This window comes from Microbacterium sp. (genome assembly GCF_047607465.1).
Taxonomy (GTDB): domain Bacteria; phylum Actinomycetota; class Actinomycetes; order Actinomycetales; family Microbacteriaceae; genus Microbacterium.
The window spans coordinates 1-53838 of the sequence record NZ_JASGCY010000056.1 but is presented as its reverse complement, the minus strand read 5'-3'; the positions used below and the strand labels follow the sequence as shown (position 1 = coordinate 53838).

Below are 53838 nucleotides of genomic sequence, written 5' to 3'. Positions count from 1 at the left end.
TCGACGATGGTTACCTTGTATCTCTCCTAATCCACACAAGCGGGGCGGGCCCACCCCCCCCCCGATTCTGATGTTCAGTGTCGCGCTGAGATCACTCAGCAGCGGCGACGATGTTGACGACCTTGCGGCCGCCCTTCGCGCCGAACTCGACCGCACCGGCGGCCAGAGCGAACAGCGTGTCGTCGCCGCCACGGCCGACGTTCACGCCGGGGTGGAAGTGCGTGCCGCGCTGGCGGACGATGATCTCGCCGGCGAGGACCTGCTGGCCGCCGAAGCGCTTGACGCCGAGTCGCTGTGCGTTGGAGTCACGACCGTTGCGGGTCGAGCTCGCGCCCTTTTTGTGTGCCATGTCTGGTCTCCTCGGGTCTTACTTGATGCCGGTGATCTTGACGCGCGTGAGCTCCTGACGGTGGCCCTGACGCTTCTTGTAGCCGGTCTTGTTCTTGTACTTCTGGATGACGATCTTCGGGCCGCGGAGGTTTCCGAGCACCTCAGCCGTGACCTTGACCTTCGCGAGCTTGTCGGCGTCGGTGGTCACCGTAGCGCCGTCGACGAGCAGCACGGCGGCCAGCTCGATCTTCTCGCCCTGGGCAGCCTGAACACGGTCGAGCTGAACGATCGTGCCGACCTCGACCTTCTCCTGCCGGCCACCGGCGCGCACTACTGCGTAAACCACTTCATACCTGTTTCGTTGGGGAGCACGAGGCTCCGAGAATCTCACGGGAAGACTGTTGCTTGCGTGCACCGCGGGGCGGTGGATGCGAATGCAAGGCTCTCCGCACCGTCCGTCAGGGACGACGCGGCTCACGCACCAAGGGACAACTTTACCGGATGCCGGGGCATCTCGCAAAACGTCCGCAGGAGTATTCCCCGTCATAGGCTGACACGGTGACCGTATTCGTCGACGCTCCGATGTGGCCCGCCCACGGACGTCTCTGGGCGCACCTCGTCAGCGACCGCAGCCTCGATGAGCTGCACGCCTTCGCGCGCACCATGGAGCTGCCGGAGCGCGCGTTCGACCGCGACCACTACGACGTGCCGGAGGAGCTGATCCCCCGGCTCGTCGCGGCGGGCGCGCACCAGGTCTCCGGTAAGGAGCTGGTGCGGCGCCTCATCGCCTCAGGACTGCGTGTCCCCGCCCGCGACCGGCGCTGACGTGTCGCCGGCGACAGCCACCGGCGTGCCGGTGAGCGCGGCCGTCGTCACCCGACGGCGCCCGCGGCCCTGACCGGGAGCCTTCGGCTCGGGCAGCGCATCGAGCACCGAGTCGAGCAACTGTTCGGCCGGCGTCTTCGGTCCCTTGCGTTCGGTGCTGCGCTTCTTGCGCGCCTTCTTCGGACGCTCGGGCGCCGGTGCGTCGTCGACGGCGACGGAGGCGCCTGCGGAGGCGGCGGCGGCATCCGTCGTCTCCTCGACGAGCGACGCACGCGTGGACGCGGCGATCTGCGCGAGCGCGGTCTTCGCCCCCTCGGGAATGCTGTGCGTCGGGTTCTGCGCCGGTGGCACGGGCTGGCTCTGGTTCTGGTTCTGCCCGTTGCCCCCGCGCTGGCGGCGGTTCTGCTGCCCGTTGCCGTTCGACGGCGCCCGGTGCTTGACCACAGGATCGTGGTGCACGATCACGCCGCGACCTGCGCAGACGTCGCACGCCTCGCTGAAGGTCTCCAGCAGCCCGAGGCCCAGCTTCTTGCGGGTCATCTGCACGAGGCCGAGCGAGGTGACCTCGGCGACCTGATGCTTGGTGCGGTCACGGCTCAGGCACTCGATGAGACGGCGCAGCACGAGGTCGCGGTTCGACTCGAGCACCATGTCGATGAAGTCGACGACGATGATGCCGCCGATGTCGCGCAGGCGCAGCTGACGGACGATCTCCTCTGCGGCCTCGAGGTTGTTCTTGGTGACGGTCTCCTCGAGGTTGCCGCCGGAGCCGACGAACTTGCCGGTGTTGACGTCGACGACCGTCATCGCCTCGGTGCGGTCGATGACGAGCGATCCGCCCGAGGGCAGCCACACCTTGCGGTCGAGAGCCTTCTCGATCTGCTCGGTGATGCGGAACGCGTCGAAGGGGTCGGTCTCGTCCTCGTACGATTCGACGCGCTCGAGCAGGTCGGGCGCGACGCTCTCGAGGTAGGCGCGGATGGTGCGCTGCGCGTCGTCGCCCTGGATGAGCATCTTCGTGAAGTCCTCGTTGAAGACGTCGCGGACGATCTTGACCAGGAGGTCGGGCTCGGCGTGCAGGAGGGCAGGCGCCTGCTGGCTCTCGACCTGCTTCTGGATGTGCTCCCACTGGGTCGTCAGACGCTGCACGTCGCGGGTCAGCTGCTCCTCGGTGGCGCCCTCGGCCGCCGTGCGGACGATCACGCCGGAGGACTCCGGGAGCACCTCCTTGAGGATGCGCTTGAGGCGCGCGCGCTCGTTGTCGGGGAGCTTGCGGCTGATGCCGTTCATCGACCCGCCTGGCACGTACACGAGGTAGCGGCCGGGGAGGGAGACCTGGCTGGTCAGGCGAGCGCCCTTGTGCCCTACCGGGTCCTTGGTGACCTGCACGAGCACACGGTCGCCCGGCTTGAGGGCGAGCTCGATGCGGCGGGGCTGGTTACCGGTCTCGACGCCGTCCCAGTCGACCTCGCCGGAGTACAGCACAGCGTTGCGGCCGCGTCCGATGTCGACGAAGGCGGCCTCCATGCTCGGCAGCACGTTCTGCACACGGCCGAGATAGACGTTGCCGATGAGCGAGGCGTCCTGGTTGCGGGCGACGTAGTGCTCGACGAGCACGCCGTCCTCGAGCACGCCGATCTGGGTGCGGCCGTTCTTGGAGCGCACGACCATCTTGCGATCGACCGACTCGCGGCGGGCGAGGAACTCGGCCTCGGTCACCACCGGGCGACGGCGTCCGGCGTCACGTCCGTCGCGACGGCGCTGCTTCTTCGCCTCGAGGCGGGTGGAGCCCTTGATGGCCTTCGGCTCGGTGATGTACTCGACGACGCGCTGGCGGGGCTGGCGCGGTTCGGCGTCGTCGCCATCGGATCCGCCGCGACGACGGCGACGCCCGCGAACGGATGCCGGTTCGTCCTGCTCACGGTCGGCGTCGCGCTCGAACGCCCGGCCGGGGTGCGCGGGCAGCGGAACGATCTCCGGCGCGTAGAAGTGCAGCTGCGTCGACACCTGCGACACGAACACCTCGGGGAGCAGGCCGAGCGAGACGGCGGTCACCGGGGCGGGCGCGGCCGGCTCCTCGATGACGACGGCCGCCTCGACGACCGGTGGCACGGTCTCGGATGCTGCGTCGGCAGGCACCGCGGTGGCAGGTGTCTCCTCAGCCGGTGCCTCGTCGGCGGTGGTCTCGGATTCGGCCGGCGCCTCGTCAGCGGGGGCCTCGGATTCGACCGGAGTCTCGACAGCGGGAGCCTCGGATTCGGCCGGAGCCTCGGATTCGGCCTGCGTCTCGCCGACCGGAGCCTCGACGGCGGGCACCTCCTCGACGACGGGGGCCTCGCCGGCTACGGGCGCGTCGGCATCCGCAGCGAAGTCGAGGGTCGGGGTTTCGTAGTCATTGGTCTCATCGGCCATCTCTGGCTTGCTCCTCGCGCGAGGCGGTGATGCCTCGCGAAATCTCATGCGGCACCCGCGGGTGCCGCGAACTCACTCGGTGTGCGACCGGCTCATGGCTCTGGTCGCGTGGGGCATCCGGCCCCGAAGTCTGCGTCGATGCCTGCCACGGCATGTGCCGAGGAGAGCATCACCGAACATTATCGCACCAAGTGCCGCGGTTCGCGGCATCCGCACCCCCGCACGTCCTCACGAGTGCGGCATAGCCATCGCTGCAATAATCCATATATGAGCGAGCAGCGCACCCGCCCCGTCGTCTATGCCGTCTGGTTGATCATCGCCAGCGTCCTCGGATGGTGGGCAGCCTTCCAGCTGACCCTTGAGAAGTTCGCCGTGCTCGAGGATCCCGACACGACGCTGAGCTGCGACGTCAACGTCTTCGTGCAGTGCGGCACCAACCTGGAGTCGTGGCAGGGCTCGGTGTTCGGCTTCCCGAACCCGATCATCGGGCTCACCGGATGGATGGCGCCGCTGGTCGTCGGCGTCGCGATCCTCGCCGGCGCTCGGTTCCCGCGCTGGTTCTGGGCGCTGTACGGCCTCGGGATCACGGGCGCGTTCGTCTTCATCTGCTGGCTGATCGGTCAGAGCTTCTTCGTCCTGCACACCCTGTGCCCCTGGTGCGCACTGACGTATTTCGCCGTGATCCCCACCTTCGTCGCCACCGTCCTGCAGCTGTTCCACAACGGCACGATCCCCGTCTCCGAATCCGCTCGCGACCGAGCGCGGAACCTCGGCGTGTGGGTGCCGCTCGCATCCGTCCTCGCCTTCGCCCTCATCATCCTGCTGGCGCAGATCGCCGGCGTCGACGTCATCGGCTCGCTCGTGGGCATGATCTCCTGACGCCCCGTGCATGCGAAGAGCGCACTCCCGGCCGGGAGGGCGCTCTTCGCATGCACGGGATCAGCCGAACCAGATCCCGAGCTCGCGCGCAGCGGACTCCGGGCTGTCGGAGCCGTGCACGAGGTTCTGCTGCACCTTGAGTCCCCAATCGCGGCCGAAGTCGCCGCGGATCGTGCCGGGGGCGGCGGTGGTCGGGTCGGTGGTGCCGGCGAGCGAGCGGAATCCCTCGATCACGCGGTTGCCGGCGAGGCGGATCGCCACCGACGGGCCGGAGAGCATGAACTCGAGCAGCGGCTCGTAGAACGGCTTGCCCTCGTGCTCGGCGTAGTGCGCGGCGAGCAGGTCGCGGTCGGGCTCGACGAGGCGGATGTCGACGAGCGCGTAGCCCTTCGCCTCGATGCGGGCGAGGATCGCGCCGGTCAGGCCGCGGGCGACGCCGTCGGGCTTGACGAGGACGAGGGTTTCTTCGGTGGCCATGTCATTCACTCTCTGTCTGAGACTCGGTCGCGGAGGCGGCGGATCGGGCATCGATCTTCGCCCCCATGATCGTCGCATACCCCCACATGCCGCCGAAAACCAGCACCACGAAGAGGATCGCCGGCACGAGGACCGCACTGAGCGCGATGATGACCTGGATGACCCATCCGGCCGTGATCGCCCACGGCTTCGTGATCATGCCGGCGACGGCGATGCAGGCGAGTCCGACGATGACGCCGCCCGCGATCCCCCACCACTGCGGGACCGGCTCGGGGAGCGTCTTCAGCCCGAACACCACGAGGCCGGCGAGGAAGACCACGATCGACTCGAAGCCGAGAACGATCGGTGCGAGCTTCTGCACGAGGGTACGCTGCGGTCTCACGCGCGCCACCCCGACTTCCAATCCTCCTCCTCGGCGAGGGCGATCGCGGAGCCGGCGAGGACGACGGAGCCCGCGATCACGACGGCGCGGCGCTCGGAGGACGCCGCCCACTCCCGCGCCGCGTCCGCGGCCTCGGCGAGGGTCGGATGCACCGTCGCCCGGTGACCCGTCGCCTCGACGAGATCAGCGAGCACATCGGCATCGCCCGCCCGCTCGCTGTCGGGGGCGGTGGCGAAGACATGAGCGGATGCCGGTGCGAGGCGCGCGACGATGCCTGCGGCATCCTTGTCGGCGAGCACTCCGAGCACCACTCCCCACTCGTCGAAGTCGAAGCTGTCGCCCATCGCCTGCACGAGCGCCTGCGCGCCGTGCGGGTTGTGCGCGGCGTCGACGATCACCGTCGGGGCGATGCCGAGCAGCTGGAGCCGCCCCGGCGAGGTCGCCGACTGCAGGCCGTCGGTGACGACCTCGCCGGCGATCGGCTGCGTCGCCCCGCCGATGAGGGACTCCACCGCGGCGACGGCGAGGGCGGCGTTGTGGCCCTGGTGGGCGCCGTACAGCGGAAGGTACTGCTCGGCGTAGGTGCCGGCGAGCCCGCGGACCGTGATGAGCTGACCGCCGACGGCGAGCGTCTGCGCTTCGAGCCCGAAGTCCTCCCCCTCGAACGCGATCGTCGCGTTCTTCTCGGCGGCGACGCGGCGCAGCACCGCGGCGGCATCGGCACTCTGCCGGGCCGAGACCACGGCGGCGCCCTCCTTGATGATGCCGGCCTTGACCTCAGCGATCTGGGCGATCGTGCCGCCGAGCCGGTCGGCGTGGTCGATGTCGATCGGCGCGAACACCGCGACGTCGCCGTCGGCCGTGTTCGTGGAGTCCCACGCGCCGCCCATCCCGACCTCGAGCACGAGGACGTCGACGGGGGCGTCGGCCACGGCGACGAAGGCGAGGACGGTGAGCAGCTCGAAGAAGGTCAGCGGCGCGTCTCCCGCCGCCTCCAGCTCGGCGTCGACGATGCCCACGAAGGGCTCGATCTCGTCCCACGCATCGGCGACGGCCGCGTCCGAGATCGGCTCGCCGTCGATCATGATGCGCTCGGTGAAGCGCTCCAGGTGCGGGCTCGTGAACAGGCCGGTGCGCAGGTCGTGCGCGCGCAGCAGGCTCTCGATCATCCGCGCGGTCGACGTCTTGCCGTTCGTGCCGGTGATGTGCACGACCCTGTACGTCTTCTGCGGGTCGTCGAGGAAGGCGAGGATGCGCGCGACGCGCTCCTTGCGCGGCTGCACCCAGCGCTCCCCCGCGCGGCTCAGCAGCGCCTCGTAGACGGCGTCCGCCCTGTCGCGATCGCTCACGAGGCTGCTCCGATCCGGCTGACGGCGACGGTGAAGTCACCGGTGTTGGCGTAGGTGCCCTTGCTGATCACGGCGCTGAACTCGGAGTCGCCGAGGTCGGCACCGAGGCGATGCACGCCGTGTTCGACGGCCAGTGTCTCCCCGGCGACATCGGCGATCTCGAAAGCGGCTGCCACGGCATCCGCATCCGCATCGCTGTCGAACCGCAGGTCGAGGCGGATGCGGTCGCTCACGTCGAAGCCGGCGTTCTTGCGGGTCTCCTGCACGGCGCGGATGACGTCGCGCGCGAGGCCCTCGGCCTCGAGCTCCGGTGTCGTCTGCGTGTCGAGGAGCATGAAGCCGCCGCTCGGAACCAGCGCAAGGGCCTCGCCCTCGGGGCGTCCTGTGGTTTCGAGCACCAGTTCGTACTCGGCGGGCTCCAGCGCGATGCCGCCGGCCGTGACGACGCCGTCGACCTCGCTCCAGTCGCCGCTGCGGGCCGCCTGGATGGCCTTCTGCACATCCTTGCCGAGACGCGGGCCGGCGGCGCGCGCGTTGACGCTGAGCCGGTGGCCGATGCCGTACTCGGCCGCGGTCGTGTCGGTCTGCGGTACGAGCTCGACGCTCTTGACGTTGAGCTCTTCGCGGAGGATGTCCTCGAACTGACCGAGGCTGCCGGCCAGCGGGGAGACCACGGTGAGCCGGGCGAGCGGGAGGCGCACGCGGAGCTTCTGCTTCTTGCGCAGTGCGTTGCCGACGCTGGAGAGCTCGCGCACGGCATCCATCGCGTCGCGGATATCGTCGGCCGCGGGGAAGGCTGCGGCATCCGGCCAGTCCTGCAGGTGCACGCTGCGCCCACCGGTGAGGCCCTGCCATACCCGCTCGCTCACGAGCGGCACGAGGGGCGCGGCCACGCGGCACAGGGTCTCCAGCACCGTGTACAGCGTGTCGAATGCCTCCGTCGCCGTACCCTCCCAGAACCGGTCGCGGGAGCGGCGGATGTACCAGTTCGTCAGCACCTCGGCGAAGTCACGCAGGCGCGCGGACGCGGTCGTCGAGTCGAGTCCCTCGAGGTCCGCGCGCACCTCGCGCACGAGGTCGCCCAGGCGCGCGAGGATGTAGCGGTCGAGGACGTCGGTGGAGTCGGTGCGCCACGACGCCTCATACCCGGTTCCTGAGCCCGACGAAGAATCGGCCGCATTGGCGTAGGTGGCAAAGAAGTACCACGAGTTCCACAGCGGCAGCAGGAACTCGCGTACGCCGGCGCGGATGCCCTCCTCCGTCACGGCGAGGTTGCCGCCGCGCAGCACCGAGCTCGACATGAGGAACCAGCGCATCGCATCCGAGCCGTCGCGGTCGAGCACCTCCGAGACGTCGGGGTAGTTGCGCAGCGACTTCGACATCTTGTAGCCGTCGCTGCCGAGCACGATGCCGTGACAGCTCACGCCCGTGAACGCCGGGCGGTCGAACAGGGCTGTCGAGAGCACGTGCATGACGTAGAACCAGCCGCGGGTCTGCCCGATGTACTCGACGATGAAGTCGGCCGGAGCGTGGGTGTCGAACCACTCCTGGTTCTCGAACGGGTAGTGCACCTGCGCGTAGGGCATCGAACCCGAGTCGAACCACACGTCGAAGACGTCTTCGATGCGGCGCATCGTGCTCTTGCCCGTCGGGTCGTCGGGGTTCGGGCGCGTGAGGCCGTCGATGTACGGACGGTGCAGGTCCACCTCCCCTGCCTCGTTGCGCGGAAGCGCGCCGAAGTCGCGCTCGAGCTCCTCCAGCGAGCCGTAGGCGTCGACGCGCGGGTATTCGGGGTCGTCGCTCTTCCAGATCGGGATGGGCGAGCCCCAGTAGCGGTTGCGGCTGATCGACCAGTCGCGTGCACCCTCGAGCCACTTGCCGAACTGGCCGTGCTTGACGTTCTCCGGCACCCAGGTGATCTGCTCGTTGTTCGCGAGCAGACGGTCCTTGATGTCGGTGACGCGGATGAACCAACTCGAGACGGCCTTGTAGATCAGCGGGTTCCGGCAGCGCCAGCAGTGCGGATAGGAGTGCACGTAGCTCTGCTCGCGCACGAGGCGTCCCTTGGCTCGCAGCAAGCGGATCAGCGGCGTGTTCGCCTCCATCCAGAGGACACCAGCGACATCGGTGACGTTCGACAGGAACCTGCCGCCGTCGTCGAGGGAGAGGATCGTCGGGATGCCGGCGGCCTCGGCCACGCGCTGGTCGTCCTCACCGTAGGCGGGCGCCTGGTGCACGACACCGGTGCCGTCGGTCGTGGTGACGTAGTCGTCGACGAGGATCTGCCAGGCGTTCTGGGTGCCGTAGGTCTCGACGTCCGTGTAGTAGTCGAAGAGCGGCTCGTACGTCAGCCCGCCCAGCTCCGCTCCGGTGATGGTGCGCTCGACGGCATCCGTCACCTGCGCCGCGTCGTCGTAGCCGAGGTCCTTCGCATATCCGGCCAGCAGGTCGCGGGCGAGCAGATACTTCACCGCGCCGCCGGCCTGGCTCTCCGAGCCCGTCAACGCATCTCCGTGCGGTCCTGCCGGAATCACGACGTACTCGATGTCCGGCCCCACGGCGAGCCCCATGTTCGTCGGCAGGGTCCACGGCGTGGTCGTCCACGCGAGCACCCGCACTCCGGCGAGGCCCTTGGCCTCGGCATCCGCTCCCGTCAGCGGGAACGACACCGTGACCGACGGGTCCTGGCGGTCTTTGTAGACGTCGTCGTCCATGCGCAGCTCGTGGGCGCTGAGCGGCGTCTCGTCGCGCCAGCAGTACGGCAGCACCCGATAGCCCTCGTAGGCGAGGCCTTTGTCGTAGAGCGTCTTGAAGGCCCAGAGCACGCTCTCCATGTAGCCGAGGTCGAAGGTCTTGTAGCCGCGCTCGAAGTCGACCCAGCGGGCCTGGCGGGTGACGTATTCCTCCCACTCCCGCGTGTAGGTGAGCACCGACTCGCGCGCCTTCGCGTTGAAGACGTCGATGCCCATGTCCTCGATCTCGCTCTTCTCGGTGATGCCGAGCTGCTTCATCGCCTCGAGCTCGGCGGGAAGACCGTGGGTGTCCCAGCCGAACACGCGGTCGACCTTCTTGCCGAGCATGGTCTGGAAACGGGGGAACACGTCCTTGGCGTAGCCCGTGAGCAGGTGTCCGTAGTGCGGCAGGCCGTTGGCGAACGGCGGACCGTCGTAGAAGACCCACTCGTCCGCGCCCTCGCGCTGCCCGATCGAGGCGCGGAAGGTGTCGTCGGCCTTCCAGAAGTCCAGAACCTCGCGCTCGATCTCGGGGAAGCGCGGGCTCGGTGCGACGGAGGCGGCCTGGTCGGCGGCAGGGCCGAAAGCGGAGGTGCGGGGGTAGGTCATGTCGTCTCGCAGGAGTCGTGGCGGATGCTGCCGCGAGGACGATGCCGCCCGGATTGCTGACCAGGCGTATCGCGGTACCACCCCGCTTGCCGCGCCTCACGGCGGGGCCACTCTCACTGCGGCTGTGACGGGCCTGCCCCGCTCGGTTCTACTGACCTCGACCGGCTGCGTGCGCTGAGCCTGACGAAGCGTTCTTCCGAGAGCTCCCCGGTGATGGCCGGATCGATGCTCGTGCTGTCCATTGTACGGCGTGCCGGCACCCCGGCACGCCGTTCTTCGGCATCCTGCATCCGGCATCCGCAACCTGCAGTGGATCCGCCCTCCTGCAGCACGGATCGAGCCGGACTCCACTGCATTCGCCGCGATCCCCTGCAGGATGCAGACGAGCGGGCTCAGGCGGAGCGGGCCAGATGCAGCCCCTGAGCCACCGCGCGCATGATGAGATCCTGCACGACGTGCCACTGCTTCATGACCTGGTGATAGCTGACGCGGATGACGTGGTACCCGAGCAGCTTTAGCTCGGCGTCGTGGCGGATGTCCTCGGCGCGCTGCTCTCCGACATGGGTTCCTCCGTCGATCTGCACCACCAGCCGGTCGCCAATCAGCACGTCGACACGGTGTCCGCTGATCCAGCTCTGGAAATACATCGGCAGCCGCAGCCATCGCAGCCTCGGTCGGAAGTAGGTCTCCAGTCCCGCGTCGGCGAAGGGCCAGCACTCGGCGAGAATGCGTCTGGCGACGGGTCTGAGGTCGAGTCGTTCGAGGGATTGCCTGGTCACGAGCCCTTTGTTCAACGCGGAGTCCCACGAGGCGAGCGCCTGCTCGAAAGGCTCGCAGGCCGCGATCATCACGAGCGCGTTCTCGATCGGATCCTCCAGGGCGTCCGGATGCCGTGGCACGACGGGCGTCCCCCAGTGCACAACGCTCTCGTGCGGTTTCGTGTATCTCCGCTCGCGCACGGCGCCGAGGTGCGGAATCGGATCCTCGTCGTGCACCCAGACGCCGAGGCGCCTCGCTCGGGTGACGCAGGTGAGCACGACGCCGCATCGGGCTGCGGCCACGAGCATCCGATCGGCGTCTGGCAGCGCCACCCATCCCTGGCGCACGCGAACGACGAGCCGCTCCTTCAGTGCGGTGTCGATGTCATATCGGCTGACTCCTTCGTCGAGAAGCCGCTCGACACGCGCAACGCCGCTCGTCCGGTTCATCGCGCGCAGGAGCCGAGTCCATCGCCGTGCTTGCATCTCCCGAGAATGCCTCATCCGCACAGGCTCGAGAGTCCTGTCCACAGGATTCCGTGGAGATCCGGGGGTTTCATGATTGTGCAGGAAGAGTCGCCACCGGCATCCTGCAGTGAAACCGGCCTCCTGCACGGGGAATCCGCCCGGAACTCACTGCATTCGAGCAGAACCCCTGCGGGATGCGGATGCGGAACTGCCGGCCGCGAGCAGCTCGACCGTGAACGGATGCTGAGGAGCTGCGAACACCTCGGCGGTCGCCCCCTGCTCGACGATCCGCCCGTCCTGCATCACCAGCACCTCGTCGGCGACGGCGCCGACGACGTCGAGGTCGTGCGAGACGAACACCATGGTGAGCCGCCGCTCCCGCCGCAGACGCCGCAGCAGCTCCAGCACCCGCTCGCGCACCGTGGGATCCAGGGCCGACACCGGCTCGTCGAGAACGAGGACATCGGGCTCGGCGGCCAGGGCCCTGGCGATCGCCGCGCGCTGCCGCTGACCCCCTGACAGCGCCGCAGGCCGCCGGCCGGCGAGTCGCACATCGAGACCGACCTCGGCCAATAGCTGCGCCACCCGGCCGGGCCGATCGGCCCGCGCGACGCCGCCCGCGGCGAGCGCCTCGCGCAGGGAACGGCCGATGCTCCAGCGCGGGTCGAACGCGCCGAGCGGGTTCTGGTGCACCAGCTGCACTCGGTGCTCTCCGTTCCAGTGGAGGCTCCCTGCACCTGGCCGTTCGACGCCCACGATCATCCGCGCGAGCGTCGTCTTGCCAGAGCCCGACTCGCCGACGATGCCGAGAGTGCGCCCATCGGCCACCGTGAAACCCGCATCGATCACGGCCTGCGCCGCACCGAACGCCTTCGACAGCCCCGTCGCGACGAGCACCGGGGTCAACGGCTCCGCCGCGACGGCTCTCGGCTCATGGCGCGTCGCCGCGATGAGCTGTCGGGTGTACTCGTGCTGCGGGTCGTCGAGCACCTCCCCGACCCGCCCCTGCTCGACGATCTCGCCGTCGCGCATCACGAGGATCCGGTCGGCGATCCGGCGCACCGCCGCGAAGTCGTGGCTGATGAGCAGCAGTGCCGTGCCGGCATCCGCGATCTCCCCGAGCAGACCGAGGATCCGCGCCTGCACGGTGGCGTCCAGGGCGGTTGTGGGCTCGTCGGCGATGAGCACGGCCGGCTCTGCGGCGAGCGCCGAGGCGATCAGGGCGCGCTGGCGCTGCCCGCCAGACAGCTCGAAGGCGCGCTGCCGGGCACGCCGCTCGGGTTCCGGCATCCACACGCTCCGCAGCAGTTCCTGCACGCGCCCCGCCGATGCGTCGAGCCCGTGCAGCTCCAGCGGCTCGGCGATCTCGGCGCCGATGCGCCGCAGCGGATCGAGCGAGACGAGCGCGTCCTGCGAAACGAGGCCGACACGGGCGCCGCGCAGCGCCCGCCATCCGCGCTCGCCGAGGCCCCTGGCATCCGTGCCGTCGACCTCGAGCCGTGTCGCCGTCATCCGCGCCCTGGGTGGCAGGAGTCCCAGCAGCGCACGGGCGGTCAGCGACTTGCCCGCACCCGACTCGCCGACGATGGCGACGCACTCGCCGGCGGCCACCGTGAACGCGACATCGCGCACGACGGCGCCGCCGCCGAATCCGATCCGGAGCCCCTCGACGCGCAGCACCTCGCTCATGACGCCCTCCCTGCGCGCAGCACACGCCCCACCACAGAGGCTGCGACCACGGTGAGGGTGATCGCAGCGCCGGGGAAGACGGCGATCCACCACGCCTGCCCGAGGACGTTGCGCCCTCCGGCGAGCATGAGACCCCATTCTGGCGTGGGCTCAGATGGTCCGAGCCCGAGGAAGCTGAGGCCAGCGGCGGCGAGGATGCTGGAGCCAATGCCAATCGTTGCGAGCACGCTCAGCGCGCCGAGCACGCCGGGCATGACGTGCCGCACGAACGCGGTGAATGCCCCGACCCCGAGGATCCGGGCAGCTTCAACATGCTCCGCAGTACGCAGCACCCTCGTTTGCACGCGCGCGAGGCGCACATAGACAGGGATCGCCGCGAGCGTGACGGCAATGGCGATGTTTACAGGCCCAGGACCAAGCACCGCAACCACCACGAGAGCGACGAGGAACTCAGGGAACGCCATCATCACATCGTTGACGCGCATCATGATGGCGTCAACGAAACGGGGGGCGACGCCGGCGAGAGCCCCGATCGCGAGCCCGACGACCAGGGCGATCGCCGTCGCGAGCAGGCCGATCCCCACCGACCGGCCAGCGCCGTGGACGACCCGCGCGAAGACGTCGCGTCCGCTCTGATCTGTGCCGAAGAGGTGCTCAGCGCTCGGCGGCAGCAGCGCAGCGCGCACATCGGTCGCCAGCGGATCGTGCGTCGCGATAATGCCAGGGAAGAGCGCGGCGAACGCGATGACGGCGAGCACGATGATCGCGGCCCCCAGCAGCCAGCGCCTCATCGCCGCGCCCGGCGCACCCGTGGGTCGATGAGCGGATGCAGCAGCTCGACGGCGATGTTCACGACGACGAAGACGACGGCGCTGAGCAGGATGATCCCGGTGATCACCGGGAGGTCGCGGTTGCCGATCGCCGCGAGCGTCACTCGGCCGAGTCCCGGCCGGGCGAACACGGTCTCCACCAGCACCGCGCCCCCGAGCACCGAACCGGTCAGGTAGGCGGCGAGGGTGACGGCGCCGGCGGCGCTGTGACGCAGACCATGCCGCAGCGTGAACCGCACCGGACCCGCCCCGCGGGCACGGACGGTCTCGGCGAACGGCATCCGCTCTGCCTGTTCGAGGCCGTCGCGCAGCACCTGCGAGAGGAGCGCTGCGACCGGCAGGGCGAGGGCGACAGCTGGCAGCACGAGGGTGGCGGGGTTGCGGGCGCCCGACACCGGGAACCAGCCGAGACCGAACGCGAACACGGTCAGCATCACGAGGCCGATCCAGAACACCGGCGACGACAGCACGACGAGCTCCACGGCCACGGCGATTCCGCGGCCGATGCGTCCTCGTACGAAGAGGGTCACGGCGAGGGCGAGCACCGCGGCGAGCGCGAGCGCCAGCAGCGACAGCTGCACCGTGGCGCCCAGCTGGCGCCCGATCACCTCGACCACCGGCATCCGCAGCTGGTACGACTCGCCGAGGTCTCCCCTGGCGAGATCGCCGATGAAGGTCAGGTACTGCTCCAGCGGCGGGCGATCGAGGCCGAGCTGACGACGGATGCCGTCCTTCACTTCTTCGCTCACCTGCGCCTGCGGGCCGAGCATGACCGACACAGGGTCGCCGGGGATCACCCGGAACGCGAGGAAGGCGAGCGTCGCCGCGCCCCAGAGCACGGCGACGGCGGATGCGGCGAACCCCGCGATCCTGAGCAGAGCCCCCTTCACCCGCATCCTGGTTCCTGAGCGCCCTTCCCCGGTCCCTGAGCGAGGAGCGAAGCGACGAGACGAAGGGCGCCCTTCGTCTCGCTCCGCTCGCTCAGGGACCGGAAGGCGCTCCGCTCGCTCAGGAACCGGAGGGCGCTGTCAGTCGACGCGCACATCGTAGAAGAGCGGACGTCCGTAGAGGTCGTAGGCGAGGCCGTCGACGCGCTCGCCCACCGCTGTGATCGCCGAGGGGCTGTACAGCGGCACGATCGCGACGTGCTGCGCGTTCCACTGCTGCACCTCGGCGTAGAGCGCATTGCGTGTTTCCTGATCGCTCGTGCCGACCGCCTCTTCGAGCAGTGCGTCCAGGGCGGGGTCTGCGACCTGGGAGGCGTTCTGGAATCCGTCGGTGTGCAGGTGGTTGCGCAGGAAGTCGGGGTCGACGCCCGAGAAGCCCCAGTCCGTGAGGTCGAAGGTCTTCGGCCCGTACTGCTCGTTGTACGCGCCGGGTTCGAGCACCTCGCGCACGACCTCGATGCCGATCTTCTTGAGGTCCGACTGGATGGCGTTGCCGAGGGCCGCGCGGTCGTCGGGAACGGGCGTCCACGCGATCCAGCGCACCGAGAGGCGCTGGCCGTCCTTCATGCGGATGCCGTCGACATCGCGCGTGGTCCAGCCTGCCTCGTCGAGGAGGCGCTCCGCCTCGGCGGCGTCGTACGGCCAGGTGCCTTCGAGCGAGGCGTCGTAGCCCGGCGTCGTCGATCCGAGCACGCTCCATGCCCGCGGGAACTGACCGAAGAAGATCTCCTCGACCGCGGCGTCGATGTCGATGCCCCTGGCGAACGCCTGGCGCACCTTCTCGTCGGCGAAGACGCCGTACTTCTCGTTGAGGTAGAGCGAGTAGGGCAGGCCGGGGTACTCGACGGAATCGACCGTGATACCGTCGCCGAGGTCGCTCGCCAGGTTCGGCGGGATGTTGCTGGCGAGGTCGGCCTCGCCGCTGGAGATCACACCGGTGCGCACCGATGCTTCGGGCTGGATCTCCACGCGCAGGGTCTCGAACGCGGGCGCCTTCGCGTCGTGCGGGCCCCAGGCGTAGTCGTCGTTGCGGGTGTACACGATCTCCTGATCGGGCGTGTACTCGGTGAGCACGAACGGGCCGGTGCCGACGGTGATGCCAGGGCCGCCCGCCTTGAGCTCGTCGCCGGACTCCTCCAGCACCTTCGGCGAGTAGAAGCCGAGCTGCGGCGTGCTCGCGGCCTGCAGGAACGGGGCGTACGGCTGGGTGAAGGTCACCTTCACGGTGTAGTCGCCTGTGACCTCTGTGCCCTTGTAGAAGTCCGCGCCGAGCATGCTGGCCGCCTGGGCCGACTCCGTCTCGGGGTCGACGATGCGGTCGAAGTTCGCCTTGACGGCGGCGGCGTCGAACTTCTCCCCGTCGGTGAAGGTGACGTCGTCGCGGAGCTCGAAGGTGTACTCGGTGCTGTCCGGCGACACGTCCCAGTCCGTGGCGAGCCACGGCGAGAACGATCCGTCGGCCTCCTGGAACACCAGGGAGTCGAGGACGGCACGTTGCACCATGCCCGACACGTCGAGCTGGCTGATCTGCGGGTCCATGTGCCCGGCCGAGAGGTTCGCACCCTCGATCGACCAGACGAGTTCGCCCCCGTCGCCGGCGGGGTCGTTCACCGTCGTCGCGCAGGCGCTGAGGAGGAGGGCGGATGCCGCGGCGACGGCGGCGAAGGGAAGAAGGCGACGCGCGGGGCGTGCAGGCATGGCGATTCCTCGGGAAGATCGGATCGGGATGCTCCGATTCTACGGTCCGGTTCTTGGACTCGGTCGATGTACGTCGATGTCGTTACCCGGTCGGTACACTGAGTGCACATCCACGCTCAGGCACGCTCACACAGTGCCGCATACATCGCTCAAGGAGACCTTCCATGTCCGCCATCCCCGACAAACCAGCACTCGAAGGTCTCGAAGCGAAGTGGGACGACGCGTGGGCCGCGCACGGCACATACCTGTTCGACCGCTCCCGCGCCGCCGAGACGGGTCGTGAGGGCGTCTATTCGATCGACACCCCGCCGCCCACGGCATCCGGCTCGCTCCACATCGGTCACGTGTTCTCGTACACCCACACCGACATCAAGGCCCGGTTCGAGCGGATGCGCGGCAAGAACGTGTTCTACCCGATGGGGTGGGACGACAACGGTCTGCCCACCGAGCGCCGCGTGCAGAACTACTACGGCGTGCGCTGCGACCCCTCGCTCCCCTACGACCCCGACTTCACCCCGCCCTTCGAGGGCGGCGACAACAAGTCGTCCCGCGCGGCCGACCAGAAGCCGATCAGCCGGCGCAACTTCATCGAGCTCTGCGAGAAGCTGACGGTCGAGGACGAGAAGCAGTTCGAGGCCCTGTTCCGTCAGCTCGGCCTCAGCGTCGACTGGACGCAGACGTACCGCACGATCTCGGATGACACGATCCGGCAGAGCCAGCTCGCGTTCCTGCGCAACATCGAGCGCGGCGAGGCGTACCAGGCGCTCGCCCCGACGCTGTGGGACATCGACTTCCGCTCGGCCATCGCCCAGGCCGAGCTCGAGGACCGCGACCAGCAGGCCTCGTACCACACCATCGACTTCCCGTTCGCGGACGGCACCGGCGCGATCACGATCGAGACCACCCGGCCCGAGCTGCTCCCCGCGTGCATCGCGATCGTGACGCACCCCGATGGCCCGCACAAGCACCTCATCGGCACGAAGGTGAAGACCCCCTTCTTCGGCGCCGAGATCGAGATCCACGGCCACCACCTCGCCCTGGCCGACAAAGGAACGGGCGCCGCGATGGTGTGCACCTTTGGCGACGTGACTGACATCGTCTGGTGGCGCGAGCTGCGCACGGCCGATGGCCGGGATCTGCCGAACATGACGACCATCGGCCTCGACGGACGCTTCCTCCCCGAGGCGCCAGCCCTGGTGGCGTCCGCCGAAGCCCGCGGCTGGTACGAGGAGCATCTCGCCGGCAAGACCGTGTTCTCGGCCCGCAAGGAGATCGCCGAGAAGCTGACGGAGACCGGCGACATGACCGCCGTCGGGAAGCCCTTCAACCACGCCGTGAAGTTCTTCGAGAAGGGCGACCGCCCGCTCGAGATCGTCTCGACCCGGCAGTGGTACATCCGCAACGGCGCCCGTGACGCCGAGCTGCGCGACCAGCTCCTCGCCAATGGCTCGGAGCTCACCTGGCACCCCGATTTCATGCGCGTGCGCTACGAGAACTGGGTGGGCGGCCTCACGGGCGACTGGCTGGTGTCGCGTCAGCGCTTCTTCGGTGTGCCGATCCCGCTCTGGTACGCGCTCGACGAGAACGGCGAGCGCGACTACGACCGCGTGCTCACCCCTGACTACGCGAGCCTGCCGATCGACCCGACGACCGACGTCCCGGCCGGGTACACGGAGGATCAGCGCGGCAAAGCAGGCGGGTTCGACGCCGAGGCCGACATCCTCGACACCTGGGCGACGTCGTCTCTGACCCCGCAGCTCGCCGGCGGCTGGCAGCGCGACGAGGAGCTGTGGCAGCTCACCGCGCCCTTCGACCTGCGCCCGCAGGGCCAGGACATCATCCGCACCTGGCTGTTCTCGACCATGCTGCGCTCGACGCTCGAGGATGCCCGCACGCCGTGGCGCAATGCCGCCATCAGCGGGTTCATCGTCGACCCCGACCGCAAGAAGATGTCGAAGTCGAAGGGCAATGTGGTCACGCCCGCCGACATCCTCGACACGCACGGATCGGATGCCGTGCGCTACTGGTCCGCATCGAGCCGCCTCGGCATGGACGCCGCCTTCGACCCGCAGAACCCCACGCAGGTGAAGATCGGTCGTCGCCTGGCGATCAAGGTGCTGAACGCGGCGAAGTTCGTGCTGTCCTTCCCCGTGCCCGAGGGTGCGCAGGTCACGCGCGCCCTGGACGCGTCGATGCTCACCGCCCTCGACGCGGTGATCGTCGAGGCCACGAAGGCCTTCGAGAACTACGACCAGGCGAAGGCGCTCGAGGTCACCGAGGCCTTCTTCTGGACGTTCTGCGACGACTACCTCGAGCTCGTCAAGGAGCGCGCCTACAACCGGAACGACGTGGGGCAGGCCTCCGCCGCCCTCGCGCTGCGCCTGGCTCTGTCGTCGCTGCTGCGCCTGCTCGCGCCGATCCTGTCGTTCGCGACGGAGGAGGCGTGGTCGTGGTTCGAGGAGGGCTCGATCCACACCGCCGCGTGGCCGACCGCTCGCGGCATCGAGGGCGACGCCGCCGTACTGTCGGCCGCGAGCGAGGCCCTGATCGGCATCCGCCGTGCGAAGACCGAGGCCAAGGCCTCGCAGAAGACGCCGGTGTCGCGGGCCGTGATCGCCGCACCCGCTGCGAAGCTCGAGGCGCTGCGCGCTGCCGCCGACGACCTCCGCGCGGTCGGGCGCATCGCCGAGCTCGAGTTCACCGAGGCCGAGGAGTTCGCGGTGACCGCGATCGAACTGGCCCCGGTCGAGGACCTCTGATGCAGCTCGGCACGCGCTGGGCCGCGGGGTCGGAGCCACCGGCATCCGTTCCCGCGGCCCTGCGCCCGGCGATCGCCGAGGTCGAGGCGAAAGGCCTCACCGGGCATTGGACGCTCACCTGGCTCGAGGGCCGCGCGATCGCGGAGCTCGACGCCGGCTGGGAGGTCCTGCAGACCGCTGCGGGCGAGGTCATCGCGAGAGCGTTCGAGGACTGAGAGCGCTCCTCGCTCGGGCGAGCGCGCCACCGTCAGTGCGGCGGCGCTGCGCGCGCGTCGTGGTCGAGGCCATGCGGCGTGTGATGGCTAGGCTCGAGGAATGACCGCCGACGCCAACCCGCTGCTCTCCCCGCCCTCGCTCCCCTACGGCCTCCCCGATTACCGCGAGATCAGGGCCGAGCACTACCTTCCCGCGTTCGAGGCGGCGTTCGAGGCGCATCTCGGCGAGATCGCTCGCATCACCGGCGACCCATCGGCGCCCACCTTCGAGAACACGATCGAGGCGCTCGAGCGCGCGGGCGAGCTGCTCGACCGCGTCGCCTGCGCCTTCTACACCGTGAGCTCCTCCGATGCGACCGACGCGATCCAGGCCGTCGACGAGCAGCTCTCGCCGCTGCTGGCCGCACACGACGACGCGATCACCCTGGACGGCGCGCTGTACGCGCGGGTCCGCGCCGCGCACGAGCGCCTGGACGACCTCGATCTCACGGCCGAGCAGCGCTATCTCGTCGAACGCCGGTTCCGCGAGATGACGCACGCCGGAGCGGCGCTCGACGACGAGGCGAAGGCGCAGCTCACCGCGCTCAACCAGCGGCTGTCGACGCTGAGCACGACCTTCGAGCGCAACCTGCTGAACGACACGAACGAGCTGGCCGTCGTGTTCGACGACGCGGCGGCGCTGGACGGGTTGAGCAGCGGGGAGCTCTCCGCTGCGGCGCGCGCGGCCGCCGATCGCGACCTCGACGGACGCTATCTCGTCACCCTGCCGCTGTTCACCGGGCACCCGTACCTCGCCCAGCTCCGCGACCGGGAGTCGCGACGCCGCATCATGGCCGCATCCCTCGCCCGCGGCTCCCGCGACGATGCGAACGACAACCGGCCGGTGCTGCGCGAGATCGTCCGCCTGCGCGCCGAGCGCGCGGCTCTGCTCGGCTACGACTCGCACGCCGCGTACGTCACCGCCGACGAGACAGCGGGCAGTCCAGAGGCGGTGGAGCGGATGCTGCGCGCACTCGCCGCCCCCGCGGCCCGCAACATCCGCGCCGAGCGCGAGGCGCTGCAGGCCATCGTCGACGAGACCGCGCCGGAGCCGTTCACGATCGAGGCGCACGACTGGACGTTCTACACCGAGAAGGTCCGCCAGGCGCAGTTCGACATCGATACCGCGGCGCTGCGCCCCTGGTTCGAGGCCGAACGAGTGCTGCAGGACGGCGTCTTCTTCGCCGCGACCCGGCTGTACGGCATCACGTTCGAGGAGCGGCCGGATCTTCCCGCCTACCACCCCGGGGCCCGCGTGTTCGAGGTTTTCGAGGAGGACGGCACCGCTCTCGGCCTCTTCATCCTCGACCTCTACACACGCGACACGAAGCGCGGAGGCGCCTGGATGAACCCGATCGTGAGCCAGTCCCGGCTACGAGGAACGAAACCCGTCGTGGTGAACAACCTCAACGTCCCGCGACCAGGCGACGGCGAGCCGACGCTGCTGACCCTCGACGAGGTCACCACGCTCTTCCACGAGTTCGGGCATGCACTGCACGGCCTGTTCGCGACCGTCACCTATCCGCACTTCGCCGGCACCAACGTGTTCCGCGACTTCGTCGAGTTTCCCAGCCAGGTGAACGAGATGTGGATCCTGTGGAGCGAGGTGCTCGACAACTACGCCCGCCATCACGAGACGGGCGAGCCGCTGGATCCGAGCATCGTCGAGCGGTTACGGGCGACCGAGACGTTCGACCAGGGCCACGCCACCGGCGAGTACCTGGCGGCGGCGTGGCTCGACCAGGCCTGGCATCGCATCCCCGCCGACACATCGGTCTACGACGTCGCCGCGTTCGAGGCCGCAGCCCTCGCCGACATCGGCCTGAGCGATCCGGTCGTCCCGACGCGGTACTCATCCGCTTACTTCGCGCACGTGTTCTCCGGCGGCTACAGCGCCGGCTACTACTCGTACATCTGGAGCGAGGTCCTCGACGCCGACACCGTCGAGTGGTTCCGGGAGAACGGCGGCCTCACCCGGGAGAACGGCGACCGCTTCCGCGCGCGGCTGCTGGGCGTTGGCGGATCGAAGGACCCGCTGGAGGCGTATCGCGACTTCCGCGAACGCGACGCCGAGATCGGCCCTCTGCTGCAGCGGCGCGGACTGGAACGATGACGGCATGAGTGCATCCCCCGAGCATCCGTTCGGCCCCTACGAGGGGCTGGGCGCCGACTGGCGAGGGCTCGTCGAGCGCGCGCCGGCCTGATGAGGATCAGCGGCTCAGCTCTCCGGCTCAGGCGACGTCGCCGTCATCGGATGCCGCGCTCGGCGATCCGCGCGAGCGTCTGCGCCGCTGCTTCGGAGAACAGGCCGTCCGAGAGGGCCTGGGCTGCGACATCACGAGCATCGCGTCCGTCGACGGCGGCGCGCACCTTCACCCACCCCTGCACGGCCGCGGAGATCACGGGCGTGAGCTGAGCGAGCCGGTGCAGACGCTCGAGGTCCTCAGGCAGAGCGCGATGCAGGAGGAAGTATGCCGCCCCGCCTCGGAAGACCGAGGACTTGCGTCGTTCGCATTCGTCGAGAACTTCGTCCAGACGCGGGTCCTCCCGCGCCGCCAGCGCGTCGAGGAAGGTCCACACGAGCACATCCCTGGGGGCGTGGGAGTAGATGCGCTTCCAATCGGACATCAGCGCTTCGAACGCCTCGTCGTCGAGATCCGGGATCTGCACGGCCCAGCGCACCGCGTACGCCTGTGCGGCGAGGTCACCGTGCGCCAGCACCGCTGCCAGCCAGTCGCGCTCGGCGGAGCTCCAGCCCTCTGGTCTCCTCTTCTCGAGCGGCGCCGTGAGTCGGCGGATCCGATCCTTCACCGCGGCGGTATCGGACGGGTCGGGGAAGGGCTTCTCGTTGCGCGCCGCGAGGGCATCGCTGACGATCTCGAAGGCACCGCCCGGTCCGTGATCGACGATCCGGAACGGCGCGGGGATGCCGCTCAGGGTCGCACGCACGCGGGCATGATCACCGCCCCAATGGATGAGCAGCCCGGCCGTGAGATCGCCGTCGCCGTCGAACACCCAGTCGGTCTGGCGGTGCCAGAAGACCCAGTGCGGATGCCCGATGCGACGGCGCTTCGCGACCGCTCGCGCCTCCGCGTGCCCTTCACCCTGGTCGTACCGCTGCGGATCCGGGGGCAGCGCCACGAAGTCGCCGCGATCGATGCGGCGGAAGAACGCGGCGATGGCACCGCGTTCGCCCTGCATCCGACGAACCCTCACGCGCTCTTGCGTTTGCGCACCATGACCACGGTGGGCGGTGCGCCATCATCGACGGACGCACGGGTCACGACGACCTTGGCCACGTCGTCGACCGAGGGGATCTCGAACATGATCGGCCCGAGCACGTCTTCGAGGATCGCACGGAGCCCGCGGGCCCCTGTCTTGCGCTCGACGGCGAGGTCGGCGATGGAGCGCAGTGCGTCCTCCTCGAACTCCAGTTGGACGCCGTCGAGCTCGAACATGCGCTGATACTGCTTGACCAGGGCGTTGCGGGGACCGGTGAGGATGTCGATCAGTGCCTCCTGGTCGAGCGGCGAGACCGATGCCACCACGGGCAGACGGCCGATGAACTCGGGGATGAGACCGAACTTGTGCAGGTCTTCGGGGAGCACCTCGCTGAACAGGTCGAGATCCTTGCCCTTGTCGTGCAGCGGCGCACCGAAGCCGACGCCGTGCTTGCCGACGCGCGCGGAGACGATGTCCTCGAGTCCGGCGAAGGCGCCCGCCACGATGAACAGGACGTTGGTCGTGTCGATCTGCAGGAACTCCTGGTGGGGATGCTTGCGCCCGCCCTGGGGCGGCACCGAGGCCACAGTGCCCTCGAGGATCTTCAGCAGCGCCTGCTGCACACCCTCACCGGAGACGTCGCGGGTGATCGAGGGGTTCTCGGCCTTGCGCGCGATCTTGTCGATCTCGTCGATGTAGATGATGCCCGTCTCGGCGCGCTTGGTGTCGTAGTCGGCCGCCTGCAGCAGCTTGAGCAGGATGTTCTCGACGTCTTCACCGACGTAGCCGGCCTCGGTGAGGGCCGTGGCGTCGGCGACGGCGAACGGCACGTTGAGGCGCTTCGCCAGGGTCTGCGCGAGGTAGGTCTTGCCGCACCCGGTCGGCCCGAGCAACAGGATGTTGCTCTTGGCGACCTCGATCTCCTCGGCCTTCTGCTCTGCGGGCTGGAGCGTGCCACGGGCGCGCACCCGCTTGTAGTGGTTGTACACCGCCACGCAGAGCGCCTTCTTGGCGGCCTCCTGCCCGACGACGTACTCCTCGAGGAAGGAGAAGATCTCCCGCGGCTTGGGCAGTTCGAGCTCCGCCGTGCCGGTCGCTGCGGACTCGGCCATGCGCTCTTCGATGATCTCGTTGCACAGCTCGACGCACTCGTCGCAGATGTACACGCCGGGGCCAGCGATCAGCTGCTGTACCTGCTTCTGGCTCTTTCCGCAGAAAGAGCATTTGAACAGGTCAGCGCTCTCACCGATACGGGCCATGCGCGTCCTCCTCTGGATGCCGAGATCGTCATCCGAGCCTAACCGGTGCGTCGGACACCGGGACGCATTGGCGCCGACTCGGTCCGTCGAGTCCGCGCCGCCGCCCCCATCCGCCGACGCCCCACCTGAGCGCCGACGCCCCACCTGAGCGACGTCCGCCCGGTGGGGCGTGGACGAGCAGGTGGGGCGTCGGCGGAGAAAAGGATCAGACCAGGCTCTTCGTATGCCAGACCGTCTTCACCTCGGTGAAGGCGGCGATCCGCTCGGGGGAGGCGACGACCGCTCCCGGCGTGAGCACCCGCTTGAGGGTCTCGGCCGCCGCGATCTGCAGGTCGACCCACTCGAGGTCGCCGGCTCCGGCGAGATCGAGCGCGTTGACATCCTGATGCGAGGCGAGCCACGGCGCGATCTCGGCCGGCGACCCGGTGAGGACGTTCACCACTCCCCCCGGTACGTCGCTCGTAGCGAGCACTTCGGCGAGGGTGATGGCGGAGAGCGGATGCCGCTCGCCGGCGATCACGACGACGGTGTTGCCGGCGACCAGCGCCGGCGCGACGACCGAGACGAGACCGAGCAGGGCTGAATCCTGCGGCGCGACGATCGCGACGACACCGGTCGGCTCGGGAACCGAGATGTTGAAGTAGGGGCCCGACACGGGGTTCGCATTGCCGGCGACCTGCACGTACTTGTCGCACCAGCCCGCGTACCAGACCCAGAGGTCGATCGCGTCGTCGACCTGGGCGCCGGCGACCGCCGCGGTGACGCCCTCCTGGGCGACGATCTCCTCGACGAACTGGGCGCGGCGGCCCTCGAGCACCTCGGCGACGCGGTAGAGCACCTGGCCGCGGTTGTACGCTGTCGCCCCTGACCAGCCCTTCACCGCCGCGCGCGCGGCGACGACGGCATCCCTGGCGTCCTTGCGCGACGCCTTCGCCGCGTTCGCGAGGAAGGCGCCCTGCGCCGAGAGGACCTCGTAGGTGCGCCCGGACTCGCTGCGGGGGAAGGCCCCTCCGATGGCGAGCTTGTACGTCTTGGGAACGGTGAGTCGCTTGCTCATGATGCTGCTCCCTTGAGGTAAGCGGTGAGACCGTGCCGGCCGCCCTCGCGGCCATATCCGGATTCCTTGTAGCCGCCGAACGGGCTCGCCGGGTCGAAACGATTGAACGTGTTCGCCCAGATGACACCGGCGCGCAGCTTGTCGGCGACGGCGAGGATGCGCGAGCCCTTGTCGCTCCAGATGCCCGCGGAGAGGCCGTAGGGTGTGTTGTTCGCCTTGGCGATGGCCTCGGCCGGCGTGCGGAAGGTGAGCACCGACAGCACAGGCCCGAACACCTCGTCGCGGGCGATGCGGTGCGAGGCCTCGACGCCCGTGAAGATCGTCGGGGCGAACCAGAACCCCTTCTCGGGGATCGCGCACTCGGCGCTCCAGCGCTCGGCGCCCTCGGCCTCGCCGATGTCGCTGAGCTCGCGGATGCGGGCGAGCTGGGCTGCGGAGTTGATGGCGCCGATGTCGGTGTTCTTATCGAGCGGATCGCCGAGGCGCAGCGTGGACAGGCGGCTCTTCAACCGGTCGACGACCTCGTCGTGGATCGACTCCTGCGCGAGCAGACGGCTGCCGGCGCAGCACACGTGCCCCTGGTTGAAGAAGATGCCGTTGACGATGCCCTCGATCGCCTGGTCGATGGGCGCGTCGTCGAACACGATGTTGGCGGCCTTCCCGCCGAGCTCCAGCGTGAGCTTCTTGCCGGTGCCCGCGACGGCGCGCGCGATGTCGCGCCCGACGCCGGTGGAGCCGGTGAAAGCGACCTTGTCGACGTCGGGATGCCGGACGAGTGCGGCGCCCGTCGCACCGGCGCCGGTGATGATGTTCGCCACGCCTGCCGGAAGATCGGCCTGCTGCAGGATCTCGGCGAAGATGAGCGCCGTCAGCGGCGTGGTCTCGGCGGGCTTGAGCACGACGGTGTTGCCGGCGGCGAGGGCCGGGGCGAGCTTCCACGCGAGCATGAGCAGCGGGAAGTTCCACGGGATCACCTGACCGGCGACGCCGAGCGCACGGGGGTTCGCGCCGAGGCCCGCGTAGTCGAGCTTGTCGGCCCAGCCCGCGTAGTAGAAGAACCACGAGGCGACCAGTGGCACATCGACGTCGCGGCTCTCCTTGATCGGCTTGCCGTTGTCGAGGCTCTCGGCGACCGCGAGCTCTCGCGCGCGCTCCTGCACGAGACGGGCGATGCGGAAGAGGTACTTGCCGCGGTCGCGCCCGCTCATCTTCGACCAGGTCTTCTCGTACGCGCGGCGCGCGGCGGCCACGGCCCGGTCGACGTCGTCATCGGAAGCTGCGGCGATCTCAGCGATGGGGGACTCGTCCGACGGTGAGACGGTCACGAAGCTCTTGCCGGACCCGTCCACGAACTCGCCGTCGATGAACAGGCCGTAGCTGTCCCGAAGATTCAGGATCGCCGTCGACTCCGGCGCTGGTGCATATTCCAGGAATGACATATTTACCTCAGTCGATCGTGACGTAGTCGGGGCCGGAGTAGTGGCCGGTGGTGAGCTTCTGGCGCTGCAGCAGCACGTCGTTGAGCAGGCTCGAGGCGCCGAAACGGAACAGGTGCGGCTGCAGCCACTCCTCGCCCACGGTCTCGGCGACCGTGACGAGGTACTTCACGGCATCCTTCGACGAGCGGATGCCGCCTGCCGGCTTCACGCCGATCTTCTCCCCGGTGCCGCGATACCAGTCGCGGACGGTCTCCAGCATGAGCAGCGTGGTCGGCAGCGTGGCCGCGGGCTGCACCTTCCCTGTGGAGGTCTTGATGAAGTCGCCCCCGGCGAGGATACCCAGCCACGACGCCCGCTTGATGTTGTCGTAGGTGTTCAGCTCTCCGGTCTCCAGGATCACCTTGAGCGAGGCGTACGACCCGTCCGAACGGCGGCACGCCTCCTTGACGGCGGCGATCTGGTCGAAGACCAGCCCGTACCGGCCGGAGAGGAAGGCACCGCGGTCGATCACCATGTCGATCTCGTCGGCACCGGCAGCGACCGCCTCTGCCGTGTCGGCGAGCTTGACGGCCAGGGATGAGCGTCCGCTCGGGAAGGCGGTGGCGACGGCGGCGACGGAGATCTGGCCGTCATCGGGGTCTCCGTGGCGTACGCCGAGCGCCTCGACGGCATGAGCGACCATGTCGCCGTACACGCAGACGGCAGCGACGAGAGGCGTCGTCGGATCCGCAGCATCGGGCGTCTTCGCCTTCGCGACCAGCGAGCGCACTTTGCCGGGGGTGTCGGCGCCCTCGAGCGTCGTCAGGTCGATGAGCCTGATGATGGTGTCGAGCGCCCACGCCTTCGAGGTGGTCTTGATGGACCGTGTCCCCAGGCCCGCGGCGCGCTGCTCGAGGCCGACGGCGTCGACCCCCGGCAATCCGTGCAGGAATCGGCGCAGCGTCGCGTCATCGGGCTCACCGCCCAGCACGTCGACCGCCGGACGGCGGCTGAGTTCTGTGGTCGTCATCGTTCCTCCAACAGTGCTCTGGCTGTGTTCTCGTCTGTCACGATCACGCTGCACAGGCCGCTGGTCACGACTGTGCGCGCGATGTCATGCTTGGCTTCGCCGGTGGCCACGAAAATCGCTCTGTCGGCGGCGCGCAGCCGCGCGAGCTGCACGCCGACGGTGCGGGCGTCGAGCTGCGGATCGACGATGTTGCCGTCGGCGTCGATGTACCGGCCGAGGACGTCGCCGACCGCGCCGCGGCGCGCGAGTTCCTCGACGTCGGATGCCGTCAGATAGCCGTTCTCGACATGGGCCGAGCTCGCGTCGCAGGGCCCGGCCGTAAACAGGAAGGCCTGCGCCTGCGCGGCCTCCTCGAGCACGGCGGCGACGGTGCGATCGGATTCGATGGCCTGCTTCGTCTCCACCCGCTCGAGGATGGCGGGGCTCGGCAGCAGGGAGACGTGCCCCGATGCGCGCTGTGCGATCGTGACGGCGAGGCCAGCCGCACCGCCGGAGCGCCGGTTCAGGCTCACTCCCCCGTTGAGCTGCACGACGGTCACACCGGTCGCCCAGCCGTCGGGCAGCGCCTCGGCGACAGCCCGCAGGGTGCGGCCCCAGCTCACACCGAGCGTGCGCGGCACTGGGCGCATGCTGCCCAGATAGTCGGCCGCCGCCTGCGCGACGCGCTCGAGCGTGCCCTCGTCGCCGTCCGGCGCCGGCACGACGATGGCCGCGGAGAGACCGTGACGCTCGACGAGCTGACGCTCGAGTCCGAGCCGGCGGGCACGCGGGTGCACGATCTCGATGCGCACGATGCCGCGCTCACGCGCCTGGGTGAGCAGGCGGCCGACCTTCCAGCGGGAGATCTTGAGGAGGGCGCCGATCTCGTCCTGCGTCTTGTCCTCGTCGTAGTAGAGCTCTGCGACGCGAACCATGACCAGCTCTTCTTCCACGGCATCCTCCTTCCTCGACCAGGATAGGGCGATTCCCGCGTCCGCGCATCACAATGCTCATATGAGCAGACGAGGCGCAGGCGGATGCGCAAAAGGACGCCGCCCCGAGGGCGACGTCCTTTCAGCGGGAGGTCTCAGGCGCGCTTGCGCGACGTGAGGACCTGATCGACGATGCCGTACTCCAGCGCCTCCGGTGCAGAGAGGATCTTGTCGCGGTCGATGTCGCGGTTGACCTGCTCGGCGGTCTTGCCCGTGTGCTTGGCCATGGTCTCCTCGAGCCAGGTGCGCATGCGCAGGATCTCGGCCGCCTGGATCTCGATGTCGGATGCCTGGCCGTGGCCGGCCTCGCCCATCGCCGGCTGGTGCATGAGCACGCGGGCGTTCGGCAGCGCGAGACGCTTGCCCGGTGCGCCGGCTGCGAGCAGCACGGATGCCGCGGACGCCGCCTGACCGAGGACGACCGTCTGGATCTGCGGCGCCACGTACTGCATGGTGTCGTAGATCGCCGTCATCGCGGTGAACGAGCCGCCAGGGGAGTTGATGTACATCGTGATGTCGCGCTCGGAGTCCTGGCTCTCCAGGACCAGCAGCTGCGCCATGACGTCATCGGCCGAGGCGTCATCGACCTGCACGCCGAGGAAGATCACGCGGTCTTCGAACAGCTTGTTGTACGGGTCCTGACGCTTGAAGCCGTACGCGGTGCGCTCCTCGAACTGCGGGAGCACGTAACGGCTAGAGGGAAGGGTACCGGCAGAGCGGAAGGTGGGGGTGTACATGTGATTCCTTCTCTTTCCGCCTACTTGGAGACCTTGTCGGTGCCGCCGCCGCCGATGACGTCGGTGGCCGATTCGCGGATGTGGTCGACGAAGCCGTACTCGAGCGCCTCGTCGGCGGTGAACCAGCGGTCGCGGTCGCCGTCGGCGTTGATCTGCTCGACGGTCTTGCCGGTCTGCGCGGCGGTGATCTCGGCGAGGCGGTTCTTCATCGACGTGATGAGCTGAGCCTGTGTCTGGATGTCGCTCGATGTGCCGCCGAAGCCGCCGTGCGGCTGGTGCAGCAGCACACGTGCGTTCGGGGTGATGTAGCGCTTGCCCTTCGTTCCCGCTGTCAGCAGCAGCTGGCCCATCGAAGCGGCCATGCCGATGCCGACGGTGACGATGTCGTTCGGCACGAACTGCATGGTGTCGTAGATCGCCATGCCCGCCGTGATCGATCCGCCGGGCGAGTTGATGTAGAGGTAGATGTCCTTGTCCGAGTCCTCTGCTGCGAGCAGAAGGATCTTCGCGCAGATCTCATTGGCGTTCTCGTCGCGCACCTCCGACCCCAGCCAGATGATGCGATCCTTCAGCAGACGGTCGAAGACGCTCGTCGCGAGGAGTGGTTCTGCAGCCATGTCAGCTCCTGATTCCGTGTTTCAGTGATTCGAATCTACCGGCGGCGACGCGACGCTCCGGTCGTGTTCGCCGTGGGCATATCAGGTGTCGGAGGCAGCGCGGGATGCGCCGATGCGGACATCGACCCCGCAGCCGGTTCCTGACAGGAAAGAGGGACGGATGCCGCAGCATCCGTCCCTCTCATCTGGATCCGTCGATCACTCGGCCGCGTCGGCGGCCTTCTCGGCCGGAGCCTTCTTGGCCGGGGCCTTCTTGGCAGCGGGCTTCTTCGCCGCCGGCTTCTCGGCGTCGTCGGCCTCCGCGGCCGCCTTGTTGGCCGGAGCCTTCTTCGCGGGAGCCTTCTTAGCAGGCTTCTTCTCCTCGGCGGGTGCTTCCTCGGCCTCCGCCTCGTCGTCGACCACGATGAAGTCGCTCAGGTCGACCGCCTTGCCGTTGGTGTCGACGACCTTGACCTTGCCGAGCGCGATCGCAAGGGCCTTGTTGCGCGCGACCTCGCCGACGAGGGCGGGAAGCTGGTTCGACGACTGCAGCGCCTCGACGAACTCCTGCGGAGCCATGCCGTACTGCGCGGCGGACTGGATGAGGTACTGAGAGAGCTCCTCCTGCGACACCTTCACATCCGCCTGCTCGGCGATCGTGTCGAGCAGCACCTGCGTGCGGAACTGCTTCTCGCTGGCCTCGGTCACCTCGGCGCGGTGCTCGTCGTCCTCCAGGCGGCCCTCGCCCTCGAGGTGGTTGTGCACCTCGTCCTCGATGAGCTGCGGTGGCACGGGGATGTCGACCTGCTCGAGCAGGGTCTCGACGAGCTTGTCACGGGCCGCGGAGCCCTGTGTGAAGACGCCCTGCTGAGCGACGCGCTCTGCCAGGCTCGCGCGGAGCTCGGCGATCGTGTCGAACTCGCTGGCGATCTGCGCGAAGTCGTCATCGGCCTCGGGGAGCTCGCGCTCCTTGACGGCCTTGACGGTCACGGAGACCTCGGCTTCGGAGCCGGCGTGGTCGCCGCCGACCAGGGTCGAGCGGAACGTGGTGTCCTCACCTGCGGTGAGCGACTCGATCGCGTCGTCGATGCCCTCGAGCAGCTCGCCGGAGCCGACCTCGTACGAGACGCCATCGGCACGGTCGATCTCGGCGCCATCGATGGTAGCGACGAGGTCGAGCTCGACGAAGTCGCCCTTGGCGGCCGGGCGGTCGACGGGGACCAGGGTGCCGAAGCGGGCGCGCAGGCGCTCGAGCTCGGCGTCGAGCGCCTCGTCGTCGGCCTCGACGGCGTCGACGGTCAGCGTGATGCCGTCATACGCGGGAAGCTCGATCTCCGGGCGGACATCGACCTCGATGTCGACGAGCAGATCGCCGGAGAAGTCCTTCTCACTCGGCCACTGGGTGATCTCCGCCGATGGGCGCCCGACGATGCGCACCTTGTGCTCGACGGCGGCCTCGCGGAAGAACTGGTCGAGGCCCTCGTTCACAGCGTGCTCGATGACGGCACCGCGGCCGATGCGCTGGTCGATGATGGGAGCGGGGACCTTGCCCTTGCGGAAGCCGGGGATCTGCACGTCCCGAGCGATGTGCTCGTACGCGTGAGCGATGCTGGGCTTGAGGTCTTCCGGGGTGACCGTGATGCTGAGCTTGACCCGAGTCGGGGTCAGCTTCTCGACGGTGCTGTTCGCCATGCTGGTGTGTCTCCTTGTGATTTCCGCGCTGAATCGCGGCTGTCAGGCCGATGAAGCCGTGTCGGGGCGACAGGATTTGAACCTGCGACCTCCCGCTCCCAAAGCGGGCGCTCTACCAAACTGAGCTACGCCCCGGGGAATCCGCACGCAGATTCAGCCTCCCAGAGTCTAACGGACATGAGCACGTCGCTTCGTCCGCTATAGTCGTGTGAGTCCGGTTCCGCCGTTCCGGGGGTGTAGCTCAATGGTAGAGTCTCAGTCTTCCAAACTGATTGCGCGGGTTCGATTCCCGTCACCCCCTCGTACAGATCAGGTCCTCGCCACGCGGCGGGGACCTTTTCACTAGGAGCAGCCGTGGTCGATCCGCACCCCGCGAGGATGGGCGGTCACGATCTGCCTGCGCGCTTCTCGGAGATGCCGGAGCCTCCCGCCCGCCGTCGACCCCACCGCGGCGCCGCTCTCTGGTTCGCCGGCTTCCTCGCCGCCGCCGCGGTGCTGGGCGGCCTTCAGCTGTGCGCGAACCTCGGCTACGACGGCGCCGCCGCCGACTACGAGGCGCAGGCGCGCACGACATCCGAGACGCTCGCCGAGACGGCGTCCGCGGTCGATGCGCTCGACGCGGCGCACGACGCCGCGTCCCAGATCATCGGCGTCGATGACGGCGCCCTCGCGGATCCGGCCACTCATGCGGGGCTCGAGACGGCCGTAGCCGACACCGAGGCCGTTCTGCTCGCCTCGGCAGATCTCATCGCATCCGACATCCCCGACGCCGGGACGAAGCCGGGCTGGTTCTGGGAGCTGTTCGCGGAGTCGTCCCGCCTGGGCGCGCAGCGCGCCGAGATCGGCGAGCTCGAGGATGACCTGTCCGCACTGCAGGTCGACGTCGGCGACGCCGGCGCCGAGGTGGAGGAGAAGGGGCTCGCCCTTCTCGACTCGGCGACCGCCGCGACCGACGCCTCCGAGGCAGCCCACATCTCGACGAAGAACGACGCCGTCGTCGCGCTCCGAGCCACCGCAGCGCAGGTCTCCGAGGTCGACACCATCGACCAGGTGGCCGCCGACGCATTCCTGGGGCTGACCAGGGCGGCCGAGCAGATCGTCGCCACCGAGCGGATCGAGCTCGCCGAGAAGGCGGGCCCCCTGCTGTCGGCACGCCTGGAGGTCGAGGCCTTCGCCCGCTCGCTGGCGCCCGATGTGCTCCTGGAGTTCGACTGGAGCCCCGTTGTCAACGGGGCCGGCGAGCGCGGGAGCATGGGCGGCTACACCAGCTGGTGGTGGTCGCCGCCCGGTCGCGCGGTGATCGAGCTGTCGGACTCGGTCGCAGCCCAGTGGCCGACGGACGCGAGCAAGGCCCTCATCGCCCACGAGGTCGGCCACGCGATCAGCGTGAAGTGCCAGGGCATGTACGACCCGTCGACGCAGGAGAGCATCGAGGACTGGGCGACGGCCTGGGCCATCAGCATGGGCTTCCACGACGACGCCAACGGCGTGTGGGCATACGGGTACCCGCCGCAGTCGTACATCGACGCGGCCGCGGGGTGCCGCTGAGACGAGGATGCCGCGTGCTACTGGCCGCGGCGCTCGCGCAGCTGGTTGAGCGCGTCTTCGAGAAGCTGCACGGCCTCTTCGTCTGTGCGACGCTCCTTCACGTAGGCGAGGTGCGTCTTGTACGGCTCGGTCTTCGCCAGAGCCGGCGGGTTGTCCTTGTCGCGGCCGGCCGGAAGACCCGACTGCGGGTGATCGATGATCTCGGGGATCTCCTCGTCGGGGAGCCCCGCCGCGAAGTAACGGACCGTCTCGTTGCCGAGACCGTCCCAGTACGAGACCGCGATGCGGTCTGCGTGATAGCCGTGGTCCTGCTCCCCCATCGGGCCAGAGCCCACGCGGGTGCCGCGGATCGCGTTGCCGCCGGTCGCCATCAGATCACTCCGAGCTTCGTGATGAGGCCCAGCCCGACGATCGAGACGAACCAGATCAGGGCGAGGATCACCGTGAAGCGGTTGAGGTTGCGCTCGGCGAGCCCGGACGACCCGACCGCGGTGGACATGCCGCCGCCGAACATGTCGGACAGGCCGCCGCCGCGGCCCTTGTGGAGCAGGATGAGGAGGGTCAGCAGGACGCTGGTGATGCCCAGCAGCACCTGCAGGACGAACTCGAGAATATCCACGAGGAAGAAGCCTTTCGCCGGGGCGGGAATGCCCCGTAACGGGTCAAGTATACGGTGCGACGGGGCCGGAGCCCCGTCGCACGCTCACACGCCTACGTGCTTCTCGAAGCGGACGATCGCGGCGAACTCGGAGACCACGAGGCTCGCACCGCCCACCAGAGCGCCGTCGACGTCGGGCTCGCGCATGAAGCTGGCGATGTTCGCCGACTTCACCGAACCGCCGTAGAGGATGCGCGTGCGCGCCGCCGCCTCGTCGCCGAGGACCTTCGCGATGACCCCCCGGAGAGCTGCGCAGACGTCCTGCGCCTGCTGCGGCGTCGCCGCCTGACCCGACCCGATCGCCCAGACGGGCTCGTACGCCACGACGATGTCGGCATCCTTCGAGACGCCAGCGAGGGCGGCCTCCAGCTGACCCGCCGGCACGGCGCTCGCGCCGAACTTCTCGAGATCCTCCGCCGTCTCGCCGACGCAGATCACGGGTACGAGCCCGTGCCGCAACGCCGCCTTGACCTTCGCCGCCACGACCTCGTCGGACTCGGCGTGGTATTCGCGGCGTTCGGAGTGCCCGATGATGACGTACTTCGCATCGAGCTTCGCCAGGAATTCCCCGGACACCTCGCCGGTGTAGGCGCCGGAGTCGTGCGCTGAGAGGTCCTGCGCGCCGAGGGCGAACGGGATCTTGTCGGCGTCGATCAGCGTCTGGACGCTGCGGATGTCGGTGAACGGCGGGAACACCGCGACCTCCACCGAGCCGTCCTCGTGCTTCGCATCCTTCAACGTCCAGTGCAGCTTCTGCACCGTCGCGACCGCCTGCAGGTGGTCGAGGTTCATCTTCCAGTTACCCGCGATCAGCGGGATGCGCTTGTTCGTCGCCACGATGTCACTCCCATCCCAGGACGGTGAGCCCGGGTAGCTTCTTTCCTTCGAGGAATTCCAGGCTCGCTCCGCCGCCGGTGGAGATGTGACCGAACCGGTCGTCGGCGAAGCCGAGCTGGCGCACGGCCGCGGCCGAGTCGCCGCCGCCGACGACGCTGAGGCCGTCGACCTCGGTGAGCGCCTGTGCGACGGCCTTGGTGCCGGCGGCGAACGCGGGGAACTCGAACACGCCCATCGGGCCGTTCCAGAACACCGTCGTCGACGTGCGCACGGCCTCGGCGAAGCGCGCTGCCGTCTCGGGGCCGATGTCCAGGCCGATGCCAGAGGAACCGAACGCGGTGTCCTCGATGGCGTCGGCTGCGGCGACCTCGTGCGCCGCATCCGCGGCGAACTTCTCGGCGACGACGACATCCGTCGGAAGCACGAGCTCGACGCCGCGCGCTGCCGCATCGGCGATGTACCCGCGTACCGTGTCGAGCTGGTCCTCCTCGAGCAGGCTCGACGCCACGTCGTGGCCCTGCGCCTTGAGGAACGTGAACAGCATGCCCCCGCCCACGAGGATGCGGTCGACCCGGGGAAGCAGGTGGGAGATGACGCCGAGCTTGTCGCTGACCTTGGAACCGCCCAGCACCACCGTGTAGGGACGCTGCGGGTTCTCGGTGAGCCGATCGAGCACGTCGAGCTCGGCGGCGATGAGCAGACCCGCCGCCGACGGCACGAGCTCGGCGAGGTCGTAGACGCTCGCCTGCTTGCGGTGCACGACGCCGAATCCGTCGGAGACCAGCACGTCGCCGAGCTCGGCGAGCTCGGCGGCGAAGGCGCCGCGGACTGCGTCGTCCTTCGAGGTCTCCCCCGGGTTGAAGCGCAGGTTCTCGATGACGACGACGCCGCCGTCCTCGAGGGCGGCGACAGCATCCTTCGCCGACTCGCCGACGGTGTCGCGAGCGAACGCGACCGGCTTGCCGAGGAGCTCCGACAGCCGCTGGGCGACGGGCGCGAGGCTGTACTGCGGGTCGGGCGCCCCGTCGGGGCGACCGAGATGCGAGCACACGATGACGCGTGCGCCTGCATTGATGAGGGCGTTGAGGGTCGGCAGAGAGGCGCGAACACGACCATCGTCCGTGATGACCCCGTCCCGCAGGGGGACGTTGAGGTCACAACGGACGATGACGCGCTTGCCCTCGAGGGGACCCAGGGAGTCCAGGGTGCGCAGTGTCATGTGTACGAGCTTAGAGGCGCTCTGCGACGTACTCGGTCAGGTCAACGAGACGGTTGGAGTAGCCCCACTCGTTGTCGTACCAGCTGGAGACCTTGACGAGGTTGCCGCTCACGTTGGTCAGCGTCGCGTCGAAGATCGACGAGTGCGGGTTGTGCACGATGTCGCTGGAGACGATCTGGTCCTCGTTGTACTGCAGGTAGCCGGCGAGACGTCCCTCGGCCGCTGCCTTCTTGTACGCCTCGTTGACCTCGTCGGCGGTGAGGTTCTCACGGCCAGTGATGAGGGTGAGGTCGACGATCGATCCGGTCGGGACCGGGACGCGGTAGGACGAGCCCGAGAGCTTGCCGTTGAGTTCAGGCAGCACCTCGCCGATCGCCTTGGCAGCACCGGTGGAGGCCGGGGTGATGTTGATCGCGGCGGCGCGGGCGCGGCGCAGATCGCCGTGCGGGCCGTCCTGCAGGTTCTGGTCGGCCGTGTAGGCGTGCGCGGTCATCATGAAACCGCGGTCGATGCCGAACGCGTCGTTGAACACCTGCGCGAGCGGGGCGAGGCAGTTCGTGGTGCACGAGGCGTTGGAGATGATGTGCTGCGTGGCGGGGTCGTAGGTGTCCTCGTTCACGCCCATGACGAAGGTGCCGTCGACACCGGCGCCCGGAGCAGAGATGAGGACCTTCTTCGCACCCGCATCGATGTGCTTCTTGGCGAGCTCGGCCTTGGTGAAGAAGCCGGTCGACTCGATGACGATATCGACGCCCAGCTCACCCCAGGGCAGGTTCGCGGGATCGCGGTCGGCGAAGGCCTTGATCTCCTTGCCGGCCACCGTGATGCTGTCGTCGTCGTAGCTGATCTCGACGTCGAGGACGCCACCGACCGAGTCGTACTTCAGCAGGTGCGCCAGGGTCTTGTTGTCGGTGAGGTCGTTGACGGCGACGATCTCGAGATCCGCATTCTGTGCGAGGGCCGCACGAAGGAAGTTGCGTCCGATACGGCCGAAGCCGTTGATTCCGATCTTAACAGACACGAAAGTCTCCTGGTTCTTAAGGGTGCGATTGCGTGAGTCTTACGAAATTCGCGGACAACGGCGTCCTGACGGGCTTTTCGCCCATCAGGACGCCCGATGTTTACGACAGTACCAGGAGTCCGGCGGTCTTCTCACGCGCGACCTCGAACCGCTGGGCGACGTTCTCCCAGTTCGCGATGTTCCACGCGGCCTTCACGTAGTCGGCCTTGACGTTGAGGTAGTCGAGGTAGAACGCGTGCTCCCACATGTCGAGCTGGAACAGCGGCACGGTGCCCTGGGCGGTGTTGGCCTGCTGGTCGAACAGCTGCTGGATGATCAGCCGTGCGCCGATGGGGTCCCAGCTGAGCACCGCCCAGCCGGAGCCCTGGATGCCGGTGGCGGCGGCGGTGAAGTGCGCCTGGAACTTCTCGAACGAGCCGAAGAACTCGTCGATCGCGGCCTTGAGCTCGCCCTCGGGCTGTCCGCCGCCGTTCGGCGAGAGGTTGGTCCAGAAGATCGAGTGGTTGACGTGGCCGCCGAGGTTGAACGCGAGGTCCTTCTCGAGCTTGTTCACGTTCGCGAGGTTGCCGCTCTCACGGGCTTCGGCGAGACCGTCGAGTGCGGCGTTGGCGCCCGCCACGTACGCGGCATGGTGCTTGTCGTGGTGGAGCTCCATGATCTTGCCGCTGATGTGCGGCTCGAGAGCTGCGAAGTCGTACGGGAGGTCGGGGAGCGTGTAGGTTGCCATTTCGCTTTCATCCAATCCGCGCCGCGCGCACGCGGCGCTTGCCGATCCTCCGCGCCACCGAATGCGGAGCGGAGCAGACGTTTCTCATCCTAGTGACGACAACGCACGCGGTGGCTGGTTCCTTCCGCCTATGACGGAGGCGGGCCGGCTCCCTGGGGAACCGACCCGCCTGAGACGACGACCTCAGACGTCCAACCCGGCGGGGACGGCCGCCTCGGTGCCGGGGATGCCCTCCTGCTGGGCGCGCTTGTCGGCCATCGCCAGGAGCCTGCGGATGCGGCCGGCGACGGCATCCTTCGTCATGGGCGGGTCGGCGTGGTGGCCGAGCTCGTCGAGGCTCGCGTCGCGATGCGCGAGCCGGAGCTCTCCTGCCACCCTCAGGTGGTCTGGCACGTCGTCGGCGAGGATCTCCAGCGCCCGCTCGACGCGCGCGCACGCCGCGACGGCGGCTTGGGCCGAACGGCGCAGATTCGCGTCGTCGAAGTTCACCAGGCGGTTCACGCCTGCGCGGACCTCGCGGCGCTGGCGCATCTCCTCCCACGCGGCCGCGGTGCGGTGGGCGCCCATCTCGCTGAGGATGCTGCGGATCGCCTCGCCCTCGCGGACGACGACCCGGGGAAGCCCCCGGACCTCGCGCGCCTTGGCGGCGACGCCGAGCCGGTGGGCCGCGCCGACGAGGGCCATCGCCGCCTCGGAGCTCGGGCACGAGACCTCGAGCATCGCCGAGCGGCCGGGGTCGCTCAGCGTGCCGGCGGCGAGGAATGCACCGCGCCAGAGCCCTGCGACCTCGGCGCGGGAGCCGGTGGTGAGCCGATTCGGCAGGCCCCGCACGGCACGGCGGCGCTGATCGAGCAGACCGGTCTGGCGGGCGAGCGTCTCCCCAGCGGCGATCACGCGCACGGCCCACCGGGCGCCGTCGTTCGCGGTGCTCGACTGCACCTGCGCGATCTCCGGGCGCACGCCGTAGATCTCGGCGAGGTCCCTGGCCACGCGCTGCGCGAGCACCTCGGCATCGACCTCGGCTTCGACCGCAACGCGGCCGGCGATCGAGTGGAGCCCTCCGGCGAAGCGGAGCACCGCGGTGACCTCGGCGACACGCACCGTAGGAGGCGCATTGCGGATGCTGACGAGCTCAGCCTTGACGTCGGTGGTTAGTGCCACGGGACTCCTTCACGATCACGCGCCGGGTCGCGACGCAAACCTCCAGCCTACCTGGCTTCGACGCCCGGCTACTCGCGGCCGAGGTCTCTGTGACGCACGTTCACGGCGACGCCTGGCACGCCAGCCAACCGCCGCGCGAGCTCCTCGCTCATCGCCACCGAGCGGTGCTTGCCGCCGGTGCAGCCGATGGCGACGGTGGAATGGCTCTTGTTCTCGCGCTGGTACCCCTCGAGCACAGGGGTGAGCGCGGCGGCGTAGGCGTCGAGGAACTGCGTCGCACCCTCGCGCGAGAGCACGTAGTCGCGCACCTCCTCGTCCTGCCCCGTCTGGCCGCGCAGCTGCTCGTTCCAGAACGGATTCGGCAGGAACCGCATGTCGGCGACGAGGTCGACGTCGGTGGGGAGGCCGTACTTGAAGCCGAAGCTCAGCAGCGTGAGGCGGTGCCGCGCCTCCCCCTCGTCGGAGAAGAGGTCGAAGACCTGGGTCGCCAGCTGATGGATGTTCAGCGAAGAGGTGTCGATGACGAGATCGGCGGCCTCGCGGATCGGGGCGAGCCGTTCGCGCTCGGTGCGGATGCCGTCGATGAGCGTGCCGTCGGCCTGCAGCGGGTGGGGCCTGCGCACCGACTCGAACCGGCGCACCAGCACGTCATCGGAGGCGTCGAGGAAGAGCACGCGCACCGTGCCGCGCGAGCGCAGCGCCCGCGCCACCCCGGGGAAGTCGTCGAAGAGGTTGCGTCCGCGCACATCGACGACGGCCGCGATCTTCGGGAGCGCGTCGCCGCCCATGTCGGTCAGATCCAGCAGCGGGCGCAGGATCTGCGGAGGCAGGTTGTCGACCACGTACCACCCGAGGTCCTCGAGCGCGTTGGCGACCGTGGTGCGCCCCGCACCGGACATTCCCGTGACGATGAGGAACTCGCCCTTGTCCCCGCTTGCCATCGCTGCTCCTTCTCCCCCGCTGGGATCAAGCCTAGCGAGTGGCGAGGTGGGCGTGGATGCTCTCGGCGAGCACCGGCCCGATGCCCTGCACCTCCTGGATCTGCTCGGCGGTGGCGCCGCGCAGCGCCGCGACCGAGCCGAAGTGCTTGAGCAGGACCTTGATGCGCGCAGCCCCGAGACCTGGCACATCCGACAGGATCGTGGCGATGTCGCCCCGGCGGCGTTTGCGCTGATGCGTGATCGCGAAGCGGTGGGCCTCGTCGCGGAGCCGCTGCAGCAGGTACAGCGCCTCGCTCGTGCGGGGCAGGATCACCGGGAAGTCGTCGTCGGGCAGCCAGATCTCCTCGAGCCGCTTCGCGATCCCGCACACGGCGATCTCGGTGTGCCCGGCGTCCCGCAGGGCCCTGGCCGCCGCCGCCACCTGCGGCTGCCCGCCGTCGACGAGGAGCAGCTGCGGCGGGTAGGCGAAGCGCGGCTTCCGCCGCCCAGGGGCCGACGCCTCCTCGGCATCCAACTCCTGGCCCCCTGCACCTGACGACGGCCCCTGATCCGCACCGTCCAGATGCGCGAGCCGCCGGGTGAGCACCTGGTACATCGAGTCGGTGTCGTCGGTCGTCTCGGCGATGTTGAACGAGCGGTACTGGTCTTTGCGCGGCAGCCCGTCCTCGAAGACGACCATCGAGGCCACGACGTTGGTGCCGCCGAGGTGGGAGATGTCGAAGCACTCGATGCGCAGCGGCGCCTCGGCCATGCCCAGCGCCTCCTGCAGATCGGTCAGAGCCTGCGTGCGTGCCACGTAGTCGCTCGTGCGCCGGGTCTTGTGCCGAATCAGCGCCTGTTGGGCGTTGAGCGTGGCCGTGCGCATGAGATCGGCGCGCTGGCCGCGCTGGGCGACGGCGATCTCGACCTTCTTGCCCCGGCGCTCGCGCAGCCACAGTTCGAGCTCCGCCGTGTCGTCGGGCAGCGTCGGCACGAGAATCCGCCGCGGCACGTCGTTCGCATCGCCGTACGCGCGCTGGAGCACCTGATCGACGAGTTCGGGGCCCGCGATGTCGAGTTCCTTGTCGATGGTGAGGGCGCGCACGCCGCGCACGCGGCCCCCGCGGATCACGAAGTGCTGCACCGCGGCGGAGAGCTCGTCCTCGGCGATGCCGAACAGGTCGGCGTCCTCGTCGGCGGGCAGCACCAGGGCGCTCCGGCCGAGCACCGCCTCGATCGCGGAGAGCTTGTCGCGATACTTCGCGGCGGCCTCGTAGTCCATATCGGCCGATGCCGCCAGCATCCGCTTCGTGAGCTCGCGGGTGAAGCGCTCGTCGCCGCCGGCCATGAACGCGACGAAATCGTTGACCATCGCCCGGTGCTCGTCGATCGTCACGGTCATCGAGCAGGGCCCGCCGCACTTGCCGATCTGCCCGGGGAAGCACGGCCTGCCGGTCTGCATCGCCCGCTTGTAACTGGCGTCGCTGCAGGTGCGGATCGGGAACGCCCTGATCATGAGGTCGATGGTCTCGTGCACGGCCCACACCTTCGGGTAGGGCCCGAAGTAGCGCGCGCCCGGGATCCTGCGATTGCGCGTGACGATCACCCGGGGCGCCTCGTCGCCGAGCGTCACCGCCATGAAGGGGTAGGACTTGTCGTCCCTGTAGCGGACGTTGAACGGCGGATCGAACTCCTTGATCCACATGTACTCGAGCTGCAACGAGTCGACGTCGGTCGCGACGACGGTCCATTCGACGGACGCAGCGGTGGTGACCATCCGCCGCGTGCGCTCGTGCAGCGTGCGCAGCGGAGCGAAGTAGTTCGACAGCCGCTGGCGCAGGTTCTTCGCCTTGCCGACGTAGAGCACGCGCCCCTGCGCGTCGCGGAACCGGTACACGCCCGGGTCGGTCGGGATCTCCCCCGGCCTGGGCTTGTACGGGAGGACGTCGGCCATCAGCCGGCCTTCCTGGCCGATCGTCCGTCGCCGAGAACCTCCGCGAGAAAGCGCCCTGTGTGGCTGGCCTCGACGCGCGCGATCTGCTCAGGGGTGCCGGTCGCGAGGATCTCGCCGCCGCCGGAGCCGCCCTCCGGGCCGAGATCGATGACCCAGTCCGCCGACTTGATGACGTCGAGGTTGTGCTCGATGACGATGACCGTGTTGCCCTTGTCGACGAGCCCGTTCAGCACCTCGAGGAGCTTGCGGACGTCTTCGAAGTGCAGTCCGGTGGTGGGCTCGTCGAGCACGTAGATGCTGCGGCCGTTGCTGCGGCGCTGCAGCTCGGTGGCGAGCTTGACGCGCTGCGCCTCGCCGCCCGAGAGCGTCGTCGCCGACTGGCCGAGGCGCACGTAGCCGAGCCCCACGTCGACGAGGGTCTTCATGTAGCGATGGATGGCCTGGATCGGCTCGAAGAACTCCGCAGCCTCCGCGATCGGCATCTCGAGCACCTCGGCGATGTTCTTGCCCTTGTAGTGCACCGCGAGAGTGTCGCGGTTGTAGCGCTTGCCGTGGCAGACCTCGCAGTCGACGTACACGTCGGGGAGGAAGTTCATCTCGATCTTGATCGTGCCGTCGCCCGAGCACGCATCGCAGCGGCCGCCCTTGACGTTGAAGCTGAAGCGTCCTGGCTGGTAACCGCGCACCTTCGCCTCCGGCGTCTCGCTGAAGAGGGTGCGGATGCGGTCGAAGACACCGGTGTACGTCGCCGGGTTCGACCGCGGGGTGCGGCCGATCGGCGCCTGGTCGACGTGCACGACCTTGTCGAGGTTGTCGAGGCCCGACACCCTGGTGTGCTTGCCCGGCACCGTGCGCGCGCCGTTGAGGCGGGAGGCGAGCACCTGGTACAGGATGTCGTTCACGAGCGAGGACTTGCCCGACCCGCTCACACCGGTCACCGCCGTGAGCACGCCCAGCGGGAAGTCGGCGTTGACGTTCTTGAGGTTGTTCTCGCGCGCGCCGACGACGCTCAGCATCCGCTTCTTGTCGATCTTGCGACGCGTCTTCGGTGTGGGGATCTCGCGGCGACCCGACAGGTACTCGCCGGTCATGGATTCGGTTTCATCGAGGAGGGCAGCGTAGGGGCCCGAGTGCACGACGGCGCCGCCGTTGACGCCGGCGCCAGGGCCGATGTCGACGACCCAGTCGGCGGCCTCGATCGTCTCCTCGTCGTGCTCGACGACGATGAGCGTGTTGCCGAGGTCGCGGAGCTTGAGCAGCGTGTTGATGAGACGGCGGTTGTCGCGCTGATGCAGGCCGATTGACGGCTCGTCGAGCACGTAGAGCACGCCGGTGAGACCGGAGCCGATCTGCGTCGCCAGGCGGATGCGCTGCGCCTCGCCGCCGGAGAGGGACCCGGCCGAGCGGCTGAGGTTGAGGTACGACAGGCCGACCTGCAGCAGGAAATCGAGCCGCAGGCGGATCTCGCGCAGCACTTGGGCTGCGATCTTCGCCTCGCGGTCGGTGAGGACGAGCGTCTCCATGAAGTCGCGCGCGTCGGCGAGGCTGAGGTGCGAGACCTCGGCGATGGAGTGCCCGTGCACCCGCACCGCCAGCACCTCGGGCTTCAGGCGGTCGCCATCGCACACGGGGCACGGCACCTCGCGCAGGTACTCCCCCCAACGGGCGCGCTGGGTGTCGGACTCGGCCTGCGCGTACTGCCGCTCGATGTAGGGCACGACGCCCTCGAACCCGGAGGCGTAGCGCATCTCGCGCCCGTACCGGTTCTTCCACTTGACGGTGACCTTGTAGTTGTCGCCGCGCAGGATCGCGTCCTGCACGTCGACCCTCAGGTCCTGCCACGGCGTGTCGAGCGAGAAGTTCAGATCGGCGGCGAGCCCCTCGAGCAGCCGCTCGTAGTACTGGAACAGGCCCTTGCCCTGCGTCGTCCACGGGATGATCGCACCCTCACGGATGGAGAGCTCCTCATCGCCGAGCATGAGATCGACGTCGACCGACATCCGCGTGCCGAGGCCGGAGCACGCAGGGCAGGCGCCGAACGGCGCGTTGAACGAGAACGTGCGCGGCTCGATCTCGGTGAGGGCGATCGGATGCCCGTTCGGGCAGGCGAGCTTCTCGGAGAAGGACTGCCAGGCCCCATCGCCCTCCTCGTCGACGAAGTTGATCTGCACGACCCCGCCGGCCAGTCCCAGTGCGGTCTCGACCGAGTCGGTCACCCGGCCGAGGATGTCGCCGGAGGCGACGAGCCGGTCGACGACGACGGCGATGTCGTGCTTGTAGCTCTTCTTGAGCGTCGGCGGCTCGGCGAGCTGGATGAGATCGCCGTCGACGATCGCCCGCGAGTAGCCCTTGGCGCCGAGCTCGCGGAACAGGTCGACGAACTCGCCCTTCTTCTGCGTGACGACCGGCGCGACGATCTGGTAACGGGTGCGCTCTGGCAGCTCCATGAGCTGATCGGCGATCTGCTGCACGGTCTGGCGCTGGATCCGCTCGCCGCACTCGGGGCAGTGCGGCACGCCGATGCGCGCCCAGAGCAGACGCATGTAGTCGTAGATCTCGGTGATGGTGCCGACGGTCGAGCGCGGATTGCGGTTCGTCGACTTCTGATCGATCGAGACGGCGGGGCTGAGCCCCTCGATGAAGTCGACGTCCGGTCGATCGACCTGGCCGAGGAACTGGCGCGCGTACGCGCTCAGCGATTCGACGTAGCGGCGCTGCCCCTCGGCGAAGATCGTGTCGAACGCGAGCGAGGACTTCCCCGACCCGGACAGGCCGGTGAACACGACGAGGGCGTCGCGCGGGATGTCGATGTCGACGTTCTGGAGATTGTGCACGCGGGCGCCGCGAACACTGAGTTTTCCTGGGGTTGCAACCGGGACGATAGGCACCAGGCAAGTCTAAGAGGGGCCACCGACACCGGGCTCCGGCCGGCCAACCTCCCAGCATCCCCACGCCATGACCGCTCCCGTCGCAGTTCCTGTCGCTTCGCGGTGCTCGGAACGACAGGAACTGCGAGGGGAGCTCTCCTCAATCGGCGGCGAGCTGGGCGACGACCTGGCGGGCCGGCTTCTGCAGCGAGCGCAGCACCGGCAGCGTCGTGGCGGCCACGATGACCACCAGTGCCACCGCGAAGATCACGCCGAGATCGGCCCACGGCATGATGATCCGTCCCGAGACGCCCTTGTCGAGCGCGATGATGCCCGCCGAGAACAGCGACATGCCGGCGCCCATCATCACCAAGCCGAGCAGCGTCGCCGTGACTGTGATGATCACCCCCTCCAGCACGGGCACGAGCACCTGCTGCTTCGCTGTGGCACCGACCACCCCGGCCAGTGCGAGCTCGGCCTCGCGCTGACGGGACATCATCAGCACGGCGCTGACCCCGCCGGACATCGAAATGAGCAGGATGAGTCCGATCATGAACAGCAGCGACAGCAGGCTCGCGTGCTCCAGGCCCCCCTTGCCCAGTTCCTGGAGTATGCCGGAGACCGTGGCCGACAGCGACCCGAGTCCGACGAGCAGACCGACGGCCATCATGATCGGCGTCACGGTGCGGGCCAGCCGCTCGCCGCGGGCGATCACCGCTGCACGCGCCAGCACCCAGGACGCCGTACGCACAGGCACCAGCGCCGTCCAGGCGCGGGTGAGCAGGCCCACGGTCAGCGGCGCCCACAGCGACAGCACGATGCTCGTGAAGAGCATGACGAACAGGCTGCCCTGCATGACGATGTCGGCGCCGTCCACACCGAAGCTCGGGACGGCCGCCACCACGACGACGGACAGGCCGATGACACCCAGCAGGATCACGCCGCCGCCGATCCAGCGGCCGATCCCGAGGCCCCTCCGGACGGCTGCCCCCGGTGCCGTGCGCAGCGCCTCGACGGGCGGCACGCCCGCGGCCACCCAGGACTGGCGCATGCCCCCGATCAGGGCGACGAGGAGGAAGAACCCGACGCCGAGGAGGATCAGGAGCGGGTCCACCTTGATCACGGCGATGGCCGGATCCACGCCCCGGTCCGCGATCGTCTGCCGCACGGCGCCCGGCTGGAACACGATCGCGAGGACGACGCCGATGACGGAGCCGAGGAGCGCCACGATCGCGAGCTGGCCGAGCAGGATGCGGGAGACCTGGCCGGGCGTCGCCCCCGCCAGGGCGAGTCGGGCGAGCGCGCCGCGCCGCGACTGGACGACCAGGCCCGTCACCGCGCCGATCACCGCGAGGGTGCCGATGAGCGCGAGAGCGAGGTTCACACCGGGGGTGATCATGATCGCCGGGGCCTCCTGCTCGGGGACGTCCCCCGTGCCGATCGTCGCGAGGAGGCTGTCCAGCGCGAGGATCGCGAGCACGATCGAAAAGCTGGTCGCGATGAAGGCGATGAGGACCGCCAGCCAGGACGACCAGGCTGCCCGGAGCTCGGCGATGATCAGGGCGCGCATCAGGCCGCCTCCTCCGAGACGGCTTCGGAACGCGCCTCCAGCGCGGCGAGCAGGGACGCCACCGACTCGGTGGTCGGACTCGAGATCTGATCGACGAGCCGTCCGTCCCGCATGAACACCACGCGATCGCAGGATGCCGCCACCGCGGGATCGTGCGTCACGATCAGCACGCACTGCCCCGGCGCTCCGCCGATCCGGCGCAGCTCGGACAGCACCAGCCGGCCCGCGCGCGAGTCGAGGGCGCCGGTGGGCTCGTCGGCGAAGACGATCCGCGGACGCTGGGCGAGCACCCGGGCGATCGCCACGCGCTGCTGCTCGCCGCCGGACATCGACGAGGGCTGCGAGGAGCCGCGACCGGCGAGCCCGACCGACGACAGCGCCTCCTCGATACGCGCCCGGTCGACCCGTTCACCGCGAAGGCGGAAGGGCAGGGCGACGTTCTCGAACACCGGCAGCGTCGGCATCAGGTTGTAGGACTGGAACACGAAGCCCAGCTCGGAGCGGCGCAGCTCGGCGAGCTGCTTGCGAGTGCTCCGGGTCAGGCTCCGCCCCAGCAGGGCGACCTCGCCCGAGGTCGGCTTCTCCAGACCGGCCAGGCAGTAGAGCATGGTCGACTTCCCTGATCCGGAGGGTCCCATGATGGCGCAGACCTCGCCCTCGCTCACGGTGAGGGAGACGTCCTTCAGGATGTCGACGGTGGAGGAGCCCACCGGATAGGACTTGAACACGTGCTCGGCGACGATGAGCGCGCCGACGGGCTGGGTTGAGCTGTTCGTCATGGCTCCAGCCTGTCCGCGGCGGCGGCCTCGGGCATCCATCCCGGGTTCACGAACGCGTACGACCAGGGTCGTACGGGCGCGCAGACGTCCGGGGCCTCCCCGCGTGCGGGCGGTGCGGGTAGTGTCGGTCGCATGCCGGACAGCGCTGCACCCAGGGACGAGGCTATGCCGGAGGCCAGCACGGGAGGGCGGGGCCGGACCGGCGTGCGCTGGGAGTCCCTGCTGCTCTACCTGGTCGCGATCGGCCTGATCTACTACTCCACGGTGAACAACCAGACCGTCGGCGGGCGCTGGCCGCTGCACGCGGCGCTGCTGCCCTTCGTGATCGCGGCGCTCGTCCTACGCAGTCGTCTGCCCTACGCACTCCCCCTGGTCGGGATCGTCGTCGTCGCGGCGGGGAGCCCCGCGGTGTTCCCCGTCGGCCTGCTGAGCCTCGCCATGCGGAGAGAGGGACTGCGCGTCTGGCTCGTCGGGGTGCTGGGGTGGGGCGTCGCTCTGGCGACCCTCTATCGCAGCGTCTTCGAGGACTCGCTGGAGTTCATCGTCCAGGTCGTGCCGCTCGGCTTCCTCCTCATCGCGGCGGTGCCGATCCTCGCCGGCCGGTACATCCGCAGAAGCCGGCAGCGCGAATCGGCCGCGACCGCGCGCGCGGTGCGGGCGGAGATCGAGCAGGAGCTCGCTGCCGACCGTGCCGTCGGCGCCGAGCGCGAGCGCATCGCCCGCGAGATGCACGACTCGCTCGGGCACGTACTGACGCTGGTGACCACGCAGGCCGGAGCGCTCGAGGTGAGCACGAAGGACCCGGCGGTGCGCGCCGCCGCCGAGTCCATCCGGAGCACCGCCCGCCGGGGGCTGGCCGATCTGCGCGCGGTCGTCCGGGTCCTCGGTGACGAGGAAGCCAGCCGCGGGCCGGCACGCGGCCTGACCGCGATCCCCGACCTGATCGAGGAGAGCCGCGGCGCCGGCGCCGTCGTGACCCTCACCGGCGCGGCTGGTCTGCCGGAGGCTGAGCTCCCCGACTCGACCGGACGTCTGCTCTACCGGATCGTGCAGGAGGCGCTGACGAACGCCCACCGGCACGCGCCGGGCTCCCCCGTCGACATCGCGCTGTCCGGCGCTCCCGGCTCGGGGATCGAGATCACGGTCGGCAATCCGCTCGCACCAGGAGGAGAGCGCGGGGCGGGCAGCGGACTGGACGCCCTGCGCAGCCGCATCGATCTGCTCGGCGGGGAGCTGGACGCCCGCGCGGCACGCGGCCGGTTCGAGCTGCACGCCCGTCTGCCCTGGGAGGCCGCATGATCCGCGTCGCCCTCGTCGATGACGACGCGCTGGTGCGCGCCGGCCTCGGCACGATCCTGTCCTCGGCGGAGGACATCGAGGTGGTCGGCGAGGGAGCCGACGGCGCCGAGGCCGCCGATCTGGTGCGGCGCACTCGTCCGGACGTCGTGGTGATGGACATCCGGATGCCGCGGATGGACGGCATCGAGGCGACCCGGCTGATCGCCGGAGACGACGCGCCCCGGGTGCTCGTGCTGACGACGTTCCAGCTCGACGAGCACGTCTTCGCGGCCATCGAGGCCGGGGCCAGCGGCTTCCTGCTCAAGGACACGCCGCCGACGGAGCTCATCGACGCGGTGCGCATCGTCGCGGCGGGCGACGCCATGCTCAGCCCCGCGCACACCCGCGCGCTCATCGAACGATTCGCGGACAGCGGACGGGAGCACCGCCGCGATGCCGCGCAGAGCCTCCTCGACGAGCTGAGCCCGCGCGAACGGGAGGTGGCCTCCGCGGTCGCGGAAGGACTGTCGAACGCCGACATCGGCGCGCTGCTGTTCTGCTCCGAGGCGACCGTGAAGACGTACCTCACCCGGATCTTCGCCAAGCTCGGCGACACCAACCGGGTACGCCTGGCCCTGCTCGTCCGCGACGCTGAGACCTGATCAGCCGCCCGACCCAGCGCCCCATCCGTTCCCGTCGCAGTTTCTGCCGCTAACGGCCGCCGGAAGCGACAGAAACTGCGACGGGAACGATCTCTGGTCTGGCGCGGCGTCCTGCGAAGGGGACCAGCCCCTCGCGCAGCGCGGTGATCTGGCCGAGGGTCAGGCCGGTGGCGGCCATCACTTGGCGCGGCACCTCCAGCGCCCGTGTGCGCAGCGCCCGGCCGTCGTCGGTGAGCACGATGTCGAGCCGGCGCTCGTCTGCGGCGCTGCGCTCACGCCGGGTCTCAGCAGCAGCGCCGTGCCGCGCTCGGCCTCGACCCGGACCAGCAGCGTGCCACCATTACGGGCGCCGACGAGGATCCTGCCGCCGAGCAGAAACGCGCGGGTGCCCAACATCCGCTTCTCCTCCAGCATCGGCTCGCCCGACAGCATCGCCCGCACCCGGTCGGCCAGCTCTTCACCCGCAGCATCCACGTCGCTCCCCCGTCGACCCGCGCTCAGGCGTGACCGGCGCGCTCCATCGCCCGCAGCTCCTTCTTGAGATCCTGCACCTCGTCACGCAGGCGCGCAGCCAACTCGAACTTGAGCTCGCCGGCTGCGGCGAGCATCTGATCGGACAGATCCTGGATCGTCGCCTCGAGCTGCTGGGCGCCCTCGGCGGCGATGCCGGTGCGGCGCAGGTTCGGCGTGGGCGACTTGCCCTTGCCTGTGGCGCGACCGCGACCCGACAGCATGTCGGCCGTGTCCGCACCCTCGCGCGCGAGGACCTCGGTGATGTCGGCGATCCTCTTGCGCAGCGGCTGCGGATCGATGCCGTGCTCCTTGTTGTACGCGATCTGCTTCTCGCGGCGCCGGTCGGTCTCCTCGATCGCCTTCGCCATGGAGTCGGTCATGTTGTCGGCGTACATGTGCACCTCGCCCGACACGTTGCGTGCCGCGCGGCCGATCGTCTGGATCAGCGACGTACCAGAGCGCAGGAACCCCTCCTTGTCGGCGTCGAGGATCGCCACCAGCGACACTTCGGGGAGGTCGAGCCCCTCGCGGAGCAGGTTGATGCCGACGAGCACGTCGTAGACGCCTGCGCGCAACTCGCTGAGCAGCTCGACTCGCCGCAGGGTGTCGACGTCGGAGTGCAGGTAGCGCACCCGCACTCCGTGCTCCCCGAGGAAGTCGGTGAGCTCCTCGGCCATCTTCTTCGTGAGCGTCGTGACGAGCACGCGCTCGTCCTTCTCGACGCGGATGCGGATCTCTTCGAGCAGATCATCGATCTGCCCCTTCGAGGGTTTCACGATGATATGCGGGTCGACGAGACCGGTCGGGCGGATGATCTGCTCGACGATCCCATCGGCGATGCCCATCTCGTACTTGCCCGGGGTCGCGGAGAGGTACACGGTCTGCCCGATGCGGTTCTTGAACTCGTCCCAGCGCAGCGGCCTGTTGTCCATCGCACTCGGCAGCCGGAAGCCGTGGTCGACGAGCGTGCGCTTGCGAGAGGCGTCTCCCTCGTACATCGCGCCGATCTGCGGCACCGTCACGTGCGACTCGTCGATCACGAGCAGGAAGTCATCGGGGAAGAAGTCCAGCAGCGTGTGCGGCGGCTCGCCGGGTTCTCGGCCGTCCATGTGTCGGGAATAGTTCTCGATGCCCGAGCAGAAGCCCAGCTGCTGCAACATCTCGAGATCGAACGTCGTGCGCATGCGCAGCCGCTGCGCCTCGAGCAGCTTGCCCTGCCGCTCGAGCTCCGCGAGCCGCTCCTCGAGCTCGGCCTCGATCGTGCCGATCGAGCGCTGGATCACGTCGGTGCCCGCCACGTAGTGCGATGCGGGGAAGATCGGCACCGCGTCGAGCTTCTCGATGACATCGCCGGTGAGCGGATGCAGCGAGTACAGCGCCTCGATCTCGTCGCCGAACAGCTCGATGCGGATCGCGTGCTCCTCGTAGACCGGGATGATCTCGATCGTGTCGCCGCGCACCCGGAAATTGCCCCGAGAGAAGTCGACGTCGTTGCGGTTGTACTGCATCGCGATGAACTGGCGGATCAGCGCGTCGCGGTCGTAGCGCTCCCCCACCTGCAGCGCCACCATCGCGCGCAGGTACTCCTCCGGGGCGCCGAGTCCGTAGATGCACGACACCGTGGAGACCACCACGACGTCGCGCCGGCTCAGCAGCGAGTTCGTGGTCGAATGCCGCAGCCTCTCGACCTCGGAGTTGATCGACGAGTCCTTCTCGATGAAGGTGTCGGTCTGCGGGACGTACGCCTCGGGCTGGTAGTAGTCGTAGTACGACACGAAGTACTCGACGGCATTGTGCGGCATGAGCTCGCGGAACTCGTTCGCCAGCTGCGCAGCCAGCGTCTTGTTGTGCGCGAGCACGAGGGTCGGACGCTGCACCTGCTCGATGAGCCACGCGGTCGTCGCCGACTTGCCGGTGCCGGTGGCGCCGAGCAGCACGATGTCGGTCTCGCCGGCGTTGATGCGCGCGGCGAGATCGGCGATCGCCTGCGGCTGGTCGCCGGCGGGGGCGTATTCGCTGACGACTTCGAACGGCCGGACGCTGCGGGTGGGTTGCATGACTCCAGCGTAGGCGGGGCCTCGGGCGTTCGGCTCGCTGCGCTCGCTCAGCGCATCGCATCGATGGCGGATGCCGCCTAGTCTGAGGACGTGATCGAGTTCATCATCGGCACCAGTCTCGCCGCATCCGCCGGTCTCAACGCCTGGATGCCGCTGTTCCTGCTCGGTCTCGCCGATCGCCTCCTCCCCGCAGTCCAGCTGCCATCGGGATGGTCGTGGATCTCCAGCGACCTCGCCCTGTGGATCCTCGGCGTGCTGCTCGTGCTCGAGATCGTCGCCGACAAGATCCCGGCGCTGGACTCGGTGAACGACGTCATCCAGAGCTTCCTGCGTCCGGCATCCGGCGGCATCGTCTTCGGTGCCGGAACGAGCGCGCAGACCGTGGCCGTCGACGATCCGTCCGCGTTCTTCACGACGAGCACCTGGGTGCCGATCGTCGCCGGCATCGCGATCGCCCTGGTCGTGCACATCGTGAAGGCGACGGCGCGCGTCGCCGCGAACGCGACGACCGCTGGGCTCGCCGCTCCCGTCCTCAGCACCGCAGAGGACGGCGCGTCGTTCCTGCTCGCGGTCGCCGCGATCGTCGTGCCGGTGCTGGCGCTCGTGCTGCTGGTCGCGCTCGTCATCGCCGTGATCGTGCTCTTGCGACGACGCGTGCGCCGCCGGGCCGCCGCCGCAGGATGACGCCGCTTCAGCGCGCCGCGCGCAGCCGCTCCCAGAGCGCATCGACCTGCTCGATCGTGCGCTTGATCGACCCGCTCGTATCGATCACGACGTCGGCGATCGCGAGCCTGCGCTCGTCGGGCACCTGCGCGTCGATGCGCGCCTGCGCATCCTGAGGGGTCATCCCTCGCAGCTCGATCAGACGCCGCAGGCGCTCGGATGCCGGGGCATGGGCGACCACGATGAGATCCCACGGATCGTCCACGCGCGCCTCGACGAGCAGCGGCACGTCGTAGACGACGACCGCCGCAGGATCAGCGGCGAGGGCCTCGCGGAACCGCCGCTCCGACTCTGCGCGCACGGCAGGGTGCACGATCGCGTTGAGCGCGGCGAGGCGCTCCGCATCGCCGAACACCTTCGCCCCCAGCACCGGCCGATCGAGCTCGCCGCCTTCGCCGATGACGTCGGCACCGAACTCCGCGGCGATCCGCTGCAGCACCGGCGACCCGGCAGCCTGCACCTCCCGCACGATGCGGTCGGCGTCGACGAGCACGGCGCCGTGCTCGTCGAGGCGCGCGGAGATGGTCGACTTCCCCGAGGCGATGCCGCCGGTGAGAGCGATGAGTGGCATGCCCCCATCCTGGCACGGGCAGGCCCCGCACCCGCCGGCCCGGCATCCGCCTCTCACGGACACGCGGAACGGGCCGCCATCCGGGAGGATGACGGCCCGTTCAGAGCGTGATACTTACGCGTTGCCGCCCGAGAGCTTCTCGCGCAGAGCCGCGAGAGCCTCGTCGTCGGCGAGCGTGCCGGCGCCGGCCGACTCGCTGGAGAAGGACTGGCCGCCGAAGTCGGTGCCGGTCTCCGCCTCGGCCTCGGCCGCCTTGGTGACCTGAGCCTTGTGCGCCTCCCAGCGGGCCTGGGCAGCCGCGTACTCGGCCTCCCATGCCTCGCGCTGAGCGTCGAAGCCTTCCTTCCACGCACCGGTCTCGGCGTCGAAGCCCTCCGGGTACTTGTACTCGCCGTTCTCGTCGTACTCGGCGAGCATGCCGTACAGCGCCGGGTCGAACTCGGTGCCGTTGGGGTCGACGGACTCGTTGGCCTGCTTCAGCGACAGCGAGATGCGGCGGCGCTCGAGGTCGATGTCGATGACCTTAACGAAGACCTCTTCGCCGACCGACACGACCTGCTCAGCCAGCTCGACGTGCTTGCTGGAGAGCTCGGAGATGTGCACGAGGCCCTCGATGCCGTCCGCGACGCGCACGAACGCGCCGAACGGGACGAGCTTGGTGACCTTGCCCGGGGTGACCTGGCCGATGGCGTGGGTGCGGGCGAAGACCTGCCACGGGTCCTCCTGCGTCGCCTTCAGCGACAGCGAGACGCGCTCGCGGTCGAGGTCGACCTCGAGGATCTCGACGGTGACCTCCTGGCCCACCTCGACGACCTCGGAGGCGTGCTCGATGTGCTTCCAGCTCAGCTCGGAGACGTGCACGAGGCCGTCCACGCCGCCGAGGTCGACGAACGCACCGAAGTTGACGATCGACGAGACGACGCCCTTGCGGACCTGGCCCTTGTGCAGGTTGTTGAGGAACGTGGTGCGCGACTCGGACTGCGTCTGCTCGAGCAGGGCGCGGCGCGAGAGCACGACGTTGTTGCGGTTCTTGTCGAGCTCGAGGATCTTCGCCTCGATCTCCTGGCCGAGGTACGGCGTGAGGTCGCGGACGCGACGCAGCTCGATGAGCGAGGCGGGGAGGAAGCCGCGCAGGCCGATGTCGACGATGAGGCCGCCCTTGACGACCTCGATGACGGTACCGGTGACGACGCCGTCGTTCTCCTTGATCTTCTCGACGTCTCCCCAGGCGCGCTCGTACTGGGCGCGCTTCTTGGAGAGGATGAGGCGGCCTTCCTTGTCCTCCTTCTGGAGGACGAGGGCCTCGACCTCGTCGCCGACCTTGACGACCTCGTTGGGGTCGACGTCGTGCTTGATGGAGAGCTCGCGCGAGGGGATGACGCCCTCGGTCTTG

Annotated in this window: 46 protein-coding genes and 2 tRNA genes; 10 read left to right on the top strand and 38 right to left on the bottom strand. The window is 69.1% G+C overall.

Annotation, left to right across the window (positions count from 1 at the left end; all coding sequences use genetic code 11):
• Positions 1-91: 91 nt before the first annotated feature.
• Together rpmA and rplU are read right to left on the bottom strand one after the other, a co-directional pair.
• Positions 92-349, bottom strand: a complete 258-nt coding sequence (rpmA, locus tag QM568_RS07500) for a 50S ribosomal protein L27 (protein ID WP_017202370.1) — start codon at positions 347-349, stop codon at positions 92-94.
• 18 nt (positions 350-367) lie between these two features.
• Positions 368-676 (bottom strand): 50S ribosomal protein L21, encoded by a 309-nt coding sequence (gene rplU, locus QM568_RS07495; RefSeq protein ID WP_050723826.1) that lies wholly within the window; start codon positions 674-676, stop codon positions 368-370.
• 212 nt (positions 677-888) lie between these two features.
• Here rplU and QM568_RS07490 point away from each other — a divergent pair, with 212 nt between their 5' ends.
• Positions 889-1155, top strand: coding sequence for a DUF4031 domain-containing protein (locus QM568_RS07490; protein WP_415137390.1), 267 nt, complete (start codon positions 889-891; stop codon positions 1153-1155).
• Here the strand turns inward: QM568_RS07490 and QM568_RS07485 are convergent.
• Positions 1120-3567, bottom strand: a complete 2448-nt coding sequence (locus QM568_RS07485) for an Rne/Rng family ribonuclease (protein ID WP_415137388.1) — start codon at positions 3565-3567, stop codon at positions 1120-1122. The genes QM568_RS07490 and QM568_RS07485 overlap by 36 nt on opposite strands.
• A 267-nt stretch (positions 3568-3834) precedes the next feature.
• Between QM568_RS07485 and QM568_RS07480 the strand changes: the two genes are divergently transcribed.
• The gene (locus QM568_RS07480; RefSeq protein WP_415137386.1) at positions 3835-4446 is read left to right on the top strand and encodes a vitamin K epoxide reductase family protein; all 612 of its coding nucleotides are present in this window, start codon (positions 3835-3837) and stop codon (positions 4444-4446) included.
• 60 nt (positions 4447-4506) lie between these two features.
• Here QM568_RS07480 and ndk read toward each other — a convergent pair whose 3' ends face one another.
• The 9 genes from ndk to QM568_RS07435 form a co-directional block, all read right to left on the bottom strand.
• The gene (gene ndk / locus QM568_RS07475) at positions 4507-4923 is read right to left on the bottom strand and encodes a nucleoside-diphosphate kinase (protein WP_415137384.1); all 417 of its coding nucleotides are present in this window, start codon (positions 4921-4923) and stop codon (positions 4507-4509) included.
• A 1-nt stretch (position 4924) separates the two neighbouring features.
• Entirely contained in the window at positions 4925-5305 is a 381-nt protein-coding gene (locus QM568_RS07470) for a DUF4233 domain-containing protein (protein ID WP_415137382.1), read from the bottom strand.
• Positions 5302-6654: a bifunctional folylpolyglutamate synthase/dihydrofolate synthase gene (locus QM568_RS07465; protein WP_415137380.1), complete on the bottom strand. Its 1353-nt coding sequence runs from the start codon at positions 6652-6654 to the stop codon at positions 5302-5304. The genes QM568_RS07470 and QM568_RS07465 overlap by 4 nt, the downstream gene beginning before the upstream one ends.
• Positions 6651-9995 (bottom strand): isoleucine--tRNA ligase, encoded by a 3345-nt coding sequence (gene ileS, locus QM568_RS07460; protein ID WP_415137378.1) that lies wholly within the window; start codon positions 9993-9995, stop codon positions 6651-6653. The genes QM568_RS07465 and ileS overlap by 4 nt, the downstream gene beginning before the upstream one ends.
• Positions 9996-10387: 392 nt before the next feature.
• A complete protein-coding gene (locus tag QM568_RS07455; RefSeq protein ID WP_415137376.1) occupies positions 10388-11239 on the bottom strand; it encodes an endonuclease domain-containing protein in 852 nt (283 codons plus the stop codon).
• 147 nt (positions 11240-11386) lie between these two features.
• Positions 11387-12910: an ATP-binding cassette domain-containing protein gene (locus QM568_RS07450; protein WP_415137374.1), complete on the bottom strand. Its 1524-nt coding sequence runs from the start codon at positions 12908-12910 to the stop codon at positions 11387-11389.
• Complete coding sequence (locus tag QM568_RS07445; RefSeq protein ID WP_415137372.1) at positions 12907-13701, bottom strand: ABC transporter permease; 795 nt, start codon at positions 13699-13701, stop codon at positions 12907-12909. Before QM568_RS07445 ends, QM568_RS07450 begins: the two co-directional genes overlap by 4 nt.
• On the bottom strand, positions 13698-14630 hold the full coding sequence (locus QM568_RS07440) for an ABC transporter permease (RefSeq protein WP_415137370.1): 933 nt from the start codon (positions 14628-14630) through the stop codon (positions 13698-13700). Before QM568_RS07440 ends, QM568_RS07445 begins: the two co-directional genes overlap by 4 nt.
• A 138-nt stretch (positions 14631-14768) precedes the next feature.
• A complete protein-coding gene (locus tag QM568_RS07435; RefSeq protein ID WP_415137368.1) occupies positions 14769-16385 on the bottom strand; it encodes an ABC transporter substrate-binding protein in 1617 nt (538 codons plus the stop codon).
• Between the two features lie 164 nt (positions 16386-16549).
• Between QM568_RS07435 and valS the strand changes: the two genes are divergently transcribed.
• The 3 genes from valS to QM568_RS07420 all read left to right on the top strand — a co-directional run bounded on the left by valS (position 16550) and on the right by QM568_RS07420 (position 21511).
• Positions 16550-19144: a valine--tRNA ligase gene (gene valS / locus QM568_RS07430; protein ID WP_415137366.1), complete on the top strand. Its 2595-nt coding sequence runs from the start codon at positions 16550-16552 to the stop codon at positions 19142-19144.
• Entirely contained in the window at positions 19144-19359 is a 216-nt protein-coding gene (locus QM568_RS07425) for a hypothetical protein (protein ID WP_415137364.1), read from the top strand. Before valS ends, QM568_RS07425 begins: the two co-directional genes overlap by 1 nt.
• Positions 19360-19459: 100 nt before the next feature.
• Positions 19460-21511 carry a M3 family metallopeptidase gene (locus tag QM568_RS07420; RefSeq protein ID WP_415137362.1) on the top strand — a complete coding sequence of 684 codons (2052 nt, stop codon included), beginning with the start codon at positions 19460-19462 and terminating at the stop codon, positions 21509-21511.
• A gap of 134 nt (positions 21512-21645) precedes the next feature.
• Here the strand turns inward: QM568_RS07420 and QM568_RS07415 are convergent, their stop codons facing one another.
• From QM568_RS07415 to QM568_RS07370, 10 genes are all read right to left on the bottom strand, one after another.
• Positions 21646-22599: a hypothetical protein gene (locus QM568_RS07415; protein ID WP_415137360.1), complete on the bottom strand. Its 954-nt coding sequence runs from the start codon at positions 22597-22599 to the stop codon at positions 21646-21648.
• Between the two features lie 11 nt (positions 22600-22610).
• Positions 22611-23879 (bottom strand): ATP-dependent Clp protease ATP-binding subunit ClpX, encoded by a 1269-nt coding sequence (gene clpX / locus QM568_RS07410; RefSeq protein WP_415137358.1) that lies wholly within the window; start codon positions 23877-23879, stop codon positions 22611-22613.
• A gap of 205 nt (positions 23880-24084) precedes the next feature.
• Positions 24085-24936: an aldehyde dehydrogenase family protein gene (locus tag QM568_RS07405; RefSeq protein WP_415137357.1), complete on the bottom strand. Its 852-nt coding sequence runs from the start codon at positions 24934-24936 to the stop codon at positions 24085-24087.
• Positions 24933-26375, bottom strand: coding sequence for an aldehyde dehydrogenase family protein (locus QM568_RS07400; protein WP_415137356.1), 1443 nt, complete (start codon positions 26373-26375; stop codon positions 24933-24935). Before QM568_RS07400 ends, QM568_RS07405 begins: the two co-directional genes overlap by 4 nt.
• Positions 26376-26382: 7 nt before the next feature.
• Complete coding sequence (gene deoC / locus QM568_RS07395) at positions 26383-27384, bottom strand: deoxyribose-phosphate aldolase (protein ID WP_415137354.1); 1002 nt, start codon at positions 27382-27384, stop codon at positions 26383-26385.
• Entirely contained in the window at positions 27381-28316 is a 936-nt protein-coding gene (locus tag QM568_RS07390; protein ID WP_415137352.1) for a sugar-binding transcriptional regulator, read from the bottom strand. The genes deoC and QM568_RS07390 overlap by 4 nt, the downstream gene beginning before the upstream one ends.
• A 134-nt stretch (positions 28317-28450) precedes the next feature.
• Positions 28451-29092 (bottom strand): ATP-dependent Clp protease proteolytic subunit, encoded by a 642-nt coding sequence (locus tag QM568_RS07385; protein ID WP_415137350.1) that lies wholly within the window; start codon positions 29090-29092, stop codon positions 28451-28453.
• A gap of 20 nt (positions 29093-29112) precedes the next feature.
• Positions 29113-29709 carry an ATP-dependent Clp protease proteolytic subunit gene (locus QM568_RS07380; RefSeq protein ID WP_415137349.1) on the bottom strand — a complete coding sequence of 199 codons (597 nt, stop codon included), beginning with the start codon at positions 29707-29709 and terminating at the stop codon, positions 29113-29115.
• Between the two features lie 198 nt (positions 29710-29907).
• Positions 29908-31380 (bottom strand): trigger factor, encoded by a 1473-nt coding sequence (tig, locus tag QM568_RS07375; RefSeq protein WP_415137347.1) that lies wholly within the window; start codon positions 31378-31380, stop codon positions 29908-29910.
• 61 nt (positions 31381-31441) lie between these two features.
• Positions 31442-31515 (bottom strand) — tRNA-Pro (locus QM568_RS07370).
• Between the two features lie 95 nt (positions 31516-31610).
• Between QM568_RS07370 and QM568_RS07365 the strand changes: the two genes are divergently transcribed.
• Both QM568_RS07365 and QM568_RS07360 read left to right on the top strand, forming a co-directional pair.
• Positions 31611-31681: transfer RNA gene (locus QM568_RS07365), tRNA-Gly, on the top strand.
• A gap of 53 nt (positions 31682-31734) precedes the next feature.
• Positions 31735-32928: a hypothetical protein gene (locus QM568_RS07360; protein WP_415137345.1), complete on the top strand. Its 1194-nt coding sequence runs from the start codon at positions 31735-31737 to the stop codon at positions 32926-32928.
• A 17-nt stretch (positions 32929-32945) separates the two neighbouring features.
• On the opposite strand, the gene QM568_RS07355 is transcribed toward QM568_RS07360, so the two are convergent.
• The 12 genes from QM568_RS07355 to QM568_RS07300 all read right to left on the bottom strand — a co-directional run bounded on the left by QM568_RS07355 (position 32946) and on the right by QM568_RS07300 (position 46641).
• Positions 32946-33299: an RNA polymerase-binding protein RbpA gene (locus tag QM568_RS07355; protein ID WP_415137343.1), complete on the bottom strand. Its 354-nt coding sequence runs from the start codon at positions 33297-33299 to the stop codon at positions 32946-32948.
• On the bottom strand, positions 33299-33547 hold the full coding sequence (secG, locus tag QM568_RS07350) for a preprotein translocase subunit SecG (RefSeq protein ID WP_415137341.1): 249 nt from the start codon (positions 33545-33547) through the stop codon (positions 33299-33301). Before secG ends, QM568_RS07355 begins: the two co-directional genes overlap by 1 nt.
• 84 nt (positions 33548-33631) lie before the next feature.
• The gene (gene tpiA, locus QM568_RS07345) at positions 33632-34423 is read right to left on the bottom strand and encodes a triose-phosphate isomerase (protein WP_415137339.1); all 792 of its coding nucleotides are present in this window, start codon (positions 34421-34423) and stop codon (positions 33632-33634) included.
• 4 nt (positions 34424-34427) lie between these two features.
• The gene (locus tag QM568_RS07340; RefSeq protein ID WP_415137337.1) at positions 34428-35642 is read right to left on the bottom strand and encodes a phosphoglycerate kinase; all 1215 of its coding nucleotides are present in this window, start codon (positions 35640-35642) and stop codon (positions 34428-34430) included.
• 10 nt (positions 35643-35652) lie between these two features.
• Positions 35653-36663 carry a type I glyceraldehyde-3-phosphate dehydrogenase gene (gene gap / locus QM568_RS07335; protein ID WP_415137335.1) on the bottom strand — a complete coding sequence of 337 codons (1011 nt, stop codon included), beginning with the start codon at positions 36661-36663 and terminating at the stop codon, positions 35653-35655.
• A gap of 100 nt (positions 36664-36763) precedes the next feature.
• Positions 36764-37390 (bottom strand): superoxide dismutase, encoded by a 627-nt coding sequence (locus QM568_RS07330; RefSeq protein ID WP_415137333.1) that lies wholly within the window; start codon positions 37388-37390, stop codon positions 36764-36766.
• Positions 37391-37573: 183 nt separating this feature from the next.
• Positions 37574-38551, bottom strand: coding sequence for a DNA-binding protein WhiA (whiA, locus tag QM568_RS07325; RefSeq protein ID WP_415137331.1), 978 nt, complete (start codon positions 38549-38551; stop codon positions 37574-37576).
• A 68-nt stretch (positions 38552-38619) separates the two neighbouring features.
• On the bottom strand, positions 38620-39492 hold the full coding sequence (gene rapZ / locus QM568_RS07320; protein ID WP_415137329.1) for an RNase adapter RapZ: 873 nt from the start codon (positions 39490-39492) through the stop codon (positions 38620-38622).
• A gap of 31 nt (positions 39493-39523) precedes the next feature.
• The gene (uvrC, locus tag QM568_RS07315; protein ID WP_415137327.1) at positions 39524-41425 is read right to left on the bottom strand and encodes an excinuclease ABC subunit UvrC; all 1902 of its coding nucleotides are present in this window, start codon (positions 41423-41425) and stop codon (positions 39524-39526) included.
• Positions 41425-44313, bottom strand: coding sequence for an excinuclease ABC subunit UvrA (gene uvrA / locus QM568_RS07310; RefSeq protein ID WP_415137325.1), 2889 nt, complete (start codon positions 44311-44313; stop codon positions 41425-41427). Before uvrA ends, uvrC begins: the two co-directional genes overlap by 1 nt.
• Positions 44314-44452: 139 nt before the next feature.
• Positions 44453-45862 (bottom strand): FtsX-like permease family protein, encoded by a 1410-nt coding sequence (locus tag QM568_RS07305; RefSeq protein WP_415137323.1) that lies wholly within the window; start codon positions 45860-45862, stop codon positions 44453-44455.
• Positions 45862-46641 carry an ABC transporter ATP-binding protein gene (locus QM568_RS07300; RefSeq protein ID WP_415137321.1) on the bottom strand — a complete coding sequence of 260 codons (780 nt, stop codon included), beginning with the start codon at positions 46639-46641 and terminating at the stop codon, positions 45862-45864. Before QM568_RS07300 ends, QM568_RS07305 begins: the two co-directional genes overlap by 1 nt.
• 132 nt (positions 46642-46773) lie before the next feature.
• Between QM568_RS07300 and QM568_RS07295 the strand changes: the two genes are divergently transcribed.
• Together QM568_RS07295 and QM568_RS07290 are read left to right on the top strand one after the other, a co-directional pair.
• Positions 46774-47940, top strand: a complete 1167-nt coding sequence (locus QM568_RS07295) for a sensor histidine kinase (RefSeq protein ID WP_415137319.1) — start codon at positions 46774-46776, stop codon at positions 47938-47940.
• The gene (locus QM568_RS07290; RefSeq protein WP_415137317.1) at positions 47937-48581 is read left to right on the top strand and encodes a response regulator transcription factor; all 645 of its coding nucleotides are present in this window, start codon (positions 47937-47939) and stop codon (positions 48579-48581) included. The genes QM568_RS07295 and QM568_RS07290 overlap by 4 nt, the downstream gene beginning before the upstream one ends.
• Positions 48582-48758: 177 nt before the next feature.
• Here the strand turns inward: QM568_RS07290 and QM568_RS07285 are convergent, their stop codons facing one another.
• Both QM568_RS07285 and uvrB read right to left on the bottom strand, forming a co-directional pair.
• On the bottom strand, positions 48759-49055 hold the full coding sequence (locus QM568_RS07285; RefSeq protein ID WP_415137315.1) for a hypothetical protein: 297 nt from the start codon (positions 49053-49055) through the stop codon (positions 48759-48761).
• A gap of 23 nt (positions 49056-49078) precedes the next feature.
• On the bottom strand, positions 49079-51151 hold the full coding sequence (uvrB, locus tag QM568_RS07280; protein WP_415137313.1) for an excinuclease ABC subunit UvrB: 2073 nt from the start codon (positions 51149-51151) through the stop codon (positions 49079-49081).
• Positions 51152-51241: 90 nt separating this feature from the next.
• On the opposite strand from uvrB, the gene QM568_RS07275 reads away from it, so the two are divergent.
• The gene (locus QM568_RS07275; protein WP_415137311.1) at positions 51242-51835 is read left to right on the top strand and encodes a DUF4126 domain-containing protein; all 594 of its coding nucleotides are present in this window, start codon (positions 51242-51244) and stop codon (positions 51833-51835) included.
• 7 nt (positions 51836-51842) lie between these two features.
• Here QM568_RS07275 and coaE read toward each other — a convergent pair whose 3' ends face one another.
• Both coaE and rpsA read right to left on the bottom strand, forming a co-directional pair.
• Positions 51843-52445, bottom strand: coding sequence for a dephospho-CoA kinase (coaE, locus tag QM568_RS07270; RefSeq protein WP_415137309.1), 603 nt, complete (start codon positions 52443-52445; stop codon positions 51843-51845).
• A gap of 114 nt (positions 52446-52559) precedes the next feature.
• Positions 52560-53838 (bottom strand): 30S ribosomal protein S1 (gene rpsA / locus QM568_RS07265; RefSeq protein ID WP_415137307.1); only part of this gene is annotated, 1279 nt, incomplete at its 5' end.

Bases quoted from the DNA above. Each gene is read 5' to 3' on its own strand.
- QM568_RS07480 (WP_415137386.1), top strand. From the start codon at position 3,835: ATGAGCGAGCAGCGCACCCGCCCCGTCGTCTATGCCGTCTGGTTGATC.
- QM568_RS07435 (WP_415137368.1), bottom strand. From the start codon at position 16,385: ATGCCTGCACGCCCCGCGCGTCGCCTTCTTCCCTTCGCCGCCGTCGCC.
- QM568_RS07450 (WP_415137374.1), bottom strand. From the start codon at position 12,910: ATGAGCGAGGTGCTGCGCGTCGAGGGGCTCCGGATCGGATTCGGCGGC.
- valS (WP_415137366.1), top strand. From the start codon at position 16,550: ATGTCCGCCATCCCCGACAAACCAGCACTCGAAGGTCTCGAAGCGAAG.
- QM568_RS07420 (WP_415137362.1), top strand. From the start codon at position 19,460: ATGACCGCCGACGCCAACCCGCTGCTCTCCCCGCCCTCGCTCCCCTAC.
- uvrB (WP_415137313.1), bottom strand. From the start codon at position 51,151: ATGCAACCCACCCGCAGCGTCCGGCCGTTCGAAGTCGTCAGCGAATAC.
- clpX (WP_415137358.1), bottom strand. From the start codon at position 23,879: ATGGCCCGTATCGGTGAGAGCGCTGACCTGTTCAAATGCTCTTTCTGC.
- uvrC (WP_415137327.1), bottom strand. From the start codon at position 41,425: ATGGCCGACGTCCTCCCGTACAAGCCCAGGCCGGGGGAGATCCCGACC.
- ndk (WP_415137384.1), bottom strand. From the start codon at position 4,923: ATGGCCACCGAAGAAACCCTCGTCCTCGTCAAGCCCGACGGCGTCGCC.
- QM568_RS07295 (WP_415137319.1), top strand. From the start codon at position 46,774: ATGCCGGACAGCGCTGCACCCAGGGACGAGGCTATGCCGGAGGCCAGC.
- QM568_RS07340 (WP_415137337.1), bottom strand. From the start codon at position 35,642: ATGACACTGCGCACCCTGGACTCCCTGGGTCCCCTCGAGGGCAAGCGC.
- QM568_RS07290 (WP_415137317.1), top strand. From the start codon at position 47,937: ATGATCCGCGTCGCCCTCGTCGATGACGACGCGCTGGTGCGCGCCGGC.
- QM568_RS07485 (WP_415137388.1), bottom strand. From the start codon at position 3,567: ATGGCCGATGAGACCAATGACTACGAAACCCCGACCCTCGACTTCGCT.
- QM568_RS07385 (WP_415137350.1), bottom strand. From the start codon at position 29,092: ATGTACACCCCCACCTTCCGCTCTGCCGGTACCCTTCCCTCTAGCCGT.
- deoC (WP_415137354.1), bottom strand. From the start codon at position 27,384: ATGACGACCACAGAACTCAGCCGCCGTCCGGCGGTCGACGTGCTGGGC.
- QM568_RS07300 (WP_415137321.1), bottom strand. From the start codon at position 46,641: ATGACGAACAGCTCAACCCAGCCCGTCGGCGCGCTCATCGTCGCCGAG.
- QM568_RS07445 (WP_415137372.1), bottom strand. From the start codon at position 13,701: ATGAGGCGCTGGCTGCTGGGGGCCGCGATCATCGTGCTCGCCGTCATC.
- QM568_RS07400 (WP_415137356.1), bottom strand. From the start codon at position 26,375: ATGTCATTCCTGGAATATGCACCAGCGCCGGAGTCGACGGCGATCCTG.
- QM568_RS07415 (WP_415137360.1), bottom strand. From the start codon at position 22,599: ATGCAGGGCGAACGCGGTGCCATCGCCGCGTTCTTCCGCCGCATCGAT.
- QM568_RS07405 (WP_415137357.1), bottom strand. From the start codon at position 24,936: ATGAGCAAGCGACTCACCGTTCCCAAGACGTACAAGCTCGCCATCGGA.
- coaE (WP_415137309.1), bottom strand. From the start codon at position 52,445: ATGCCACTCATCGCTCTCACCGGCGGCATCGCCTCGGGGAAGTCGACC.
- QM568_RS07330 (WP_415137333.1), bottom strand. From the start codon at position 37,390: ATGGCAACCTACACGCTCCCCGACCTCCCGTACGACTTCGCAGCTCTC.
- QM568_RS07455 (WP_415137376.1), bottom strand. From the start codon at position 11,239: ATGCAAGCACGGCGATGGACTCGGCTCCTGCGCGCGATGAACCGGACG.
- QM568_RS07305 (WP_415137323.1), bottom strand. From the start codon at position 45,862: ATGCGCGCCCTGATCATCGCCGAGCTCCGGGCAGCCTGGTCGTCCTGG.
- rapZ (WP_415137329.1), bottom strand. From the start codon at position 39,492: ATGGCAAGCGGGGACAAGGGCGAGTTCCTCATCGTCACGGGAATGTCC.
- tig (WP_415137347.1), bottom strand. From the start codon at position 31,380: ATGGCGAACAGCACCGTCGAGAAGCTGACCCCGACTCGGGTCAAGCTC.
- ileS (WP_415137378.1), bottom strand. From the start codon at position 9,995: ATGACCTACCCCCGCACCTCCGCTTTCGGCCCTGCCGCCGACCAGGCC.
- QM568_RS07355 (WP_415137343.1), bottom strand. From the start codon at position 33,299: ATGGCGACCGGCGGCAACGCGATCCGCGGCACCCGCGTGGGCTCTGGC.
- QM568_RS07425 (WP_415137364.1), top strand. From the start codon at position 19,144: ATGCAGCTCGGCACGCGCTGGGCCGCGGGGTCGGAGCCACCGGCATCC.
- rpmA (WP_017202370.1), bottom strand. From the start codon at position 349: ATGGCACACAAAAAGGGCGCGAGCTCGACCCGCAACGGTCGTGACTCC.
- QM568_RS07380 (WP_415137349.1), bottom strand. From the start codon at position 29,709: ATGGCTGCAGAACCACTCCTCGCGACGAGCGTCTTCGACCGTCTGCTG.